The following is a 56,847-nucleotide window of genomic DNA, read 5'->3' as shown; positions in this document are numbered from 1 at the left end:
CGGCGCTGCCGGTGACCACGGCATCGATGCCATCGAGCTCGGCGACGCTGAGCGGTGCCGCCGGAGAGTCGACGCGGGGGGGGGGGCCCCCCCCCCCCCCCCCCCCCGGGGCCCCCCCCCCCGCTTCTATGTGCGCACGGTGTGCGGTGGGGAGGCGGGACCGGAGTCAGGCCTCCCGCGGAAGCGCGGGGACGCGGGGACGCAGCAGCAGCGCCGCCACCACTCCGCCGGCAGCGCCACCCAGGTGCGCCTGCCAGCTGACGTAGCCCGCTACAAAGGGAAGGGCGCCCAGCAGGATGCTTCCATAGCCCATGAAGAGGACAACTGCGAGCAGTATCTGCCGCCAGCTGCGGTTGAAGAACCCACGGACCAGGAGGAAGGCAAAGAGCCCGAAGACAAGCCCGGATGCGCCCACCGTGACACCGTCGCCGATGAGCCAGACGGCCACTCCGCTGCCGAGCCAGCTGAAGGCCAGCGCCGTGAGGAAGACCCGCATCCCGGAAAGGAAGACCAGGAACCCGAAGATGACCAGGGGCAGGCTGTTGGACAGCAGGTGGTTCAGGTTGGCATGCAGCAGCGGGAAGGTGAAGATGTCCAGCAGCCCGTCGGCGCTCCTGGGCCGCAGCCCGAAGGTGCGTGTAAGGGCGCCCAGCATCATCGTGTTCACCACTTCGATGGCGAACAGGAGTGCCACGAATCCGCCAAGCACCAGCAGTCCGGCTTTGGCGCGCGTCGCGATTGTCTGCCGGTCCGGGCCGCGCCCGCTGCTCCCCAGTCCGTTACCCAGCCCGGCCATGGCCGTTCCTAGTGCACGACAATCGGCTGGAAACCCTCGGCGCGAAGTGCACTGAGGACCTGCTCGCCATGCTGGTGGCCCTTGGTTTCGAGGTTTACGGTGATGGAGACATCGCCCATGCTGATGGAGCCGCCCACCCTGGTGTGGTCCAAGCCGGTGACGTTGGCGTCGTTTTCGGCGATGATGCGGGCGATGGTTGCCAGCGAACCGGGGCGGTCGTCGAGCATCATCCGCACGGTCATGTAGCGTCCGGCTGCGGAAAGGCCGCGCTGGATGACTTTCAGCATCAGCATCGGGTCGATGTTTCCCCCGGAAAGGACCACCACGGTGGATCCGGGGTTTTCAATCTTGCCGTCCATGAGTGCGGCGACACCCACTGCCCCGGCGGGTTCCACCACCATCTTGGCCCGCTCGAGCAGGAAGATCAGGGCGCGGGCCAGGGAGTCTTCACTGACGGTGACCACATCGTCAACCAGTTCGCGGATGATGCTGAAGGGCAGCTGTCCCGGACGTCCCACGGCGATGCCGTCCGCCATGGTGGAGACCTTCTTCAGGGGCACCAGCGCGTCAGCGGCGAGTGAGGGCGGGTAGGCGGCGGCGTTCTCCGCCTGGACGCCGATGATGCGGATCTCCCGGCCGAGTTCCCTGGCGCGGGCCTTGATGGCGACAGCGACTCCTGCCAGGAGCCCGCCGCCGCCCACGCCCATGAGGACCGTGTCGACGTCGGGGACCTGCTCCAGGATTTCCAGGCCTACGGTCCCCTGGCCTGCCACGACGTCCACATTGTCGAACGGGTGGACAAAGACCATGCCGGTTTCATCGCTGTAGCGCTGGGCTTCGGCGAGCGCCTCGTCCACGTTGTGCCCGTGCAGGATGACTTCGGCGCCGTGGCTCCGGGTGGCGGCGAGCTTGGGCAGCGCCACGCCCAGCGGCATGTAGATACGGGCTTTGATGCCAAGGCTTTTGGCGGCAACTGCAACGCCCTGGGCGTGGTTGCCGGCCGAAGCTGCCACGACGCCCCGCTTTTTCTCTTCCGGGGAGAGCCGGGCCATGCGGACGTAGGCGCCCCGGACCTTGAAGGAACCGGCACGCTGCAGGTTTTCGCATTTGAAATGGACGTCGCCGCCCACCATGCCTCCCAGTGCCCGGGACGATTCAACGGGGGTGCGCGCAATGATCCCGTCCAGCAGCTTCTGCGCCTCAAGGACATCGTCCAGTGTGACGGGAAGGGTTTCAAGGATCTTCACGGACTACTCTCCTCTGGGTTTTGCCCCGGTGCCCTCCGGGGAGGCGGCGCGGGCATCACGGTGCTCGGATGACGTGCCGGTTTCCGGGCCGTTCCCGGCGTCGGATGCAGTTGGCGGTTCAACGTCCTCGATGGTGTTGTCCCCGCCCGCTCCGGCGGTGATGGGCCTCCCGGCGATTACCGGCACTTGTTCATGTTCCCACGTTCTGGCGGCAATGTAGCGAACGGCCGAGTTTGCTACGGCGAGAATCGGCACGGAGAACAGCGCGCCGGGGATGCCCGCGAGGTACGAGCCTGCCGCAACGCTGAGGATCACGGCGACCGGATGGAGCGACACTGCCTTGCCCATGACCAGGGGCTGCAGGATGTGGCCCTCGAGCTGCTGGACCAGCAGGACGATGCCCAGCATGATCAGGGCGTTCACGGGACCGTTGGCCACCAGGGCCAGGAGGACGGCTACGACGCCGGTCACCAGGGCGCCCACCACGGGGATGAAGGAGCCGAGGAACACCAGCACGCCCAGGGGAAGAGCGAGCGGTACGCCGATGATGGCGGCGCCCACGCCGATGCCCAGCGCGTCGACGGCGGCCACGAACATCTGGATGCGGGCGTAGCTGACCATGGATGCCCAGCCCTTGTGGCCGGCACCGAAGGTTGCTGCCCGGGCCTTGCGGGGAAGCATCCTGACCAGGAAGGCCCAGATCCGGTCCCCCTCCAGGAGGAAGAAGATCAGGATGAACAGCGAGAGCAGCATGCCGGCGGCGAAGTGTCCGGCAGTGCTGCCAAAGGACAGGGCGCCGCTGAGGATGCTGCTGCTGTTGTTCTGCAGTGCGTCGGTGGCGTCCTTGACATACTGGTCGATCTGGGTGGCGGTCAGGTGCAGGGGCCCGCTGGACAGCCAGTCCTGGACCTGCCGGACGCCTTCGAGGGCCTGGGAATAGAGTTCGCCGAAACCGACCGCCAGCTGCCTGCCCACCAGTGCCAGCGCTCCGGCGATGACGCCGATGAAACCGATCACGGTCAGTGCGACGGCCAGTCCTGCGGGCAGCCCGCGGCGCTTCAGCCATGACGTGACTGGGCTGAGCAGCCCGGCAAGGAGTGCGGCCACCATGATGGGAATAATCAGGAGGGTGATGTGGCTGAGCAGCCACACCAGCGTCCCGGCCATCAGGAGGATCAGGCCCAGCCGCCACGACCAGGAGGCGGCGATGCGGATGCCGTAAGGGATGTCCTTGTCCAGTTCACGGTCGGTGAGCACCCGCAGGGGGGCCGCTGCGGTGGCAGGTGCCGGCACCGGGGGCACCGGTGCTGGATGGGCAAAGGTAACGTCGTCCTCTTGTGGCGTCATGTACCAATACTTCCCCAGCGCCGCTCCAATGGGAAACTACTGCCCTGCCGTGCCGGGGGTGTAGTCGATTCCCCATTCCATGCTGAAGGACTCCCCCGGCGCCAGCCACCGGAGGCCCTCGCCGGAGTTGAAGGCATTGGCCGGTCCCGTCATCGGCTCCACGGCGACCGCCCGCGTCCGGCCCGGATAGACCGTGCTCACGAAGACGTGGACGTACTGGCAGGATTCGTCCTGCCAGAGCGAGACGCTGCTGCCGTCACCCGCGGCCAGGGTATGCCTGGCCACACCCTCCTCAAAGCGGAGGTCCGTCAGGGCTACGTCCACCGCAAGGTCCGCGATGTGCCGGCCGGCCCGGAAATCAACGTCCCCGTCCACCGGGGCTGCACTGCGCGGGATGAGGCGCTCATCGGTTACCAGGCGGGTCCCGGCAGACACTGTCAACTGCAGGTCCCCGGTCGGAGTGTCACCGACCCGCAGGTAGGGGTGCGCGCCGAGGACGAAAGGTGCGGCCGCCGCACCGTCATTGGTGAGTGTCTGCCGGACCTGCAGCCCCAGGTCTTCCGAAAGCTGGTACTCCACCCGGTGCCGCACCAGGAACGGGTAGCCGTGCTGCGGAAACACGGTGGCCTCCAGCGCCACAGCGTGCGGGGATTCCCCGACCGGGACGTAGCCGGCATTTCGAAGCAGGCCGTGGCTGGCGTTGTTCCGGGACACTTCCGTGATGTCCAGTTGTTGCTTCTTGCCGTCGAGGAACCATTGTCCGTTCTCCACCCTATTGGCCCAGGGAGCCAGCGTGATGCCGGCCCCGCCCGGTGCAATCTCGCCATCGCCGTAGGTCTCGGTCAGGAGGACCCCGCCCCGGCTGAACGAACGGAGGCCGGCGGCGAGTTCGGTCACTACGGCTACGGCGTCGCCGCGGCGGAGCTCGAATTGCCGGCCTGTGGCACAGGGCCGGGCTGTGGCTTCCTGTTCGGAAAAGGCAGTCATGGGGATTACCGTACAACGGGCGGCCGGGCACCTCCATTCCGCCACTCTGTTACTTTTTGTTCTTAACTATTCATTCTTGATCGTTTATGCCACACTTTTTTCATGACAGGGATCACCAGCACCAATCTCTCCGACGGCCGGGAGCTGTTCTACTTCGACGACGCCGGCACCAGCGTCCCGCGTGCGGCGCACTCGACGACCGACCACCGCGGCCTGCCGCCGCGGGCGGAACCCGGCGAAGTCCGTTTCGACGCACTGACCGACGAATGGGTGGCCATCGCAGCGCACCGCCAGGCCCGCACCCACCTGCCGCCGGCGGACCAGTGCCCCATCTGCCCCACCACCCCCGGGAATGCTTCCGAAATCCCTGCCGCCGACTATGACGTGGTGGTCTTCGAAAACCGGTTCCCCTCCCTGGGACCGGCGCTGGGACCGGTTCCGGAGGATGCCGCCTGGGGAACCAAGGGCCCTGCCTATGGCCGCTGCGAGGTGGTGTCCTTCACCCCGGACCACACCGGGGCCTTCAGCGAGCTGAGCCAGGAGCGGTCCCGGACCGTGGTCGAGGCGTGGGCGCAGCGCACCGCTGCCCTTAGCGCCATGGCGGGCATCCAGCAGGTGTTTCCGTTCGAGAACCGCGGCGCGGACATCGGCGTGACCCTGCACCATCCGCACGGACAGATTTACGCCTACCCCTACGTCACGCCGCGCGCCGGTGTCCTGGGTGCCGCGGCCCGGAGGTACTACGACGCCAAGGACGGCCGGGATACCCTCACCGGCTCACTGCTCCGCGCTGAGCGGGAGGATGGCAGCAGGATGGTGGTGGAAGGAAAGCACTTCAGCGCCTATGTACCCTTCGCTGCCCGGTGGCCGCTGGAGATCCATCTGGTTCCGCACCGCCAGGTCCCCGACCTCGCCGCATTGGGCGGGGAGGAGAAGGATGAACTGGCCCATGTCTACCTGGACCTGCTCAAGCGGGTTGACGCCCTGTATCCCACCCCCACCCCGTACATCTCGGCGTGGCACCAGGCGCCGCTGGACGCGGTCCTGCGCCCGGCGGGCTACCTCCACCTCCAGCTGACATCCCCGCGCAGGGCAGCCGATAAGCTGAAGTACCTGGCCGGGTCGGAAGCGGCGATGGGCGCCTTCATCAACGACACCACCCCCGAAATCGTGGCGGAACGGCTGCGCACCGTTGCCGTCCCGCCGTCGTCCACGCCTGCTGCCGCCCTTGCGGCCACCACGGAAGGAGTGCATGCGTGAGCCCCCAAAACCACCCCGATGCCGGAGCCGCCGCGCCACGGGAGCTGGCGGCCCGTTTTGAACAGGAGTTCGGCGCCGCTCCCGACGGCGTGTGGCAGGCGCCGGGGCGGGTGAACCTCATCGGCGAACACACAGACTACAACGAAGGCTTCGTGCTGCCCTTCGCCATCGACCGCACCGCCAGGGTGGCCGTGGCAGCCCGGCCCGACTCCGCCGTCCGCCTGTTGTCGACCTACGGCGACCAGGGCCTGGTCACCACCTCGCTGGAGTCACTTCAGCCCGGAACCGCCAAGGGATGGACCAAATACCCCCTGGGCGTCATATGGGCCCTCCGGGAACGGGGCATCGACGTCCCGGGCGTGGACCTGCTCCTCGACTCGAACGTCCCGCTGGGTGCGGGCCTGTCGTCGTCGCACGCCATCGAATGCGCTGTCATCACCGCACTCAACGACCTCACCGGCGCCGGGCTGGCAGCCGAGGACATGGTGCTGGCGACCCAGCGCGCGGAGAACGACTTTGTGGGTGCGCCCACCGGAATCATGGACCAGTCCGCGTCCCTGCGCGGCTCAAAGGGCCATGCAGTCTTCCTGGACTGCCGGGACCAGGCGGCGCGCCTGGTCCCGTTTGAAACCGAACCCGCAGGCCTGGTGCTCCTGGTGATCGATACCAAGGTGTCGCACTCCCACGCCGACGGCGGCTACGCCTCACGGCGGGCATCGTGCGAGCTCGGCGCCGAGGTCATGGGGGTGAAGGCCCTGCGGGACCTGGAGGTAGCGGACCTTGAGGAGGCAAGCGGGCTGCTGGACGAGGTCACGTTCCGCCGGGTGCGTCACGTGGTCACCGAGAACCGCCGGGTGCTCCAGGCCGTGGAGCTGCTGGGCGGCCCCGGCCCAAGCGCCATCGGCCCCCTGCTGGACGCCAGCCATGCATCCATGCGGGACGACTTTGAGATTTCATGCCCTGAACTGGACTTGGCCGTGGACACCTCCCGGGCCAACGGTTCCATCGGGGCCCGTATGACCGGCGGCGGGTTCGGCGGGGCAGCCATTGCCCTCACGCCGGTGGAAGCCGAACAAAAGGTGCGTGACGCCGTCGTGAAGGCTTTCGCGGACGCCGGGTTTGCGGTCCCGGACATCTTCACGGTTTTCCCTGCAGCCGGAGCCATGCGCATCGCCTAGGCGGGCTTCGCGTTAAATGGCCGTGGGCCCCACCGGTTCGGTGGGGCCCACGGTCCTTTGGAGTACGACGGCGGAAGTTGCCGGGGTGCCTAGTCGTCGCCGCGCAGGATGGCCAGCAGGCGGATGATCTCCACGTACAGCCAGACCAGCGTGACCGTGAGGCCGAACGCTGCCGTCCAGGAGAACCGCTGCGGGGCGCCGCTGCGGACGCCCGCCTCGATGCTGGTGAAGTCCATGATCAGCGAGAAGGCGGCGAGGCCGATGGCCAGCAGGCCGATGAAGACGCCCAGCGGGATGCCGAAGATCTCGACGGAGGTGCGCAGGCCGAACGGGCTCTGCACGGCGCCTGTCCACATCATGACCATGTTGATCAGCGCGAACACGGCATAGCCGATAAGGGCGATCATGAAGAACCGCATGGCCTTCGGGGTGGCCCGGACCTTGCCGCTCTTGAAGAGGACCAGGGTCACGGCGAACACCGAGAGTGTGCCAATCACGGCCTGCAGCCCGACACCGGGGAACATGCCGTCCAGGATCCGGGTCAGGCCGCCCAGGAACAGGCCCTCCAGGGCAGCGTAGGCCAGGATCAGCGCCGGCGAGGGCTGCTTCTTGAAGGTGTTGACCAGTGCCAGGACGAACCCGCCCAGGGCACCGACGAGCATCAGCAGGGAAGCCAGCCCCTGCGCCACCACCAGGGTGACTGCTGCGCCGGCGATCACCGCGGCGAGGCAGGCGGCGGTCTTCATGATGACGTCGTCGAACGTCATCCGGCCGGTGTCCGCGGGCCCTGCCGACGGCTGGCTGTACATCTGCCGCAGCTGTTCGTCCGTCACGCTCTGCGGCTGGGTGCCCCAGCCCTGCTGGGGATACGGCTGCTGGCCGTAGGGTACCTGGCCGTACGGCTGCTGGCCGTAGGAAGCGCCATAGGGAGCCTGCGGGACAGGCGGTGCCTGGGTGGCTCCACGGAAACTCTTTCCGTTGAAGATCGGGTTGCCGCCAAGTGCCATTGCGGGATTCCTCCATGTGGGTGTGGGTGATGAGCTTTTTGTTACGCTACCAATTCCCACGTGGGGGGCGACGCGAAAGTTCCCATGGGGCCCGGTTGCAACCGAACCGTGACCGTTGCCACGGTTGGTACCCGGGCCCCATCAGGAGGGCTAACCCACGCCCAGGTACGCCTCCTTGATGGAGGGGTCCTCCAACAGCTGCCTGCCGGTGCCGCTGTGGGTGATCTCCCCCGTCTCGAGCACGAATGCCCGGTGTGCTCCGGCCAGGGCCTGGTTGGCGTTCTGCTCCACCACAAGGACGGTGGTTCCCTGGTTGTTGATCTCCTTGATGATCTTGAAGATCTGGCGGATGAACTGTGGCGCAAGGCCCATGGAGGGCTCATCGAGCAGCAGCAGTTTCGGGTTGGACATAAGGGCCCTGCCGATGGCAAGCATCTGCTGCTCACCACCGGACATGGTTCCCCCGTACTGCTTCTCCCGCTCCTTCAACCGCGGAAACAGGTCGAAGACCCGGTCCAGGTCCTTGGGCACTCCACTTCTGTCCTTCCGCCCGAACGTTCCCATGTCGAGGTTTTCCATGACGGTCATGCCAGGGAAGATGCCGCGTCCTTCCGGGGCCTGGGAGATTCCGTGCACCACCCGGATGTGGGCCTTCATCTTGGTAATGTCCTGGCCCTCGAAAGTGATCCTGCCCTCGGAGCAGTTCAGCAGGCCCGAGATGGTCCGCATGGTGGTGGTCTTGCCGGCACCGTTGGCACCGATCAGCGCCACCACTTCGCCTTCGTCGACGGTGAAGGAGATGTCCCTGAGGGCCTGGATGCGGCCATAGTGGACTGAAACTCCCGCAAGTTCAAGCAACGTCATCTTCAGGCTCCCCTAGGTAAGCAGCAATAACACGCGGGTCTTCGCGGATTTCGCGGGGCAGTCCGTCCGCGATCTTCTTCCCGAATTCCAGCACGACGATCCGGTCGGTCACGCCCATGACGAGTTTCATGTCGTGCTCAATCAGCAGCACGGTGTAGCCCTCGTCCCTGATGGTGCGGATGAGGGCCATCAGTTCCTCTTTTTCGGCCGGGTTGAAGCCGGCTGCGGGCTCGTCCAGGCAGAGGACCTTCGGGTCAGTGGCCAGGGCCCGGGCAATCTCAAGCCTGCGCTGGTAGCCGTAGGGCAGCTGCCGGGACAGGACATGGGCATGGCTGCCGATGCCCACGAAGTCCAGCAGGGCCATGCCGCGCTCGATGGCCGACTTTTCCTCCTTGATGTGGGTGGGCAGGCGCAGCAGCGCTCCGCCGACGCTGGTCCGGTGCCGCGCGTCCAGGCCCACCACCACATTCTCCAGCGCGGTCATCTCACCGAACAACCGGATGTTCTGGAACGTGCGGGACAGGCCCAGCCGGGTGATCTTGTGCTGCTTGATGCCGTTCAGGACCTGCCCCTCCAGCACCACTTTTCCGCTGGTGGGCTTGTACACGCCGGTCATCGCATTGAAGCAGGTGGTCTTCCCGGCGCCGTTGGGCCCGATGAGGCCCAGGATCTCGCCGCGCTTGATGTTGAAACTGATGTTGTCCAGGGCCACCAGGCCGCCGAACTTGATGGTCAGGTTCTGCACCTCCACGATGTTGTCGCCCACCTTGACCGCGATGTCGCGGTCCGGGGCGACCTTCTCGGCCAGTTCCTGGTCCACGCCGGCCTCGGCAAGGGCGTCCATGTCCAGCTCCGGCGCGATCGGGGCCACCGAATCCTCCTGAACCTGGCTGGCCTGGTCCGCGCTGTGCCGGCCCGGGCTTTGCTGCGCCGGCTGCTCCTCGACGCTGCCGGAGCCCGCGTGCCTTTCCTCGGAGCTCATGCCTCCGCTCCTCTCTGTCCGGCCACCGGTGCTTCGGGGCCGGCCGGTGGATTGTGTTTGTCTTTCGGCGCCGAACCTTCACGGCTGGTGACCTTGTTCAGCGCCGTCCTGCCGTAGGCAAGCAGCCGCTGCCGCGCGGGCAGGAGCCCCTGGGAGCGGAAGATCATGATCAGCACCAGCGCGATCCCGAAGATCAGGTACTTGTACTCGGCGATGGCCGTGAACCTCAACGGGATGTAGCTGACCAGCGCTCCACCCAGAATGGCGCCCACCTTATTGCCGGCACCGCCCAGGACGACGGCGGCGAGGAACAGGATGGAGGTGGTGACGTCGAACTTCTGGTTGTTGACGAACCCCACCTGCCCGGCGAAGAGTGCACCGGAAAGCCCGCCGACTGCAGCGCCGATGGCGAAAGCCCACACCTTGTACTTGAAGGTGGGAACACCCATGATTTCCGCCGCGTCCTCATCTTCGCGGATGGCAATCCAGGCGCGGCCCACCCGGCTGCGTTCCAGGTTGCCCACCAGGAGGGTGACGATGATGATGATGGTCAGGGTCAGCCAGTACCAGGGCACACCGTTTGAGTTGGAGAAGATCGGCGTTCCGTCGGCACCGTCACCCGGCGGGTGGCCGACGTTCTGGAATCCCACCTGGCCCTTCATCGCAGGAATGATGGTGGCCAGGATGCGGATGATCTCCCCGAAGCCGAGCGTCACGATGGCGAGGTAGTCGCCCCTGAGCCGGAGTGTAGGCACGCCCAGCATGACACCGCAGAACATGGTGACTGCCATGGCCACCGGAAGCGTCCAGAGGTAAGGGATGTGCAGGTAGGGCGAATCCGGGCTGGTCAGCATGGCGGCAACGTACGAACCCACCGCAAAGAAGGCGACGTACCCAAGGTCCAGCAGGCCGGCGTATCCGACCACCACGTTGAGGCCGACGGCGATGAGCGCGAACCGGGCCATGTCGAAGCAGGCCAGCGCGAAGTTGTTGCCGGGCTCCGTGGTGATGATGGGCGGGTTGAGCAGCGGAAGCAGGTAGGCCAGTACCACGACGACCACCAGGAAGGCCCACTGCTGTTGGCGGGACAGGGCGTGCCAGCGGTCCGAAAGGTAACCGGTCGTGCGCTTTCCGCTTGGGCGGTGGTCGCTCTTGCCTGCGGCTTTCTCGGAAGCTTCACGTTCCTCGGCTGCCTGCTGGGCTGCAGCGGTCTGCAGCGGCGTGGGGCCGTCCGTCATACTCATGCTTTGCTCCTTCCAAGGGAGGTGCCCAGGATGCCTTCAGGCCGCAGCAGCAGCACGAGCACCAGCACCACGAACGCCACGACGTCGGTCCACTGCGAGTTGCCCAGCAGGATCTGGCCGTAGTTGCCGATCAGGCCAAGCAGCAGCCCGCCCAGCAATGCCCCCCGGACGTTGCCGATGCCGCCGAGCACCGCGGCGGCAAAGGCCTTGATGCCCAGGACGAAGCCACCGCTGTACTGGACACCGGACGGAATTTTCATGACGTAGAACAAGGCGGCGGCTCCTGCGAGGAGGCCTCCGATGACGAAGGTGGTAATAATGATCCGCTCTTTGTTGACGCCCATCAATGTGGCGGTGTCAGGATCCTGGGCAACGGCCCGGATGCCGCGGCCGGTGCGGGACTTGCTGATGAACCTGTCGATGCCCACCATCATGATCACGGCGGCGATGATGATCACCAGCTGCTGCGAATCGATGATGGTGCCGAAGACGTCGAAAATGGGGGTGGGCCGGAACATGGTCAGGGCCAGTTCGGGGCTGGGACCGCGCCAGAGGTAAATGAGGTACTGGATGGTGAAGGAAGCACCAATGGCGGTGATCAGGAAGACCAGGCGGGGCGCGTTTCGTTGCCGCAGGGGCTTGTAGGCGATCCGCTCCAGCAGGAACGCTGTCACGGCGGATGCCAGCATGGCCAGGACCAGCGCCAACAGCAGGTTCAGGATGATGGCCCAGATGTCGAGCCGGGGAGCTGAGGGGCCGAAGCCTAGGCTGCTGAGGGTAAAGAAGACGGCGTAGCAGCCAACGATGAACACTTCCGAGTGCGCGAAGTTGATCAGGTTCAGGACGCCGTAAACCAGGGTGTACCCCAGCGCCACGAGCGCATAGATGGCCCCGAAGGTAAGGCCGTCAAAGGTGGCACTCCAGAAGTTCTGGGCCAGGGACGGTATGTCGAAGGTGATCCAGTCGTTTTCCGTCGGGAGTAGTGGGACAAGAGAGGGAAGCATGGGAACATCCTGATCCAGTTGCACGCGGCCTTGTGGGCCCGGCCGTGGGACTTGTGTCTATTGACGTTGCTTGGTCCTGGGCTGCGCCAAGCGAAGAAAAGGCTGTGGGGGCCCGCTGATGCTGGCCCCCACAGCCGGTTCATGCGTGGTTGCTAGTCCCCAATGGGACCGACCGGAACGATCTTTCCGTTCTCCACCTTGTAGCCGTAAACCGTGGGGGCCTGGAGCTCGCCCTTGGCATCCCACTTGTAGTGCTTGCTGAGTCCGTCCTTGTCATAAGCCTTGACCCAGGCCAGCAGGTCAGCACGGCTCTGCTTGCCGGCGTCGATACCGGACAGGAGGACGGTTGCGGCGTCGTAGCCTTCGATGGAGTACGTTCCGGGCTCTGCTCCCTTGGAAACGTCCTTGTAGGCCGATGCGAATTCCGGAATCAGCTCACCCGGGAGGCACGGGCAGGTGAAGTACGCGTTGTTGGACGCGTCACCGGCCTGCTTGATGAACTGGTCATCCTTGACGCCATCAGGTGCCACGAACGTTCCGGTGAAGCCCTTTCCAACCAGCTGCTGGTCGAACGGGGCGCCCTCGGCGTAGTACCCGGAGTAGAACACCGCGTCTGCCTTGGCATTCATGATCTTGGAGATGACTGCCGAGAAGTCCTTCTGCCCTGTGGTCACCTTTTCCGTCCCGGCAAGGGCACTGCCCAGGCCTGCGGAGGTGGAGGTTCCCAGGCCGATGCCGTAGTCGGAGTCATCCTGGACCAGGTACACCTTCTTCGCGCCGAGCTTCCCGGTGAGGAACTTGGCGGCTGCGGGGCCCTGGACGGCGTCATTGCCGAGGCCCCGGAAGAACGTGGTCCAGCCGTTGCCGGTCAGGCCGGGGTTGGTGGCCGACGGGGTGATGTGGACCAGGCCCTTCTGCTCGAAGATGTTGCCCGTGGCCTTGGATTCACCGGAGAACGGCAGGCCGATCACACCCACGATGTCAGACTCGCTCACCAGCTGGGTGACGGGGCCGGTGGCCTTGTTGGGGTCACCTTCAGTGTCGAACTTCTTGAACTGGACCTGGCACCCCGGGTTGGACTTGTTGTGCTGGTCGATGGCCAGCTGGATGCCGTTGAAGATGTTGACGCCGAGCTGGGCATTGGGGCCGGTCTGCGCGCCTGCGTAGGCGAGAGTGGTGGTCGAAGGGCAGGTCGCCTTCCCGTCGCCGGCAGGCTTTACCGCACCGGCAGGGACATCGACTTTCGAAATGGCGGGGATGTTCACCTTGCCGGACGAGCCTGAGCTTTCCGTGGTGCCGGGGCCCGCCTGGTTGGCACAGGCCGACAGCAGCATGCTGAATGTGGCTGCTGCTGCCAACGAGGTGAGGACTTTCTTTCGGTACATTTGTCTGCCTTCCGAAACAGGGCCATGCGATGCGCGTGCGGATCAATGGGGCGCTTCGGCGCCCGGAATGGGACCAGGAATTCCTGATTTAGGTTCAAGCTAGTGCATAGACAGCAGCGAAACTGAGTGACAGAGGTCACAGCCTTATAACAGTCGTTGCCTATGCGGAATTTAAACGCAGGAAGCCGCCTGCTGTGCAGGCGGCTTCCCGGTGTGCAAACCCTCAGGGCGCCGGAAGGAACCAAGGTGTACCCCAGGTGGGACTCGAACCCACAACACGCGGATTTTAAGTCCGCTGCCTCTGCCAATTGGGCTACTGGGGCGCCGGGTCCATGGTACCTGCCCGGGACGCGTTGGCTGGAAACGCCGACGGCGGCCGTTCCCTGCAAAGGGGACGGCCGCCGTCGGACGGTGTCAAGCGTGGTGGAACAAATGCGCTACTTGGCGTTGGCCGCCACGGTTTCCTTGGGAGCGGCGGTGGCCGTGGCGCTGGAGCCGCCAGCCGGCACTGCTGCGGGCGCAGCGGCTGGCTTGGGGGCGGGAGTGGCCGCCGAGACGAAGGCACCGCGCGGGTTGTCCAGGTCCATCAGCTGCGTGGTGTCGCGTCCGGCGAAGAAGCCGATGATCCAGTTCAGGATGACGCGGAACTTGCGCTCCACCGTGGGCATGGCCATGCCGTGGTAGCCGCGGTGGGCCAGCCAGGCGAGGCCGCCCTTGAGCCCGATCCGGCCCAGCAGGTTGATGTTGGCAACACCCTTCCACTCGCCGAAGCCGGCCACTGCACCAAGGTTCTTGTGCTTGTAGTCCGCCAGGGGCTTGTCCCAGCGGGAAGCCCACAGGTTCTTGGCGAGGCGCTTGGCCTGGCGCAGGGCGTGCTGGGCGTTGGGGACGCAGGTTCCGTCCGGCAGGCCCTTGCCCGTGAGGTCTGGAACTGCGGCGATGTCGCCGGCTGCCCAGGCGTTCTCCACGATGCCTTCGTCGCCTGCGATGCGCAGGTCCGGCAGGACGCGGACGCGTCCGCGGGGCTCGAGCGGGAAGTCGGTGGAACGCACCATCGGGTTTGCCTGCACGCCGGCGGTCCACACCAGGGTGTCTGCCTCGAACTCCTGGGCAGGGGTCTTGTCCGGAAGGTTGATCAGCTTCAGGGTGCCTTCGGCGCTGTCCAGCGAGGTGTTCAGCAGGACCTCGATGCCGCGGCTGCGCAGGTGCTCAACCACCCAGTCGGCCTGCTTGGCGGTGACCTCGGGCATGATGCGGCCCATGGCTTCGACCAGGACGAAGCGGACTTCCTCCTGCTTGATGCGGGGGTTGTTGCGCACGGCGGCGCGGGCGAGGTCTTCCATTTCCGTGATGCACTCGATGCCGGCGAAACCGCCGCCGACCACCACGAAGGTGAGCGCCCGGGCGCGTGCCGCGGGGTCCGTCATGGTGGAGGCAACCTCGATGCGCTCCAGGAGCTTGTTGCGCAGCGCAACGGCTTCCTCGATGGTCTTCAGGCCGATGCCCTTGTCCGCCAGGCCCTTGATGGGGAAGGTGCGGGTGATGGCGCCGGCTGCAAGGACGACGTCGAAGTAGGGAACCTCGAAGTTCTCGCCGCCGTCGGCAGGAGCCACCACAGCCGTCCGGTTGACGTGGTCGATCGACGTGACGCGGCCCTGGATGAGCTCAGTCTGCTTGAGGTGCTGGCGGTGGGAGACCACTGCGTGGCGGGCTTCGATGTTGCCACCTGCCACCTCGGGGAGGAAGGGCTGGTAAGTCATGTAGGGCAGGGGATCAACGACGGTGACGATGCCACCTGCATTCGCGATCTTCTTCTGCAGTTTCAGTGCTACGTACAGGCCGACGTACCCGCCGCCGACGACGAGTACCCTGGGACGGTCCTGGGGCTGTGGGGTGGTTGCCATTGTTCAAGGATACAGGAGTTTGTGAAAATCTTCACTAGCCGTCGGACGCCTCCGTAACCTGCTGGTTCCGGGGTGCTTGCACGCTTTCCATCACCCCGGTATCCGGTTCTTCAACGGCCAGGGAGCCGTTGCGGGCAGCCCTGCGGAGCTGGATGGCAGCGGCCGCGATGATCACCACGAAAAGGACGGCAAAACCGATCACGACGGCGGCGCCAATGGCGCTGTCCCGCTGTGACGGGGCCTTGGCGGCGGGAACGGTGGCTTCCGGCAGCGTGGGTGCGGCGCTGGGCACTGGCGTCGCGGTTGGGAGCGGGGCTGCAGGCGCGGCGTTGCCGCGCCTGTGCACGCGGATCCACTCGGCGATGGTGCCCAACGGATTGACGGTGGCCTGCGGAACGTCGGCCTTGAGGGCCGCCTCGGCATTGAGGATCCCGTAGCCGTACAACGGATCCTTGCCCGGGGCCCCGGCGTCCTGGGCGGTGGAGACGATCCTGTTGATGACCTGTTCGGCGCTCATGTCCGGCCACTTGGACCGGATCAAGGCGGCCACGCCGGCCACGATGGGGGTGGATCCGGACGTACCGGCCCATTCCGCGTAGCCGCCGCCGGGGAGGCCGCCGAGGAGGTTCTCGGCGGGTGCAGCCACCCCGATGCTGATGCCCTGCGATGACGCGTCCACGCTGGCCACGTTCTTGCGGTCAAGGCCGGCGACGGTGAGCACGCCGGGAATGGTGGCCGGGGCGCCCACCTGGGTGTTGCCGCCTACCCGGTTTCCGGCAGCGGCTACGATGACCACGTCCTTCTGTTCGGCGTAAAGGAAGGCGGCATCCCAGCTTTGCGGCCATTGCGGCGTGGTGCTGCCGAGCGAGATGTTGATGACCTTGGCGCCGTTGTCCACCGCCCAGCGCACCGCCTCCGGAATCTGGTCCTGGTCGCTTTTGCCGGACGGGTTGGCCGAACCGAGCCAGGTTGAGACGGAGAGCAGCTGCGCTTCGGGTGCCACACCCATGATGCCGTCCGGAGGAACGGCCGGTCCCGGGCTGGGACTGGGACTGGCGCTGGCGGGTTGGTGCCCGCGCCCTGCCAGCATGGTGGCTACGAGGGTGCCGTGTTCCGGCTTGGAGCCGACGCTCTTCTGGCCGTCCGGCTGGCCCGAGCCGGACGCGTCGTAGCCGCCCACAACGGAGCCTTTCAGGTCCGGGTGCTGGGCATCGATGCCGCTGTCGATGACAGCCACTTTCACGCCCGCGCCCTTCGACACCTCCCAGGCCTTGGTGATGCCCGAGTCCGCCAGCCAGTACTCCTTGTCCCGCCATTCGTCGGCACGCGCGGACGGGGCGGTAAACAGGCCGGCACAGAGGCAGCAGGCGGCCAGGAGGACCGCCACTGCGGCGGCCACGGCACGGGAGACAAGCGGGGTTGAAGCTGGGGTGGAATGCATGGACTACCCGATGCTCAGTGCGATGCCGTCAAGGATGTCGTGCTCGCTTGCCGTGGCTGCGGTGATCCTTCCACCGGTCAGCTCCCCCATCCGTTCCAGGATGCGCCGCCATACCAGTCCCCCGGCACCGATCACGTCGACCCGCCCGGGGTGCATGTACGGCAGGGCTGCCCGGCCGGCGCGGGTCATGTCCAGCAGGTCGGTGGCGGCGTCGCCAATCTTCCGAATGGGAAGCGCCACGCCGTGGATGGCCTCCGGCGTATATTCCGGCAGGCGGAGCGCATGGGCGGTGATGGTGGTGACGGAGCCGGCCACCCCGACGACGGCGGTGGCGCGTTCCAGCGGTACGTCACGGCCGGCGCGGGCCATGGCCTCGTCCACGTCGGCTTCCGCTGCGGCAATCTGTCCAGCGGTGGGCGGATCGTTGCGCAGGTGCCGTTCGGTCAGGCGGACGCAGCCAATGTCCACGGACTTGACGGCCGTGACGCCTGCGGCGGTGCCCAGGACGAACTCGGTGCTTCCCCCGCCGAGGTCCACCACGAGCACCTGCTGGCCGTCGAGGACGGGCAGGACGCTGCTGGCCCCGGCAAAGGACAATGCCGCTTCCTCGCCCCCGGAGATGACCTCCGGTTCCACGCCCAGCAGTTCCCTGACGCCGTCCACGAAAACATCCCGGTTGCGCGCGTCGCGGCTGGCGGACGTGGCAACGAAGCGGATCCGCCCTGCGCCGTGCTCCTCGATGAGGCGGGCGTAATCGGCTGTTGCGGCGAGGGTGCGCTCCAACGCCTCCGGGGCCAGCTCTCCGGTGGCGTCCACGCCCTGCCCGAGCCGGACGACGCGCATTTCGCGGTGGACGTCGGTAAGGACCGTGCTGCCGTTGCTGCGGTCGATGTCGGCGATCAGGAGCCGGATGGAGTTGGTGCCGCAGTCGATGGCGGCCACGCGGGTCACTCTGGCACCCCCGTGGTTCCGGCGGATTTCCGGACCGGGGCGGGACGGCCCACGATCTCCGGCAGCCCTTGGGGCCCGTGGCGGCTCAGGTCGCGGGAAGGTGCCTCACCGGCGGTGTCCCAGGCGCCGTCGCAGTAGCACTTGTCAGCAGTCCACCACTCGCTGATCATCCGGATCGCTTCGTCGCCCAGGGGGTTGACGCCGCTGCCCGCGGCCAGGGAGTGGCCGACCAGGACGTGCAGGCACTTGACGCGGGTGGGCATACCGCCGGCGGAGACGCCGTCGATCTCCGGCACCGGGCCGATGCCCGAACGCTGCCCAATGGCTTCGCGGGCGGCGAGGTACTCCTCGTGGGCTGCCCTGTAGGCCGTGGCCAGCCTGTCGTCACCGGCCAGCTGGTCGTTCATGCTGTTCATGACCCCGGCAGCTTCAAGCCTGGAAACCGCGGACGTGATCACCGGGTGCGTCAGGTAGAAGGTGGTGGGGAACGGTGTGCCGTTGCTGAGGCGGGGTGCGGTGGCCGCCACGAGCGGGTTGCCGCAGACGCAACGGGCCGGAATCTCCACGACGTCGCGGACGGGGCGTCCCAGCTGCCTGCTCAGTACTTCAAGGTCGTGTGCTGTTGGTTGGCGGGATTCGTCCCGGGCGGCTGCCGTGTTGTGTTCCACTGTCGCGGGCCGTCCTTCCTGTGCGGTTCAGTCTGTGGCCGCGCGCCTGATGGACTCCCACAGGGAATCCACCCACGGCAGATCGGCGGGGTCTTGTGCTGCTGCGCCGGCGGGGCTACTGCTTTCTCCGGCCGGCTCATCGCTGCCAAAAACCCAGTAGCCGGTTTCGCCCGGCATAACCATGTTAATGCGGTCACGGGCCTGCTGCTTGACGTAGTTGGGGTCCTGCCAGCGTGAAACCTGCTGCCGGAGGGCATCGCCCTCGGCCTGGCGTGCAGCGATGTCGGCATTCAGGGCGTCGATTTCGGCCTTCTTGTCGAAGAAAATCTTGACCGTGGGCGCCAGCATGATGGTAATGGCCACCATCACGACAGCCAGAGCCAGCATGCGGCCGGAAAACGCCTTGGCGGGGACGGGATGCTGTTCCTCGTCGGCGCGGCCGGGATCCTTGCCGTCAACGGGACTGCTGCCCTTGCGCGCGGCGGAGGGCTTCGGAGATCTGGCCTCCCCTGCCGTCCCAGCGCGCTGCCCGGCGGTTGTCCGCCCGTGCCGGTCCGTCGATGGTGCAGGGGCCGCGGCGGCACTGCCCTTGGCCGGCCGGAAATCCGCCCGGATGACCTCGGCGCCGGCGGAGGATCCGTCGTCGGCCGTTTCCTTGGCTGGACGGGTGGGGGCGACCTTGGGAACTTTGGGGCGGCGGGTAGCCATGACACTCCTGAAACGCAGCCTGCCGGGCCGCCACTATTTGTGCTGGACAGTCCCGGCAGGCAAACACTGCTGGAACAAATGCTGCTGTAAACAACAGCGGTGGCTATGGTCTTTCAACCATAGCCACCGCTGAAGGGATTAGCCGGTTACTAGCCCTTGAAACGCGGGAACGCGCTGCGGCCGGCGTAGCGCGCGGCGTCGTCCAGTTCCTCTTCGATGCGCAGCAGCTGGTTGTACTTGGCGACGCGCTCGGAGCGGGCAGGTGCGCCGGTCTTGATCTGGCCTGCGTTGGTGGCCACAGCAATGTCGGCGATGGTGGTGTCCTCGGTTTCGCCGGAGCGGTGCGAGGTGATGGTGGTGTACCCGGCGCGCTGGGCGAGGCTGACGGCGTCCAGGGTCTCGGTCAGGGAACCGATCTGGTTGACCTTGACCAGCAGGGAGTTGGCGGTTTTGGTGTCGATGCCGCGCTGCAGGATGGACGGGTTGGTGACGAAGAGGTCGTCGCCCACCAGCTGGACCTTGTCGCCGATGGCGTCGGTGAGGGTCTTCCAGCCTTCCCAGTCGTTCTCGTCCAGCGGGTCCTCGATGGACACCAGCGGGTAGTCGGCAACAAGTTCGCCGTAGTAGGCGCTCATGTCGCTGGCGGACAGGGACTTGCCTTCGAACTGGTAGGCGCCGTCCTTGTAGAACTCGGAGGAGGCAACGTCCAGGGCCAGGGCGATGTCCTTGCCCGGGGTGTAGCCGGCGTTCTTGATGGCTTCGGTGATGAGGTCCAGGGCTGCGCGGTTGGACGGCAGGTTGGGCGCAAAGCCGCCCTCGTCACCCAGGCCGGTGGACAGGCCCTTCTGCTGCAGCACCGACTTGAGGTTGTGGTAGACCTCGACGCCCCAGCGCAGGCCCTCGGAGAAGGTCTCGGCACCGATGGGGGCGATCATGAATTCCTGGATGTCGACGTCGGAGTCGGCGTGGGAGCCACCGTTGAGGATGTTCATCAGTGGCACGGGCAGGACGTGGGCGTTGGGGCCGCCCAGGTACTTGTACAGGGGCAGGTCGGCCGAGGCTGCGGCTGCGTTGGCGACGGCCAGGGAGACGCCGAGGATGGCGTTGGCGCCGAGCTTGCCCTTGTTGGGGGTGCCGTCCAGGTCCAGCATGGCCTGGTCGATGCTGCGCTGGTCAGTGGCGTCGAAGCCGGTCAGTGCCGGGGCGATCTGGTCGATGACGGCGTCGACGGCCTTCTGCACGCCCTTGCCGAGGTAGCGGCCCTTGTCGCCGTCGCGCAGTTCGACGGCCTCGTGCTCACCGGTGGAGGCGCCGGATGGAACCGCGGCGCGGCCGATCTGGCCGTCGGACAGCAGGACTTCAACTTCGACGGTGGGGTTGCCGCGGGAATCGAGGATCTCGCGGGCGTGGATGGCATCGATAAGCGCCATGAATTTGCTCCTTATGGGCGATTAACGGGGGGAATCAGGCAGAAAACTCGACGTACTCGTCAGGGTCCAGCCTAGTCGAGAGTGCTCCGGGTTACTCAAACCGGTCAAGGCCGGGACGTCATGATGGCGCGGGGTCACTTTCGCCCCACTGGCCACGCCGGTAGCGGCGGACAGCGTCCCGCAGGGCGCGCTCAGCGTCCATCCCGCTGTCCCGGGCAGAACGGACGACGGCGAGCAGCAGGTCTCCGAGCTCCTCCTCGCTTCCAGGCACGGGAGCCCCCTCGGGGAGCTCCAGCCCGGCGCGTGCTGCACGGTCCAGTGACTTCTGCGCCCTGGCCAGCGCCGGGAGTGCCTGCGGGATGCCTTCGAAGGGGTCCTGCCGTTCCGGCTTTTCTGCCCGCTTGACGGCATCCCACTTCTGCTCGATCTCCGCCACGGTTGCCGGGAAGGTATCCTGCAGGGATCCGTCGGCCCGGAAGACGTGGGGATTCCGGCGGACCATCTTGGCTCCCAGGCCGCGCGCCACGTCGTCGAACGTGAAGGCTCCGCGCTCCTCCGCAAGGCGGGCGTGCAATACCACTTGGAGCAGCACGTCGCCCAGCTCGCCCTGCAGTTCGGCGTCGGGGTGGCCTTCCTCGATGGTCTCGGCCACTTCGTAGGCCTCCTCGAGGAGGTACTCCACCAGCGAAGCGTGCGTCAGGGCGCCCATCCAGGGGCAGTGTTCGCGCAGTTGGGCAATTTGGCCCAGCAGTTCTTCGGTTGCAGGACTGCCGGGCCGGAAATCCGGATCAGCCAAGGTTGGCGTAGGCGTCGTTGATGTACTCCACCAGCGCTTCCTTTTCCTCCAAGGGCAGGAAGGATGCCTCGGCGGCGTTAAGGGTCAGCTCCAACAGGTCGTCAAGGTCGTAGTCGAAGGTTTCCACGAGCAGGTTGAACTCGTCGGTCAGGGTGACGCCGCTCATCAGGCGGTTGTCGGTGTTGATGGTGACGTTGAAGCCCAACTGGTAGAGCATGTCCAGCGGGTGGCTTTCAATACCTTCACCAAACTCCGCAATTGCGCCGGTCTGCAGGTTGGAGGAGGGGCAGATTTCCAGTGCGATGCCACGGTCGCGGACCCAACTGGAGAGGTCGCCCAAGGTGACCAGGCCAACGGTGTCGCCGGCTTCCTCGTCGTCGTCGAATTCCACCATGATGTCCTCGGCGATGCGGACACCGTGGCCCAGGCGGAGGGCGCGGCCGTCCACCAGCGCCGACTGGATGCTCTCCAGCCCGGCTGCTTCGCCTGCGTGCACGGTGGCGGGGAAATTGTGCTGGGCGAGGTAGGTGAAGGCGTCCCTGAACCGGCTGGGCAGGAACCCGTCCTCGGCGCCGGCGATGTCGAAGCCCACGGCGCCCTGGTTGCGGTGGCGCACTGCGAGTTCGGCGATCTCCTGGCCGCGGTCGGCGTGGCGCATGGCGGTGATCAGCTGTCCCACCTGGATCTCGCGTCCGGTCGCGGAGACGGCCTCGACGCCGGCCTCCAGTCCGTCCTGGACCGCCTCCACGGCCTCATCGAGGCTGAGCCCCTTCTGGAGGTGCTGTTCCGGCGCCCAGCGAACTTCGCCGTACACCACGCCGTCGTCCGCGAGGTCTTCGACGAATTCCTTGGCCACCCGGAACAGGCCGTCGTACGTCTGCATGACGGCCACCGTGTGGTCGAACGTCTCCAGGTAGCGGACTAGGGATCCGGAGTCGGCAGATTCGCGGAACCACTGCCCCAGGGCGACGGGGTCCGTTGAGGGGAGCGTGTGGCCAACGGCCTGCGCCAGTTCGATGATGGTGGCCGGCCGGAGTCCGCCGTCCAGGTGGTCGTGGAGGGAGACCTTGGGCAGGCTCTTCAGGTCGAAATCGATGGCAGGGGCGGCGTCAACAATAGGCTCAGTCACGTTCCCACCTTAGGGTGGGCCGCAGTCCAAAGCCAGCCGTTCGAAGCCGGCCGTTACTTGGCGGCGGGCCCGGCCTTTGCCGAGGGCACCACGAGGGCCTGCGTGCCGGGCCTGCCGTCCTTTGCTGAAGCGGAGGATTCGTCGGTCGGTTCGTCCGTTTCCGGTTCGTCGTGGCGGCCCAGCCGCTTGTGCCACCAGCGGAGCAGGTGGTCGATGGCGACGCCCAGGACAATGGCGAACACGACGGCGATGCCGGCGCTCAGCAGCGGATTGTGGTGCAGCCACGGGAACGAGCTGGCCAGCAAACCGATGCCAAGGGAGTAGCCCACCCAGGTCACGCAGGCAAAGGCGTCGAAGACGAAGAACCTGCGGTGCGAGAATCCGGTGCTTCCGGCCACGTAGTTGACGGCCACGCGGCCCCAGGGGATGTAGCGGGCGGTAAAGATGAGCACAGCGCCGCGCTTTTCGAGTTCGTAGCGGGCCCAGGCAAAGACTTTCCGGACTTTGGGCCGGCGCATCCACCCCCATCGGTCCAGGCCGATCTTGCGGCCCAGCAGATAGGCCATGTTGTCGCCGCAGATGGCCCCGACCAGCGCAGTGAGGCCGAGGATCCAGAGGTTGGGTTCGCCGCTGTGCCGCGAGAAGGCCGCAAGGGCAACGATGAGGGTCTCGCTGGGGACCACCATGGCGAAGCCGTCCACGAAGAAGAACACCAGCAGTGCCGGGTAGATCCACCACTGGCCCGCTGCATGGAGCACGGCCTCATTAATAAACTCCACGCGGTGTTGCTCCTGTATAAAAATGACACAGCCAAAGTGCCGCAGCCAAAGCGGAAATCGTTCCTAAGTGTCCCACGCGCCGGGCCCTGTCCGCTACGCCCCAATGCCCGGAATTACCTCCCTAAACGCGCAGGTTATGTCCCGGGTTCCCGGATGCGCTCCACCACGTTGGGTTTGCCGCGGAATTTGTTGATCAGCAGGTCCACCAGGATGCCCAGCGCTACAGCGCAGACAATGGCAATTGCCGCCCCCAGGACGTGGTTGTCCTCAAACCACTGCCCAAAGAAAAGCCCGATCGCCACCGAATAGCCGGCCCACAGGCTGGCCGAAAGGACGGTGAGGCCCACGAACCGCAGGTGCGGGTAGTGGGTGACGCCGGCGGTCAGGTTGACCGCCACCCTGCCGATGGGTATGAACCGGGCCACCAGGATCAGCGACGCCGGCCGCTTGCGCAGCTCCTGGCCGGCCCAGCGGAACGCGCTTTGCATGCGGGGCCCGCGCATCCACGCCCAGCGGCGGGTGCCCACCCGGCGGCCCAGGAGGTAGGCGATGTTGTCGCCGAGGAAGGCTCCCGCCGCGGCGACCAGTATCAGCAGCAGCGGATGGGGAACATCCGCGGTGGCGGCTACGGCGGCGAGGCCCACCACCACGGATTCGCTGGGAACGGGCGGAAAGAATCCGTCAATGATGCAGCAGGCCAGCACCAGGACCAGCACCCACGGCTGGCCCGCCGCGGCGAGGATGAAGTCATTGATGGCCTGCATGGGTCCCTACGCTATGCGGTCGATGATGAGCTGCTGGGCGGGCCGCGACCCTTCCGGAGCGATGACCACGGCGTGTTCCAGGGCTTCCCGGGCGCGGGCAAACCGTTCCGGGGTGTCCGTAAGCAGAGTCATCAGGGGTTCCCCGGCCCGCACGGTGGCCCCGGGCTTGGCGTGCATGCGCACACCCGCCCCGGCCTGGACGGTGTCCACCTTGCGGGCGCGCCCCGCACCAAGCCGCCAGGCGGCCACGCCGACGGCGAGCGCGTCCAGTTCCACCAGCACCCCGTCGGCGGGAGCGTAGACGACGTCCGATTCCCTGGCCGCCGGCAGGGCGGCGCGGGGGTCACCGCCCTGGGCGGTGATCATCCGGTTCCACACGTCCATGGCCCGGCCGTCCTTGAGTGCCGCTGCGGGGTCGGCGTCGTGCACCCCTGCACAGGCGAGCATCTCCTCGGCGAGCCGGACGGTGAGTTCAACAACGTCCTCCGGGCCGCCGCCGGCCAGGACCTCCAAGGACTCCTCAACCTCGATCGCGTTGCCGGCAGTCAGGCCCAGGGGCGTGTTCATGTTGGTCAGCAACGCAACGGTGTTGACCCCTGCATCCTTGCCGAGCGCCACCATGGTTTCGGCGAGTTCGCGGGCACGGGCCTCGTCCTTCATAAAGGCGCCGCTGCCTACCTTGACGTCCAGCACCAGCGATCCGGTGCCCTCCGCGATCTTTTTACTCATGATCGAGGAGGCGATCAGCGGGATGGCCTCTACCGTTCCGGTGACGTCCCGCAGCGCGTAGAGCTTCTTGTCTGCCGGGGCCAAGCCTGCACCGGCGGCGCAGATGACTGCACCGACTTCCTGCAGTTGGGCGAGCATGTCCTCGTTGCTGAGGTCCGCGCGCCAGCCCGGGATGGACTCCAGTTTGTCCAGGGTGCCGCCCGTGTGCCCCAGCCCCCGGCCGGAAAGCTGCGGGACGGCGACGCCGAACACCGCCACCAGCGGGGCCAGCGGGAGCGTGATCTTGTCCCCCACGCCACCGGTGGAGTGCTTGTCCGTGGTGTACTTCAGGCCGCCGTCGGGACGCCGGAGGCTGGAGAAGTCCATCCGCTCACCGGAGGCGATCATGGCAGCCGTCCAGCGGGCGATTTCGGCGCGGTCCATCCCATTGAGCAGGATGGCCATGTTCAGGGCTGCCATTTGCTCGTCCGCGATGGCGCCGCGGGTGTACGCATCGATGGTCCAGTCGATCTGTTCCGGGCTGAGCTTCCCCTTGTCCCGCTTGGTGCGGATGATGTCGACGGCGTCGAATGCTTCGGCGTTGCTGGTGGTTTGGGTCACCGGGTCTCCTCCAGATGTTGGGGGCCAAATGCGTCGGGCAGCACCTGGTCCATCGTCCTGATGCCTTGGGTAGTCATGACTTCCATCTCCGGGGCGCGGAATTCGTAGAGCAGCTGCCGGCAGCGGCCGCACGGCATCAGGACCGTGCCGGCGGCGTCGACGCAGTAGAAGGCGCGCAATTGGCCGCCGCCGGTCATGTGAAGGTTGCCTACCAGGGCACATTCGGCGCAGAGGGTGAGGCCGTAGCTGGCGTTTTCGACGTTGCAGCCGCTGACGATCCGGCCGTCCGTGGTGAGGGCGGCTGCCCCCACCGCGAAGTTGGAATACGGCGCATAGGCATTTTTCATGGCGGCCACGGCGGCAGCCTCGAGGGCCGCCCAATCGACGCCGGTACCGCGGCCGGGCCTGCCTTGGTTGCCGGGGACTCCGGTTTCTGTCACCTTGGTCACCCCTTGACGTACGGGATGCCGTCGGCCGCGGGCGGACGGGACCGCCCCACGAGGCCTGCCACGGCGATGACGGTCAGGGCGTAAGGAAGCATCGCCATGAACTGGCTGGGCACGGGCGAGCCAATGATGGTGATGATGCTCTGCAGGTTGTCGGCGAATCCGAAGAGCAGGGCGGCGAGGAAGGCCCCGATGGGATTCCAGCGCCCGAAGATCATGGCGGCAAGGGCGATGTAGCCGCGGCCGCCGGACATGTCCTTGCTGAAAGCGTCCACTGACACCAGGGTGAAGAAGGAACCGCCGATTCCGGCGATCGCGCCGCCCATCAGGACGTTGATGAAGCGGGTGCGGTTGACGTTGATGCCCACGGTGTCCGCCGCCTGGGGGTGTTCGCCGACGGCGCGCACCCGCAGGCCCCATTTGGTGTGGAACAGGCCGATGTAGACCACGATCACGGCCACGTACATGAGGTAGCCCACCAGGGACTGGCGGAACAGGATGGGTCCGATGATCGGGATGTCGGCGAGGAACGGGATATCCACCGCCTGGAGCCGGCCGGGCTTGTTCAGGTGTTCCGGGTCCGCCGTGAGCAGGGTGGAGAACAGGAAGCTGGTGAGGCCGCTGATCAGGACATTGAGGACCACGCCGACGATGATCTGGTTGACGAGGTACTTGATGCTCACCACGGCCAGGACCAGGGACACGAGTGCACCGGCCACCGCCGCCGAGATGAGTCCCACGTAGACGTTGCCGGTTACGGTGGCGACGACGGCGGCGGAGAATGCGCCGAGCAGGAGCTGGCCTTCGATGGCGATGTTGACCACACCGGCCCGTTCGCACAGCACGCCGGACAGCGAGCCGAACACCAGCGGTACGGCCAGCGTCACCGCACCTGCCATCAACCCGCCCAGGGAAATGGACGGTTCGGAGTCACGGCCGCCGGCGACGATCCAGATCATGAACCCGGCCAGGAAGACGACGGCGAAGAGTCCGCCCAGCCAGCCGGGGGTGCGGCGCCGCTGCACGGTCAGCAGGATGGCGTACGCTGCCATGGCGAGCAGCAGGACCGCGCAGATCCAGCCGAAGACCATCGAGGGCACGGTGATCTTCTCCACGTGGGCAACGCCGAGGGCGGCGAGGCCCAGGACGACGACGGCAGCGATGGTGGTGGCGGGAATCCAGCGGTCCACTCCCCCGCCCCCGCGGCGCTGGTTGATCCAGCGGTAGCCGAGGTAGGCGGCGGCCGCCAACGCCACGGCCAGGGTGATCCATGCTGCGGTGGAGGAGGCGTTCGGGTCCCGGGCTTCGGCGATCCGGAAACCGGCTGCTTTTGTGTTGGCCAGGAAGCCGAACAGCACGGTGCCCAGGATGGCGAGCAGGCCCAGTCCAACGCCGGCCTTCCAGCTCACCAGTTCCGTTGTCCCGGCCCGGCCTCCGGCGCTGTTGGCCCGGGGTGCCTTTCCGGCGCCCGGCTGTTTGCTGGCGGGGGATTGTGTGGTGGCGCTCATGCTGCCGCTCCGCTCTTGACGCCGCCGGTACGCGAACCTGCGGTCCCACTTGTGGTGGTCTTCTTCTTACGGGGGTTGAGTCCAAATATCGCACGGACCAGCGGCGGTGCTGCGATGAACAGCACGATGAGGGACTGGATGACGAGCACAATGTCGATGGGGGTTTGGGTCTGTGCCTGCATTGCCACACCGCCGGCGCGGAAGGCGCCGAACAGCAGGCCCGCGAAGAAGGTTCCCCACGGCGTGGAGCGTCCCAGCAGTGCGACGGTGATGGCGTCAAAACCGATGGAGGCGGCGACACCGCCGGAAAGGTACTTTTCCGTGCCGGACACCTGCGCGACGCCGGCCAGGCCGGCCAGCGCACCCGCGATCGCCATCACCAGGATGGTGCTGCGGGCAACGTTGATGCCGGCGGTGCGGGCCGCGCTCGGGTTTGCCCCAACGGCGCGGAACTCAAAACCGATCGTGGAACGGTTCAGCAGCCACCAGACGAAGGCGGTGGCCGCTATCGCGACCAGGAAGCCGGCGTGCAGGCGGAACTGCGGTCCGAGCAGCTCGGGGAACAATGCCGTGGAGTCAAGGAACGGGGAGATCGGGTTGGTGGAACCCTTGCGCTGGAAAGCCGGGGTAGTGAGCAGGAACAGCAGCAGGAAGTTGGCGATGTAGTTGAGCATGATGGTCACGATCACCTCGTGTGCGCCGGTCCGCGCCTTCAGCAGGCCCACGACGCCGCCCCATACCGCCCCGCCAACCAGGCCGGCGAGGATCACGACCAGCAGGTGCAGGCCGATGGGCAGGTGCCAGGCGAAGCCGACGTAGGCGCCGAAGAGCGCGCCGAAGATGATCTGCCCCTGGGCGCCGATGTTGAACAGGCCGGCACGGAACGCCAGCGCGACGCCGAGCCCGGCACAGATCAGCGGAGTTGCGACCGTGAGGGTCTCGGTGATCGGGTACAGCTGGGCGGCCAGGTCGGCGCCGGCCCAGTTGAAGATGGACCCCTGCACCAGGGCGGTGTAGGGGCGGATGACCTCGGTCAGGAGGTCTCCGGGCTGGGCAAAGAAGTAGCCGGCCGTGACGGCGACCTTCGGATTGGTCACCGCCATCAGGATGCCGCCGAGCACGATGGCCAGCAGCACGGAGAGGAAGGAGACCATGGCGTTGCCGGTGAAGACCTGGTGCAGGACGGATCCGCCGCCGTCCGGGACATGGTCCCGGCCGCGCAGCTGGGTGGCCGCCGGAACGGCGGACGGCGGCATCTGGCCGCCGGCGGTGTCCAGCACGACGTCGGAAGCGATGGCCTCGGAGGTGGTGCCACCGGGCACCTGGGTCGGGGCGGGCTCCGGGGCCCCGTTGTGGCCTATGGCCTGCGGTTCCGGGGTTGTCTTCTCAGACATGGGTTTCTCCTTCGTGGCCGGCAGGCTCCGATACCGTCGCTCCGGCCGTTGCGCCGGAAGCATGGGCGGAAGCGTTGACTTCGGCTTCTGCGGCCGGGACACCGGCCATCATCAGGCCCAGGACGTCGCGGGACGTCGTGGCGGGTACGATCCCCACCAGCCGGCCGCGGTAGAGCACCGCGATCCGGTCTGCCAGCTGAAGCACTTCGTCAAGTTCCGTGGACACGATCATGACCGGCGTTCCGTGGTCGCGTTCGGCGATGACCCGCTTATGGACGAATTCGATCGAGCCGACGTCCAGCCCACGCGTGGGCTGGGAGGCGATAAACAAGCGGAGTGGCCGGGAAAGCTCACGGGCCAGGACAACCTTCTGCTGGTTGCCGCCGGAGAGGGTGCCCACCGCGGCGGATACGGAAGGTGTGCGGACGTCGAATTCCTCGACCTTCCTGGCGGCGTTCTCCGCGATAACGCCCGGTTTCATGCTCACGCCACGGGCGAAGGGTGCCTTGTCGTAGAGGTCCAGGACCATGTTCTCGGAGATGGTGAATGTTCCCACCAGGCCGTCAAGGGTGCGGTCCTCGGGGACGAAGCCCACGCCCGCACCCAGGACATGCTTGACACTCTTGCCCAGCAGCTCCTCGCCGTCGAGCGTGATGGACCCGGCCACGTGCGGCTGCACGCCAAGGATCGCCTCGGTCAGCTCCGTTTGGCCGTTGCCCTGCACACCCGCGATGGCGAGCACTTCGCCCTTGGCGATGTCGAATGACAGGTCATCGACCACGTGCTGGCCGTTGTGGTCCGTCACGGTCAGGTTGCGGACCTTGAAGGTCACCTCGCCGGTCTTCGCCGGTGCCTTGTCGAGTGTCAGGCTCACGGTGCGGCCCACCATGGCGGACGCCAGTTCGGTGGGGGAAGCGGTGGGATCCGCCTGACCCACTACCTTGCCGCGGCGGATGACCGTGATGGTGTCCGAGATGGCTTTGACTTCACGCAGTTTGTGGGAGATGAAGACAATCGACTTACCGTCGCGCTTCAGCTGCCGGATGATGTCCAGGAGTTCATCGGTCTCCTGCGGCGTCAACACGGCGGTTGGTTCGTCGAGGATGAGCACCTCGGCGTCGCGAACCAGTGCCTTGATGATCTCGACCCGCTGCTGGACCCCGACGGGCAGGTCCTCCACCATGGCGTCGGGGTCGACGTCGAACCCGTACTGGTCCGAGATGCGGCGGATCTTCTCGCGCGTGGCTTCCAGATTGAGGAGGCCGGCAGCTTTAGTGGTCTCATTGCCCAGCGCCACGTTCTCGGCCACGCTGAAGACCGGGATGAGCATGAAGTGCTGATGGACCATTCCAATGCCGGCCGCCATGGCCTCGCCGGGGTCTTTGAAGACGACGGGCTTGCCATCGACCAGGATTTCGCCTTCGGTCGGATCGTACAGGCCGTAAAGCACGTTCATCAGGGTGGATTTCCCTGCGCCGTTCTCGCCCAGGAGGCAGTGCACCTGCCCCGGTTCGACGACCAAATCGATGTGGTCATTGGCTACCAGGGACCCGAATCGCTTCGTGATCCCCTTCAGTTCGAGTTTCAAAACCCCAACCAATCTGTGTGTGTATGGATCTGCTCCGGCGCGCTGTCGGCGGCAGGGCAGCGGGTAGTCCCAGCCTAGTGTCACGGGTGGTTCCTGGGCAGGGCGCGCAGGCGGCAAAAAAGACCGCCGGCATGGCGCTGGCGGCCGTGCGTTGCCAGCAAAACAGAACGCGCTGCCCTCCGGCCGGGTAGCGGCGGAAGGGCAGCGCGCCCCGCAGTTCAGTCCTTACTTGGTGGGGCTGGACTTCGACTCGACCTTAACGGTTCCGGAGATGATGTCATTCTTGAGCTTGTCCAGTTCGCTCTTCAGGTCTGCCGGTACGGCGGAATCGAGATCATGGAACGGAGCCAGGGCCACGCCGCCGTTCGCAAGGGTTCCAATGTACGGCGAGGCGTCGAACTTGCCGTCTTTGTCGTCCTTGATGACAGTCTCCACAGCGGTGGACATGGTCTTCTGGACGGAGGAAAGGATCACTGACTTGTAGTCCGGGGCCGTCAGGTAACCGTCGGAGTCAACCCAGATGAGCTTGGCGTCCTTGCCCTTGGACTTGGCGTCGAGGATCGCGCTGCCCGCGCCGCCGCCGACGGGTCCGGCCACGGGAAGGACGATGTCTGCGCCCTGGTCAAGGAAGCCCTGGGTCAGGACCTTGCCCTTGTCCACCTGCTTGAAGTCGCCGACGAACGTGCCGTCCTGCTTGTCCTTGTCCCAGCCGATGAGCTGGACGCTCTTGCCCTTCTTCTCGTTGTAGTACTTCACGCCGTCGGCAAAACCGTCCATGAAGATGGTGACGGTGGGGATGTTGATGCCGCCGAAGGTTGCGACCTTACCGGTCTTGGAGGTGCCCGCTGCCAGGTAACCGGCCAGGAACGCGGCCTGGGCCGTGTCGTAGACGATCGGCTTGACGTTCTTGGGGAATGCGGGGTCGTTGTAGTCGATGATCGCGAAGTGGCTGTTCGGGTTGGCCGTTGCGATGGACTTGGTGGCGTCGCCGAGCAGGAAGCCGACGGTCACAGTCAGCTTGCAGCCCTGCTGGACCATGGAGCGGAGGTTGGGGTCGTAGTCGGTGTCAGCCTTGGACTGGACGTGCTTCTCCTGGATGCCGAGGTCCTTGACGGCGCCCTGCAGTCCCTCGTAGCCGGACTGGTTGAACGACTTGTCGTCGAATCCGCCGGAGTCGGACACCATGCAGGCGGTGTAGTCCGAGGCGGTGGCTGAACCCGAGGGGCCGGACGCGGACGGGGCGGCCCCGCAGCCGGTCAGCAGCAAGGCGGACGCACCGAGGGTGGCCACACCGGCCATTGAACCGCGCTTGAAGCCGGCACGCAGTGATTTCTTCAATTTTCCTCCAGGGGTGATGCGAGTGGCACTACGGGCTGGAATTCAATGAGTGTCCGTTTCGGCGCTGAAATTCTGTTTTCACTGAATGCACGCAGCACTGCGCCGGAGCGCACTGATGGCACTTACTTTAGTGGCCTGCGCCACGTCCCAATAGCACGGCGGGAGCTGGCCCCGGAGATTGTTTACAAGTTGTTACCAAGCAGTAGGGGCGCCCCCAAAGGAGGCGCCCCTACTGCTGTTTGTTCTGTGGTTATGATCGCCAGGCTACAACCGGACCAGCATCTTGCCGGTGTTTGCCCCGTCCAGGAGGTCCATAAAGGCCTGCGGCGCGTTCTCCAGGCCGTCCACGATTGTCTCGTCGTACCGCACGGTCCCGTCCGCGAGCCAGCCTGCCATCTTTTCCGCGAACTCCGCCGCGTGCTGCCGCTGACCGCCTACCAGGAAGCCGCGGAGCGTCAGTTGCTTGCCGATGGCCTGCATCAGGTTATGGGGCGCCGGAGTCGGTTCGGTGGAGTTGTACTGCGCGATTGCGCCGCACATCGCCACCCGGCCGCCAACGTTGAGGACTGACAGGGCGGCCTCCAGGTGTTCCCCGCCAACGTTGTCGAAGTAGACGTCGATGCCGGCCGGGCCCGCCGCCTTCGCCAGCTGCTCCACGACCGGACCTTCGTGATAGTCGAACGCGGCGTCGAAGCCGAGCTCCAGGAGGCGCGCCACCTTGGCAGGCGAACCGGCCGAGCCGATGACCCGTGAAGCGCCCATCGCCTTGGCGATCTGGCCCACCAGGGAACCCACCGCGCCGGCGGCACCGGAGACGAACACCGCGTCCCCCGGCTTGAAGTCGGCGACCTTCAAGAGGCCGGAATAGGCGGTCAGCCCGGTCATGCCCAGGGCACCAAGGAAGGCGGAAGCCGGGGCCAGGTCGGTGCGGGCCGGGGTTGCTGCGCTGCCATCCACCACCGCGTACTCCCGCCAGCCCAGGGCATGGACGACGACGTCGCCCTCCCGGTGTGCCGACGAACGGGATGCGATCACCTCACCTACTGCGCCGCCGTCGAGCGCTTTGCCCACGGCGAAGGGCGCGGAGTATGACTTGACGTCGTTCATGCGGCCCCGCATGTAGGGGTCCACGGACATGAAGAGGTTGCGCACCAGGATCTGGCCGTCTTCGAGCGCGGGCAGCGGCGACTCTGCGAGTTCGAAGTTGTCACCGGAAGGGCGCCCCACGGGGCGGGACGCGAGCCGGATTTCCCGGGTAGTGGTTGCGAGGGCTGTGCTCATGCTGCGTACTCCAGAATCTTGAGGTCGACATTGATGTTGCCGCGGGTGGCATTCGAATAGGGGCAGACCTGGTGCGCCTTGGCCACCAGGTCTGCCGCGGTGGCCAAGTCCAGGGCGGGGAGGGCGATTTCCAGCTCGGCTGCCAGCCCAAAGCCGGCGCCGCCGTCCAGTTGCCCAAGGTGGATTTTCGCCGCTACGGCCGAGTCGGTGAGGTCTGCGCCCGCCTTGCGGCCAACCAGCCGCAGTGCGGAATGGAAGCAGGCGGCATAGCCGGCGGCAAAGAGCTGTTCGGGGTTGGTGCCCTGTCCGCTGCCGCCGAGTTCGGCGGGGCTGGCAAGGTCCACGGCCAGTTTGCCGTCATTGCTGCGTGCGGTGCCGTCACGGCCTTCGCCTGAAGCCAGCGCCTCGGCGGTATAAAGGGTCTTCACGAAAATAGTCCGTCCTGTAGATGGAATGGTGCCTGGTTCAGCGGTCAGAGGGATTCATGCAGCGCGGAGGTGAGCTTGCCCAGGGTGGAGCGGAGCTGTTCCAGTTCGTCCAGGGAGAGCCCGGCAGCGTCTGCCAACCGCTGCGGGATGGCCCGGGCAGGTTCGCTGAGGCTCCGCCCGGCCGGCGTGAGGTGGATCGCGACCCGGCGTTCGTCCTCGCCGGACCGCCGGCGTTCCACGAACCCGAGTGACTCCAGGCGCTTGAGGAGGGGCGACAGCGTGCCCGAATCAAGGCCGAGCTCCCCACCAAGTTCCTTGACGCCCCGCGGCTCGCTCTCCCACAGCACCAGCATGACCAGATACTGCGGATAGGTGAGGCCCAGCTCGTCCAGCACCGGCCGGTAAACGGCGGTGGCGGCCCGGGATGCCGAATAGAGCGCAAAACATACTTGCCGGTCCAGGCGGGGTGCTTCGGTCATGGAACTACAATAGCGCACAACTAAGTTGTGCACAACTTATCAATGGTGGCGGCACTTAAGGCAAGCATCGTCGTCGTACTTACCGGCGGCGGTCCGGCACCGCCGCGCCGGCCCGTCTTTCGCGCTAGGAAAGCGGTGTCGGCTCCAGGTCGCGGATGGTGCGCAGGGCTGCCGCGGTGAGCACCCTGATGCCGAGGCCCAAAGAGCGCTCGTCCAGGATGTAGTCGCCGCGGTGGAGGTCGTAATCCTCGCCGCCGGGCGTTTTGGTGCCAAGGCGCATCATGGCACCGGGAAGTTCGGCGAGGAACCAGGCAAAGTCCTCGCCGCCCATGGACTGGGGTGTCAGGACCACGGCGCTCTCGCCGATTTCAGCGCGGGCGGCCGCTTCGATGATGGCTGTCTCGTGTTCGGAGTTGACCACGGGCGGCACTCCCCTGGTGTGTTCCAGGTGGACGTCCACGCCGTAGGGCGCGGCCACCTGGTGCACCACTTCGTCCAGCAGTTCACCGGCGGCATGCCAGGCGTCCCGGTCCAGGCAGCGCATGGTTCCGGCCATGTAGCCCGAGCCGGGAATGGCGTTGGGCGCCGATCCGGCGGTGATCTGGCCCCACACCACGGATACCCCGCTGCGGACGTCCACCCGGCGGGACAGGACGGCCGGAACGTTGACGGCGATCTGCGCCAGCGCGAACACCAGGTCCTCGGTGAGGTGCGGCCGGGACGTGTGGCCGCCGCGCCCGGACAGCTCGATCCGGATGGTGTCCGACGCGGACGTGATGGCCCCGATCCGGGTACCAACCTTTCCCACTTCGATGCGGGGGTCGCAGTGCAGCGCGAGGATCCGGGGGACGCCGTCCAGCACGCCCTGCTCAATGCACGCGTGCGCGCCGCCGGGCATGGTTTCCTCGGCGGGCTGGAAGATGATCCGGACGGTGGCGCCAAGGGGCGATTCCTGGTGCATGCGCTGCAAAACCAGGGCAATGCCCAGCATGGTGGTGGTGTGCACGTCGTGGCCGCAGGCGTGCGTGACACCATGGTTCTTCGAAGCGAAGGGCAGGCCCGTCTCCTCGATGATGGGCAGGGCATCGATGTCGCCGCGAAGTGCTGTGGCGATGGGTCCCTCGCCCACGTCCACCGTCAGGCCGGTGCCCTCCAGGCGGCGGGGGCTCAGCCCTGCGGCTTCGAGCCGTTCGGCGAGCTTGTCGGTGGTGCGGAACTCCTTGAAGGACAGTTCCGGGTGCGCATGCAGGTCCCGGCGGAATTCGATCAGGTCCGGCAGGAGCGGTTCGAGCCAGGGGGCCACCAGGGCGGTGGGCTCGGCTTCAGTAGTGTAATTGCGCACTGTTTCACTCTAGCGAGGGTGGCGGGTTTAGCGCCCATCCCTGACGGCGCATTACATTCCGGTCCTGCCGGCACCATGGCGCCCGCAGGATTCCGGTCAGAGAACGTCCGTGTCCCCGCTCGCCTTGAGCGCATCCACGGCAGCCTTCACGCGCTGGGAATTGGCCATGGTGGTCACCAGGAGGGCGTCCGGCGTGTCCACGATGACAACATCCTGGATGCCGATCAGCGCGATGACGCGCTTGGTGTCGGTGACAACAACGCCGCTGGAGTTCTCGGTGAACACGCGGGCACCTTCGCCAAGGACAGTGACGTCATCCACTTCCTTGGCGCTGTTGAGGCGCCCAACCGAGGCGAAGTCGCCAACGTCGTCCCAGCGGAAAGTACCGGGCACGACGGCGACGTCCCCGGCTTCGGCGGCGGGCTCGGCCACGGCGTAGTCGATGGCGATCTTGGGCAGGGTGGGCCAAATCCGGGCCGTTACCTCGTCGCGCTGGGGTGTATCCCAGGCCCGGGCGATTTCCTGGAGGCCCTGGAAGAGTTCGGGCTGGTTGGCTTCGAGGTGCTTGAGCATCAGCGACACGGGCGCCACGAACATGCCGGCATTCCAGACATAGTCTCCGCTGTCCACGTACTGCTGCGCCACAATCTCGTCCGGCTTTTCCACGAACTCCACAACGTCGTGGGCGCTGGGCGCGCCGTCGATGTGCAGGGCCTTGCCGGAACGGATGTAGCCAAAGCCTGTGGACGGGTGGGTGGGCTTGATGCCGATGGTCACGATCTTGCCGGCAGCAGCGGTGTGGATCGCTTCCCGGACTGCCTGCTGGAACAGGTCATCCGGGCTGATCACCTGGTCGGCGGCGAAGGACCCCATGATGGTGTCGGGATCGCGTTCGTGCAGGATTGCGGCCGCGAGGCCGATCGCCGCACCCGAGTCCTTGGGTTCCGATTCCAGGACCAGGTCCGAGTCGCGGACCTCAGGGAGCTGGCGGCACACTGCTGCGCGGTGGGCCTGCCCTGTCACCACCAGCATCCGGTCGCCCGCGAGGGGGTGCAACCGGTCGTAGGTGGCGCGCAGCAAGGTGCTGCCCGATCCCGTGAGATCGTGAAGGAACTTGGGAGCTGCTGCTCGTGACAGAGGCCAGAGGCGGGTCCCCACTCCGCCTGCCGGAATCACCGCAATGAAGCGGTCAATGGGTGAAGCCGGGCTTGTCACTTTGTCTGTACTCATCACGGCTACTTTAGCCGAAGGCCGCCAGCCGCTCCTGTGGCGGCGGATGGGCGCTGCTTTTGGGCTGCCCACGTGCCCTGGCGCCTGCAATGATGTGGCGTTCGTCTCATTTCCCTGCAAAATCCGCTCCAGTACTGGGCACCAACAAACGACTAAATTGAATAAGCTGTTAGCGAAGCCTAGATTTAGGCCTGAGCTACGAGTGCTCTCGCAGCAGGCGTTCCCCCCGCATGGATCTCATGCCAGCGCCGCTGTGTTGCAGGGAGGTTTATCAGTGCCGACAAAACCAGCTGGCACCTTGTACCGCGGCCGTGAAGGCATGTGGTCCTGGGTAGGACACCGTATTACCGGTGTAGTGATCTTTTTCTTCTTGTTGGTCCACGTCCTGGACACCTCCTTGGTGCGTGTGTCACCGGAGGCCTACACCGCCGTGATCGGCGCCTACAAGAATCCGCTGATGGCGCTGGGTGAGACCGGCCTTGTTGCCGCCATCGTCTTCCACGCCTTCAACGGCCTGCGGATCATCGCGGTCGACTTCTGGAAGAAGGGCGCCAAGTACCAGCGGCAGATGCTGTGGGCAGTCCTGGCCCTTTGGGTTGTGACCATGCTTGCCTTCTCCATCCGCTACCTGTCCCTCGCCCTCGGAGGTCACTAAGCCATGACTGCAACGATCGAGAGCCCCCGCAGCGGCCGGGTCGCTCCCCAGTACCGCCGCAGCGGTGGTTCCAAGGGCAACTTCGAGATGATCGCCTGGCTGTTCATGCGCCTTTCCGGCGTGGTGCTGGTGGTGCTGATCTTCGGCCACCTGTTCGTGAACCTCATGGTCGGCGAGGGCATCCACGCCATCGACTTCGGCTTCGTGGCCGGCAAGTGGGCGGATCCGTTCTGGCAGTTCTGGGACCTGGCCATGCTCTGGCTGGCCATGCTGCACGGCAGCAACGGCGTCCGGACCATCATCAACGACTACGCCGAGAAGACATCCACCCGGCGCTGGCTGAAGACCGTTCTTTACGCGGCCGCAGTGGTCATCATCCTCCTGGGCACCCTGGTGATCTTCACCTTCAACCCGTGCCCCGTGGTGAACGGCGTCGCCCTTCCGGGTGGTTTCTGCCCTGCCTAGCACTGGCACATCCCCGGGCCCGCGGGCTTATCCGCGGGCCCTGTTTTGCGGAGCAGGCAAAGCCGCCCCGTTGTTTTATAGCGAATTTTGAGAGAAAGAGCGTCTGGTATGCAGGTCCATAAGTACGACGTCGTCATCGTCGGTGCCGGTGGCGCTGGCATGCGCGCCGCGATCGAATCCGGTCAGCGCGCGCGCACAGCAGTACTGACCAAGCTCTACCCCACCCGCTCGCACACGGGTGCGGCGCAGGGTGGCATGTGTGCAGCCCTTGCCAATGTCGAGGAAGACAACTGGGAATGGCACACGTTCGACACCGTCAAGGGCGGCGACTACCTGGTTGACCAGGACGCTGCCGAGGTCATGGCGAAGGAAGCCATCGACGCCGTGCTGGACCTGGAAAAGATGGGCCTGCCCTTCAACCGCACGCCCGAAGGCCGCATCGACCAGCGCCGGTTCGGCGGCCACACCCGCGACCACGGCAAGGCTCCGGTCCGCCGCGCATGCTACGCCGCCGACCGCACCGGCCACATGATCCTGCAGACCCTGTACCAGAACTGCGTCAAGCACAACGTCGAGTTCTACAACGAGTACTACGTGCTGGACCTGCTGACGGTTGAAGAGGACGCTGTCCGCGAAGACGGCACCCCTTACAAGCAAAAGCGCGTAGCCGGCGTCGTCTCCTACGACCTCGCCTCCGGTGAACTGCACGTTTTCCAGGCCAAGTCCGTGGTGTTCGCCTCCGGTGGCGCCGGCAAGGTCTTCAAGACCACGTCCAACGCCCACACCCTGACCGGCGACGGCATGGGCATCGCGTTCCGCCGCGGCATCCCCCTGGAAGACATGGAGTTCTTCCAGTTCCACCCGACAGGCCTTGCCGGACTGGGCATCCTGCTCTCCGAGGCCGCCCGCGGTGAAGGCGCAATCCTCCGCAACTCCGAGGGTGAACGCTTCATGGAGCGTTACGCCCCCACCATCAAGGACCTGGCGCCGCGCGACATCGTGGCCCGCTCCATGGCCAACGAGGTCCGCGAAGGCCGCGGCTGCGGCCCGAACAAGGACTACGTCCTGCTGGACCTGACCCACCTGGAGCCGGCCCACATCGACGCCAAGCTCCCGGACATCACCGAGTTCGCCCGCACCTACCTGGGTGTGGAACCGTACACGGAGCCCGTACCGGTGTTCCCCACCGCGCACTACGCCATGGGTGGCATTCCCACCAACATCAGCGCCGAGGTCCTGCAGGACAACGACACCGTGGTCCCGGGCCTCTACGCCGCCGGTGAAGTGGCCTGCGTGTCCGTCCACGGCTCCAACCGCCTGGGCACCAACTCGCTGCTGGACATCAACGTCTTCGGCAAGCGTGCGGGCATCGCCGCCGCGGAGTACGCCAAGACCGCCGAGTTCGTGGAACTGCCGGAGAACCCGTTGGGCTACACCACCGAACTGCTGGACATTGCCCGCAACGGCACCGGCGACGAAAAGGTGGCCCAGATCCGCAAGGAACTGCAGGACACCATGGATGCCAACATGCAGGTGTTCCGGACGGCGGACACCCTGAACCAGGTGCTGCGCGACATCGCATCCTTCGAGGAGCGCTACAAGCGCATCAACGTCCAGGACAAGGGCAAGCGCTTCAACCTGGACCTGCTCGAGGCCGTTGAACTCGGCTTCCTGCTGGAACTGGCCAAGGTGATGACCGTGGCCGCCCTGCACCGCGAGGAATCCCGCGGCGGACACTTCCGCGAGGACTTCCCCGAGCGTGACGACGAGAAATTCATGAAGCACTCCATGGCGTACAAGGATGACCATGCGCCGGCTGACGGATCGGCGGAATCAATCGCCGGTATCCGGCTGGCCACCAAGCCGGTTGTCTTTACCCGCTACGAGCCGATGGTGAGGAAGTACTAAGATGACCGCTGAAATCGCTGAGCCAGCCTCAAAGGTTGAACTTCCTGCCGGCGTTGGCGGGGCCGGGGAAATCCCCTCGTTCGACGTCCACCTGCGCGTCCGCCGCTACAACCCGGAGGTTTCGGAGGAAGCAACCTGGGACGACTTCCACCTGACCATGTACGGCACGGACCGTGTCCTTGACGCCCTGCACAAGGTGAAGTGGGAAACGGACGGCACCCTGTCCTTCCGCCGCTCCTGCGCACACGGCGTGTGCGGCTCGGATGCCATGCGCATCAACGGCCGCAACCGCCTGGCCTGCAAGACCCTGCTGAAGGACCTGGACACGTCCAAGCCCATCACGGTGGAACCCATCAAGGGCCTCCCGGTGGAGAAGGACCTGATCGTGGACATGGAGCCCTTCTTCCAGTCGTACCGCGAAGTCATGCCCTTCCTCATCAACAAGGGCCACGAGCCCACCCGGGAGCGCCTGCAATCCGCAGAGGACCGTGAGCGCTTTGATGACACCACCAAGTGCATCCTTTGCGCCGCGTGCACGTCATCCTGCCCCGTGTTCTGGACCGACGGGCAGTACTTCGGCCCCGCCGCAATCGTGAACGCACACCGCTTCATCTTCGACTCCCGTGATGACGCCGGCGACATGCGCCTGGAAATCCTCAATGACAAGGAAGGCGTGTGGCGCTGCCGCACCACCTTCAACTGCTCCGAGGCATGCCCCCGCGGCATCCAGGTCACGCAGGCCATCGCGGAGGTCAAACAGGCCATCCTGGCCCGCAAGATCTAGCACCTTCAACTCCACGAAGACGGCCGACGGCGTCCCTCACCACACGTGGTGGAGGGCGCCGTCGTTCGTTTTCAACACTCATTCACCCCGGATGCTCTATCAGCAAGCTGTCCGCCCGCAGAAAGGGCCCCCATGTCCCGCACCGAAAAAGTGTCCTTCGCCGGCTCCACCGGCGAAATGCTGTCCGGCATCATTGACCTTCCCGAAGGGCCCGTCAAGGGCTGGGGGGTGTTTTCGCACGGCTTTACGCTGGGCAAGGACAGCCCCTCCGCCTCCAGGATGTGCAAGGCGCTGGCGGACAGCGGAATCGGCATGCTGCGCTTCGACAACCTGGGCCTCGGCGGGTCCGCCGGGGAATGGTCCGCGGGATCGTTCAGCCACAAGGTGGCTGACACGGTGAAGGCTGCGGAGTTCATGCGCGGTGAGGGCAAGGAAATCTCGCTGCTGGTGGGCCATTCATTCGGCGGCGCGGCCGTCCTTGCCGCTGCCAGGGACATTCCCGAACTCGATGCCGTGGCCACGGTGGGGGCTCCGTTCTCGCCCAAGCACGTGGCCCACGTGTTCGATGCCGCCCTGGACAGGATCCTGAATGAGGGCAGCGCTGAGGTGGACCTGGGCGGCAAGCGGGTGGAGATCCGCCGGCACTTCGTGGAGGACCTGGAGAACGCTAACCTGACGGACTGCATCCGGCAACTGCATAAGCCGCTGATGGTCCTGCACTCCCCCACCGACAACACCGTGGGGATCGAGAATGCGAGCACCATCTTCCAGACCGCCCGGCACCCCAGGAATTTCGTCTCCCTGGAGGGAAGCGACCACCTCCTGACCGGGAAGGGCCAGGCTGCCCGTGCTGCGAGGATCATCGCAGCCTGGGCCGACCAGTACCTTGATGCGGCCTCCGCCTGACCCAAGCGCCTCCCGCCTCAGAATGGCTGCGGGTCAGGTCTGGGGCGTTGCCCGCCGGGCCCCGAGGATTGCCTTCCGCGGGGCTGAGCCGGACTCCAGGTCGGCCTCGCGGACGGCGGACCACCCCGCGGACACAAGGTAGACCTGGCTGACCAGATTGAACCAGATGAGCAGGCCGATGATGATGGCGAACGGCGCCAGGATGGGATTGCGGCTGGCGCCGCCAAGCAGCTCGGTGCTGAAGATCTGCAGGACGGTGGTGCCGACGGCGGCCAGGATGGTCCCTTCCAGCAGCGCCTGGCGGGACAGCTTCAGCCCCGCGGCCAGCCGGAACATGACCAGTGCCGTGACCCAGTTCAGGACCAGCGGCACGACGATCTTCACGGACGTGGTGAGGGGGCCGGCGAGGGCATCGCTGAGGTGCAGGAAGTCCGAGACCCATCCGGCAGCGGTGCCGAAGACCAGGGAGGCGCCGGCACTGATGACCAGGGCGATGCCCAGCAGCAGCAGGGTGCCGGAATCGCGCAGCTTCATCAGGATGGGGTTGACCATCAGCGGCGGCAGCTGCAGCACGCCGCGGAGGCCGTCCCGGAGCCCGTTAATCCATCCCAGGGACGTGACGACCGTGACCACGGCACTGATCAGCGCAGTCCAGCCAAGTCCGTTGGGATCGAGCAGGTCCTTGGGATCCACCAGTCCCTCCCCGCCGTTGACCTTCAAAAGTCCGGGGGCGCTTGTTGCCACGCTGCTGATGATGGTGTCAAGCAGGGCCGGCTGGCCCCTCAGGACAAGTCCCGCAACCGAGAAGCCGGTGGTCAGGAGCCCGGTGATGGAGAAGAACATCCGGAAGCCAATGCCGGCGCTCAGCAAGGGGCCGTGCTGGAGGTTGTAATGCTGGAACGCGCGCATCGGGCGCAGGGTGTTGAGCTTGGCCTGCAGCCACAGGATCATGGCCATCAGGCGTGGTAACAGCCCGACGCCGGATCTCCTGGCTTTGCCCCAGGCCATCCTTTTCTGGATGGCGGCCAGCTTAAGCTGGGCATGCTCAGTGGGCAGCGGCTGCTGGTCAGGCGCCTTCGGTTGTGGTGTCCGCGGCAGCGTCCGTGAATCGGGTGCCGTCGTGGTTGTCAGTTTCGGTCCCAAAATCCAGCTCTTCCCGTAGCTGCCAGATGCCCTCGGCATCATGCTCATAGAGTCCCATGCTAACCACCGGGAAGGTGGCTTTATAGTTCTTGAGCACCGTTTCGGCCTCATCCAGGCTTTCGGGGGCGACATCGTGGGCGATGGTGACGTGTGGGTGATAAGGGAAGGGCAGTTCACGGTGGAGGGGTCCCTGCTGCAGCTTGCGGTGCAAGTCCACGCAGTGCTCGAACCCGTCCTCCACCCGGATGAAGACCACGGGCGAAACGGGCCTGAAGGTTCCGGTCCCGGCGATGGTGACCATGAAGGGGCTCTGGCAGCGGGCCACCTCGCGGACATGCCGGCGGGTGGCCTCCCAGTCCTGGGTGGGGGTGGTGGTCACCAGCGTGATGTGCGCGGGCACCACTTCGGCCAGGGGATCGCCGAAGGACGCCCGCCAGCGCTGCAGTTCCCCGGCAATCTCGTCGGGAAAGCCCAGGATGACACCCACACTGATCTCATCGCTGCGGGCCGGCTCATGGTCAGCAGCCGCAGCGTGGCCGGACTCGTCTTCGAAGCGGTCGGCCAGGGTCCGCTCCACCTGGCCGGCAGAGCAGGCACCTCCCCTGGCGGTGACGTTTCCCGAAGACATGGCGCTAGCGGACCCCTGCGAGGCTGAGGGACGGCAGGAAACCCATGCGCTGGTACACCTGGCCCAGGGTGGCCGAGGCGATCTCCCGGGCCCGGTCCGCGCCGAGGGCCAGCAGCCGGTCAAGCTCGGCGGGATCGGCCATGAGCTCGTTGGTCCGGTTGCGGAGCGGGGTGATGAAGTCCACCACCACCTCCGCGAGGTCCACCTTGAGGTGCCCGTACATCTTCCCCTGGTACTCGGCTTCAAGGTCCGCCACGGACTTTCCGGTGAGGGACGAGTAAATGGTGAGCAGGTTGGAAACCCCGGGCTTCTCCTCGGCGTCGAAGCGGATGTCCGTGCCGGCGTCGGTCACTGCCGACTTGATGCGCTTTGCGGCGATCTTGGGATCCTCCAGCAGCTGGATGGCACCGTTGGGGGACTCCCCCGTCTTGGACATCTTGGCGCTGGGATTCTGGAGGTCGTAGATCTTGGCGCTTTCCTTCACGATCGTGGCCTCCGGAACCGTGAACGTGTGGCCAAACCGGGTGTTGAAACGCTGCGCGAGGTTCCGGGTCAGCTCCAGGTGCTGCCGCTGGTCCTCGCCCACCGGCACCAGGTCGCTCTGGTAGAGGAGGATATCGGCGGCCATCAGCGTGGGGTAGGCGAAAAGGCCCAGCGTTGCGGCGTCAGCGCCAGACTTCTGGGTCTTGTCCTTGAACTGCGTCATACGGGACGCCTCACCGAAGCCGGTGATGCAGTTCAGCGCCCAGGCAAGCTGCGCGTGCTCCGGGACATGGGACTGGACAAAGAAGATGCTCTTGTCCGGGTCGATGCCGGCGGCAATGTACTGCGCCGCCACGATGCGGGTGCGCCTGGCCAGCTCGGCGGGGTCGAAATCCACCGTGATGGCGTGCAGGTCCGGGATAAAGAAGACGGCGTCGTATTCCGCCTGCATGTCCACCCAGTTGCGCACAGCGCCGATGTAATTGCCCAGGTGCAGGGAATCCGCGGTGGGCTTGGCGCCGGAAAGGATGCGCTTCTTGGCAGTGGAGGAAGTCTGGGTGGTCATGGAAAAACTTTCGGGCTCAGAGCTGGTAGTCCACTACCAGCGGGGCGTGATCGGAGAAGCGGGTATCCCAGGAGGCTGCACGGTCAACAACGGCCGAAATGGCGGACGCTGCCAGTCCGGGGGTGGCCATGTGGTAGTCGATGCGCCACCCGGTGTCGTTATCGAACGCCTTGCCGCGCCAGGACCACCACGTGTACGGCCCGTCGACGTCGCCGGCAAGGTTCCGGTGGACGTCATGCCAGCCGATTTCCTCACCAAAGAAACGGTCGAAGTAGGCGCGTTCCTCCGGCAGGTGGCCGGCTTTCTTGAGGTTGCCCTTGGAGTTCCGAATGTCCCGGGGCGTGTGGGCGACATTCAGGTCCCCCACCACCAGCGCGTGGTCGCTGTGCTTGGTCAGCTCCGGAAGCCGGGTGCTCATGACGTCAAGGAAGCGGTACTTGTCGTCCTGCTTGGGTGTCCCTGCCTCACCGGAGTGCACGTAGGCGCTGGCAACGGTGAGCTGGACGGGGTTCCCGGCGGCGTCCGGAACGCGGAAATCAGCCTCCACCCAGCGCCCGGCCGTGGCGAAGTAGTCGTCCCCAATGCCGTTCCTGGTTTCGAGCGGCTCCTGGCGGGAGGCGATGGCGACGCCGGCACGGCCTTTTGCTTCCGCCTCGGCGTGCAGGATGTGCCATCCTTCCCCGAGCAGCTCCCGGACGATCGCGTCGGGGGCGCGCACTTCCTGCAGGCAGAGGATGTCCACTTCGCGCGGCTCCAGCCACGCCGCCATGCCGTTTTTGTAGGCAGCCCGGAGGCCGTTGACGTTGACTGATGCGATGCGAAGGTGGTCCTTGTTCAATGCCGAGCTCACCCGCTCCACTCTAGTCGATGATGGTTCCGGTCACCGGCTCGCCGCTGCCGCCGGAGGACTTGATCATGTCCCGGGCGTTGGTGGCCGTGATCTCAATCGTCTCGAGGGCGCGGTTGATGGTGTCCTGGTTGGCCGCGGCGCCCTTGGCCCGTTCCTCTTCCACTACGCGGATCTGCACCTGGACGATTTTGAACGAGTGGTCCAGTTTCAGGTCGCGCACTTCGTCGGCCTCGGTCCGTTCGTAGACCACCCGGGTGCCCCCATGGTCCGCTGATGCCTGCACCGGGGCCCGGCCGGTTGCGGTGTGGAAGGCGCTTTGAGCCTCGGACAGCTTGGCGCCGGCCTTCTTGGCGGCCCGCTGGATGCTGAAGACCACGAACAGGGCCAGTGCCAGCCAGAAGGCGGCGATGACGGCAACAACCCAGCCCACGACGTCGTTCTGGTTGGCGGCGAAGATGACGGCAACAACGAACGCCGTCACCAGGACCATCAGGCCCGGCCCGCTGATCCGGAACATCGAGAAACCGGCCCTGGCGGGTTTGGCGGATGACGAGGAGCTGCCCAAAGTTCGCATGCAGCTATTGTCTCAAACACCGGCCTGTGCTTCGGCCGCCTTCCACCCCCGGCGAACAGCTCCGGCGTTCAGCTCCGGCGGGTCCGGTCACTTCTGCCGTCGGTCCCCGCTGCGGAGGACCTCCAGCCGTCGCCGGTACTCGGTCTCGTCCACCTCCCCCCGGGCGTAGCGTTCGCGCAGCACGCCTTCGGCCCCCTGTCCGGCTGCCCGGTGCTGGTTCCGGCGCCAGGTCCTGCGGGCCACGAAGATGAACAACGCGATCACCAGGATCCAGAAGAGCGGGAACAACAGGAACCAGGGGGAAAAGGCACCGTGCCAGGGGCCGTAGACGACCGTATCGGCCGGCACCTGCGTAGCGGTGGTCAGGGCTGAGGTGGACACGCCCGCAGTGGACAGCGCGGTGGTCAGTGATGGCAACATTTTCGTTCTCCAGACTCTCTCGACCGGCCGGGGATCCGGCCTTGTATCGAGTGTCGTTGCCGCGGCCGGCCGGCGCGTCCGGCGGCGGGAGTCACCTTCACCGGGCCACGTGCTCCCCCGGGAGGCCTGCGGCTGCACCTGGTACGGGCCTCAGCCTGCCCAGCCCGGCCGGACCAGTCCGGATTCGTAGGCCAGCACCACCAGCTGCGCCCTGTCCCTGACCATCAGCTTCGCCATGATCCGCGAGACATGCGTCTTTGCCGTGAGCGGGGTGATGAACAGGCGCCCGGCGATTTCCGCGTTGTTCAAACCCTCCCCCACAAGCTGGAGGACTTCCCGCTCCCGGTCGGTGATGCGGTCCAGTGCCACGGGCCGTTCGGCGCGGGAGTGCCGCGCCAACTGGGCCATGATCCGCCGGGTCACCGAGGGCGACAGCAGCGCATCGCCGTCGTGCACAATGCGGACGGCGCGCAGGAGCTCGGCCGGTTCAGTGTCCTTGACCAGGAAACCGGCGGCGCCGGCCCGCACGGCCTCGGCGATGTATTCGTCCAGCTCGAAGGTGGTGAGCATGACCACCCGGGTACCTGGCAGCGCAGGGTCGGAGAGGATCTGCCGCGTTGCCTCCAGGCCATCACCGTCCGGCATGCGGATATCCATCAGGACCACGTCGGGTTGCCACTGCCGGGCAAGCCGGACCGCGTCGCGCCCGGTCCCGCACTCGGCCACGACCTTCATGTCCGCTTCGGCGTCCAGCAGCGCCCGGAAGCCCGCCCGGATCAGGTTCTGGTCATCGGCCAGCAGGATCCTGATCATCCCGGTTCCTGCCCTGCACGGGCGGCCAGCGGGAGGACCGCACGGACCCGCCAGCCCGTACCGGAGTGGGCCGGCCCCAGCTCAAGGATGCCGCCCAAAGCTGCCACGCGTTCCCGCATGCCGGTAATGCCGTTACCTTCGGGCGCTGTGCCGGCCCCGGCGCCGTCGTCGTCTATGGTCACCAGTAACTCCCCTTTCGCCGCGTGGATGGACACCTGGGCCGAACGCGCGCCGGAATGCCGGACCACGTTTGTCAAGGCCTCCTGCACAATCCGGTACGCCGCTTCCTGGGCTGCAGTGGGAACGTGGTCACTGCCGGGGCCGGCCAGGAGCCGGACATCGAGCCCGGCCCGCCGCGCGTTCTCTACGATTTCCGGAACCCGGGCCAGGCTGGGCCGGCTGGTGGGGCTCAACGGCGCATCTTCCCGGAGCACGCCCAGCAGCTGGCGGACTTCAGCCAGTGATTCCCTGCTCGCTGCCTTGATGGTCTCCAGGGCAGGGCGGAACTGCGCCGGATCCTTCTCGCCCAGGTGCAGCGCCACCGAGGCCCGGACGTTGATCAGGGACAGCGAATGGGCCACCACGTCATGGATGTCCCGCGCAAGGGCAAGCCGGTATTCATCGCGGGCAGCCTGTTCCGCCGCGGCCGCCTGGCGGTGCCGTTCGGCAACCCGTTCGCCGCGGAACCGCACCCCTTCCCCGACCAGGACCAGGATGGCCAGCCATGAGGACCCGGCGAAGGCGCGGACGAACGCCGCTTCATCGCCGCTGCGCGCAGCGGCAAGAAACAATGCGAGGATTCCCGCGGCGGCTCCCGACCATGCCACAGCGCGCTTCCCGGCCGCCGCCGTCAGGATCAGGGCCAGTGCGAAGGAGAGGACCACCGGGCCCCAGGCGTAGCCCAGGACAAGGTAGGCTGCGGTGGCCCCGGCGGCAACGGGCAGCATCACCAGCGGCGCGCGCCGGCGGAAAGCCAGTGCGGCCGGCCCCAGCAGCAGCAACGCGAGCGCCAGGGGGTCCAGGGGCGCGTGTCCGGGCTGCCGCAGGGAGGCGAACGCCGATCCCGCCACCTGGATCACGGCGACCACCACCACGATGACGGCGGTGGGTGGTCCCCGGAAACGGCGCTGCATGGTCCGAGCCTATTCCCGCGCACGGTGAAAGTCGTCAGGTGGGCGGCGTACCGCTTGTACTCCCCCGGGAGTACAAGCACGGCCGCGCCTGGCTTACCCCGCGCTGCGCTTAAATGGCCGACGGCGGCACGGCGCCTTCCATACGGAAGGTGCCGTGCCGCCGTCGAGCGTTCGGGGCCGGTGCTACTCTCCGACGCCTGCTGCGCGTTCCGCGGCCTCCACCACGTTGGTCATCAGCAGCGCCACCGTCATGGGGCCCACTCCGCCGGGGTTTGGCGAAATCCAGCCCGCCACCTCCGCGGCGGCGGGATCGATGTCGCCGTAGACACGGCTCTTGCCGGTCTCCGGATCGGTCTCCCGTGTGACGCCGACGTCCAGCAGGGCAGCGCCCGGCTTCACATCAGTGGCCTTCACGATGTGCTTGACGCCGGCGGCACCCACGATGACGTCCGCCTGCCGCAGCAGTTCGGACAGGTTGGTGGTACCGGTGTGGGTCAGGGTCACGGTGGCGTTGACCTCCCGCCGCGTGAGCAGCAGGCCGATCGAGCGGCCGATGGTGACGCCGCGGCCCACCACCACCACGTGCTTGCCGGCCAGGCTGTATCCGTTGCGCTCGAGCAGCTCGATGACGCCGCGGGGCGTGCACGGCAGCGGCGTGGTGATCTTGTTGTTGACGTTGAGCACCAGCCGGCCCAGGTTGGTGGGGTGCAGCCCGTCCGCATCCTTGGCGGGGTCGATCCGCTCCAGGATGGCGTCCGTGTCCAGGTGCTTGGGCAGCGGCAGCTGAACGATGTAGCCGTGGCAGGAGGGGTCTGCATTGAGTTCGTCAATGAGGGCCTCCACCTGTTCCTGGGTGGCGTCCGCCGGAAGCTCGCGCTGGATGGAGTTCATCCCGATCTGCACGGACTGCTTGTGCTTCATGGAGACGTACAGCTGCGAGGCGGGGTCAGCGCCCACCAGCACAGTGGCGATGCCGGGGGTGACGCCCTTGGCCTTGAGTGCGGCCACGCGTTCGGTCAGCTCGGCCTTGATGGCAGCAGCGGTGGCCTTGCCGTCAAGGATCTGTGCGGTTGTGGTTTCAGCCATGGGTTACCACTGCTCGTGCTGGGGGTACAGCGGGAAGTCGGCAGCCAGCTTGTCCACGCGGGACTGGAGGGCCTCGACGTCGGCGCTGGCGCCTGCCTTGAGCGCGGTGGCGATGATCTCTGCCACCTCGGTGAACTCGTTGGCACCAAAGCCGCGGGTAGCCAGGGCCGGGGTGCCAATGCGCAGGCCGGAGGTGACCATCGGCGGGCGCGGGTCGAACGGCACGGCGTTGCGGTTCACGGTGATGCCCACGGAGTGCAGGAGGTCCTCCGCCTGCTGGCCGTCCAGCTGCGAGTTGCGGAGGTCAACCAGTACCAGGTGCACGTCGGTGCCGCCGGTGAGGACGGAGACGCCGGCTTCGGCGACGTCGGCCTGGTTCAGGCGGTCAGCGATGATCCTGGCGCCTTCCAGGACGCGCTCCTGGCGCTCCTTGAATTCCTGGGTGCCGGCGATCTTGAAGGCCACGGCCTTGGCAGCGATGACGTGCATCAACGGGCCGCCCTGCTGGCCCGGAAAGACGCTGGAGTTCAGCTTCTTGGCCCACTGCTCCTTGGCAAGGATCACGCCCGAGCGGGGACCGGCCAGGGTCTTGTGCACGGTGGAGGTGACGACGTCGGAGTGCGGGACGGGGCTGGGGTGCAGTCCGGCTGCCACCAGGCCGGCGAAGTGTGCCATGTCGGTCCAAAGGAGCGCGCCCACTTCATCGGCGATGGAGCGGAACGCGGCGAAGTCCAGGTGGCGGGGGTAGGCGGACCAGCCGGCGATGATGACCTGGGGCTTCTCGGCGATGGCCTGCTCGCGCAGTTTGTCCATGTCGATGCGGAAGTTGTCTTCCTCCACCTGGTAGGCGGCCACGTTGTACAGCTTGCCGGAGAAGTTCAGCTTCATGCCGTGGGTCAGGTGGCCGCCGTGGGCCAGGGACAGGCCCAGGATCTTGTCGCCGGGTGTGATCATGGCGGACAGCGCGGCGGCGTTGGCCTGCGCGCCGGAGTGCGGCTGGACGTTGGCGAACTCGGCGCCGAACAGGGCCTTGACCCGGTCAATGGCCAGTTGTTCTGCAACGTCGACGTATTCGCAGCCGCCGTAGTAGCGGCGGCCCGGGTAGCCCTCGGCGTACTTGTTGGTGAGGACCGAGCCCTGGGCTTCCATCACGGCGCGGGGCGCGAAGTTCTCGGAAGCAATCATCTCCAGGGTGCCGCGCTGGCGGCCAAGCTCCTGCTCAAGGACTGCTGCGATTTCGGGGTCAAGCTCAGCCAGCGGCTGGTTGCTGACGGCGGTGGTTGAGGTGGCTGTAGTAGTCACGAAGTACTCCTGGCTGGGGATACGGGCACTGCTATAGGTCAGGCTACCGGCTGGCGCGCTTCCGCACCGCGTTGATGACAGGGCGTGAAAGCCCGGCATGGTGCTGCTGTACTGACGCAGGAGCAGCCCCAATTCCGGCAAAACATGACCCTCGGCCCAGGCGTACGATCCGTGGTCTTCGTGATTGCCGCTCCCTGGTGGTTAGCCACCCAACGCCAGTTGCGACCCTTCCAGCGTACCAAAACCGGCACCCGCGGCGCGGGTAGGCTGTTACGCGTGAATCATGAGCAGCTGAACCAAGCGTACGTCGTCACCCTGTCCTGCCCGGACCGCCCCGGAATCGTCCACGCCGTGGCCGGAGCCCTGCTCGTGGCAGGGTGCAACATCATGGACTCGCAGCAGTACGGCAGCCCTTCCACCGGCAACTTCTTCATGCGCGTGGAAGTGACCACGGCGGCTCCGAAGTCCGAGCTGCGCGCCGCGCTGGAACCGGTGGCGGAAGCATTTTCCATGCAGTGGAACCTCGATACCGTCGGTGACAAGGTGCGCACGCTGGTCATGGCCAGCACCTCGGCCCACTGCCTCAATGACCTGCTCTTCCAGCAGCGCTCCGGTACCCTTCCCATCGAAATCCCCGCCATCGTTTCCAACCACCAGGATCTGGCAGGCCTCGCCGAGTTCTACGGCATCCCGTTCCACTACATCCCTGTGACCCGGGACACCAAGGTGCAGGCCGAGGACAAGCTGCGTGCCCTCATCGCGGAGCACGACATCCAGCTGACCGTCCTGGCCCGCTACATGCAGATCCTCTCCGATGAGCTCTGCACCGACCTGACCGGCAAGGCCATCAACATCCACCATTCGTTCCTGCCGTCCTTCAAGGGTGCCAAGCCGTACCACCAGGCGCACGCACGCGGTGTGAAGCTGATCGGGGCCACCGCGCACTATGTGACCGCCGCCCTGGACGAGGGTCCGATCATCGAACAGGAAGTCATCCGCGTGGACCATGCGCGAACGCCCGAACAGTTCGTCCAGATGGGCCGGGACGTGGAGGGCCGCACCCTGGTGCAGGCCGTGCAGTGGCATGCCGAGCACCGGGTGCTGCTGGACGGCAACCGCACGGTGGTCTTCAACTAGGTCGCAGCAGGTGCCGTTTTGGGGCTTCCAAACGACACCTGCAGCTACCCAGTTCGGTGCAGGGGTGGCTTAGGGTGAAGCCATGGCTCCTCTTTACCCTTTCGCCGGCAATTCCCCGGCTGTCCATGAATCAGCGTTCGTGGCCCCGTCGGCCTCGATCATCGGCAATGCCACCCTGGGCGCGGACGCCAGCGCGTTCTATGGTGTCTCGGTCCGGGCTGATACCGCGGCCATCACCGTGGGCGCCGGAAGCAACCTGCAGGACAATGTGGTGCTGCACGCCGACCCCGGCTTCCCCTGCACGGTGGGCCAGCGGGTCAGCGTGGGCCACGCCGCCGTCGTGCACGGCTGCACCGTGGAGGACGACTGCCTGATCGGCATGGGCGCCACCGTCCTCAACGGGGCAGTGATCGGCGCCGGCTCGCTGGTGGCAGCCGGCGCCGTGGTCCTGGAAGGAACGGTGGTTCCGCCCCGCTCGCTGGTGGCCGGAGTTCCCGCCAAGGTGCGCCGCGGGCTCTCGGATGAAGAGTTCGACGGCGTGCGCGCCAATGCGGCGCGCTACGTGGAGCTCGCGGCGAAACACCGCGAGCTCCACGCCTGACCAAGTCCGGCCTGGATCAGTCCAGGCTGATCGGACCGAACTCGTCCAGCAGGTCGCCCGGGCCGGGATTTCCCGGCGCCGAGGACCCGCCCAGGTGCTTCACCACGCCCCACACCGCGTTCAGCCCCGTGGTGACCGCGCCTTCCGCCCAGCCGGCGGTGAAGGAGACGTCGTCGCCGGCCAGGAAGATGCCGCGCTGGGACTCCGGCAGCTCGTCCTGCTTGAAGTGGGTGAACAGCCGCTGCTGGTAGCGGTAGTGGCCGGGGAGGTTGGCCTTGAAGGCGCCCATGAAGTTGGGGTCCGCCTCCCAGGACACGGTGATGGGCTGGCCCACGATGTGCCCGGCGATGTCCACGCCGGGGTAGATCTGTTCAAGCGAGTGCAGCATCAGTTCCACGCGTTCGTCGGCGTCCAGGGCCAGCCACTTCAGCGCGTCGTCGTTCCAGGTGTAGGAGAGCAGGATGACGGCGGGCTGGTCCGGGCCGTTGTCCAGCAGGTAGGTGGCCCGGTTCAGCCTGTCGGTCAGGGTCATGGACAGGACCTCGTTGCCCGTTTCCGGGTCGATGTCCTTCCAGAACGGCCGGTCCACCATCACGAACGTCTTGGAGGACTGCATGTAGTGCGATTTCTCCATTGCGGTCCAGAGCTCGGCCGGGAACAGGGCCTCCTCCGTGTGGATCCGGGTGGACAGCAGCCACGACTGGCAGGTGGTCACCACGGCCGGGTAGCTGGCCTCGCGGCCCCAGCGCTCCCGGACCCGCAGGTTGCCGTCAGGGTCCCTGCTGATCTTCCCCACGGCGCCGCGCGGCGAGCCCGAGTGCAGCGAGGCCAGGGAGGTGCCGGCAGGCCAGTGCACCAGGTCCGACGGCGCGTGCTGCCAGAGTGCCTCGGGCAGGCGTTGCGCTCCCCCGCGGATCAGCCGGTGCTGGTCGTCCGCGTCGGTGTAGACCACGCGAAGGATTTCCAGGATGGAGTTGGGGAAGTCGGTGTCCCAGCCGCCGGTGCCGAACCCCACCTGGCCGAAGGCCTCCCGGTGGGCGAACCCTGCCTTCTTGAAGGAATCGCTGGCGGCGATGAAACCGTAGAAGGTCTGTTCATCCATGAGCGGGAGCAGTTCGTTCCAGAGTTCCTTGATCCTGGGCATGTCCCGCGCCTTGATGGCGTCCTGCATCTGCACGAACTTGGCGCCGTCATTGACTGCTGCCTTCCAGGCGTCGGCCACCTCGCGGAAGAACGGCGGCAGGTCGCTTGGCTTTTCGGCATAGTGTTTCTTGCCGGCCAGTTCGATTACGGTGCTGGACGTTGCCTCGGCGAGGGGGTTGGGGAAGTCCTGCGTTTCCAGCCCGAGCAGGTCCACGTAGTGGTAGAACGCCTTCCCAGAGACCGGGAACCGCATTCCGCCCAGGTCCGCCACCACTCCCGGCGCTGCGGGGAAGGCAGCTGTTCGGAGCCGCCCGCCGATCTGGTCCGCCTCGTAGACCACCGGCCGGAGCCCGAGTTTCATGAGTTCATAGGCGGTCACCAGGCCGGAGAGCCCGGCGCCGATGACGGCCACCTCCGCGCCGTACAACTCCGGCGGGACGGTGCCCAGGCCGTCCGGGTGGGCCAGGTAGTGGTCGTAGCTGAACGGGAAATCGGGGTTCAGCATGGTGATGGGCGCTGCCTGCCCGCCTGCGCCGCGTCCGGCCGCGTCCGCCGGCGGCGTGGAGGTGCTGGAGGGGTCGAAGGCAGGCAGTTCGGTGGCGATGGTCATGGTTGTTCTGCTTTCACAGGTTCCTGGCTCGGGGCCTTGGCGGTCAGTTCACGGTAGTCGAGCTCACTCAGCGCCGCTACCTTGGAGTTCCGGCGTCCATAGCCGAAGTAGATGGCGATGCCCACCAGCATCCAGGCCCCGAAGACGACCCAGGTATCGGCTCCCAGGTTCGCCATCAGGTAGGCACACATGAGCGTGCCCAGCACGGGAGTGATGGGGTACAGCGGCACCCGGAAGCTCCGCTTCAGGTCCGGGCGGTTGCGGCGCAGGTGGATGACGGCGATGTTCACCAGTGCGAACGCGAACAAGGTTCCGATGCTGGTGGCGTCGGCCAGGGCTCCAAGCGGCACCAGGCCTGCGGTGAGCGCGACGGCGGTACCCACAATGAGCGTTCCGGCGGCCGGGGTGCCGGTCCGGGAGGAGACGCGGCCGAAGACCTTGGGGACCAGCCCGTCCCGCGACATGGACAGCAGGATCCGGGTTTGCCCGTAAAGGACCGTGAGCACGATGCTGGCGATCGCGAGGACAGCGCCGACGGAGAAGACCAGGGCGATCCACGGCTGGTGGGTGGTCTCCTCCAGGATCTGGACCAGGGCGGCCTCGGTGCCGTCGAACCAGCCCCAGGGGCGGGCACCGATGGCAGCAACCGCCACCAGGACGTAGATGCCGGTGACGATCACCATGGACAGCAGGATGGCGCGGGGAAGGTCGCGCTTGGGGTCCCGGGCTTCCTCGCCGGCAGTGGAGGCGGCATCGAAGCCGATGTAGGAGAAGAACACCCTGGAGGCCGCGGCGGAGACACCGGCCGCGCCCATGGGCAGGAGCGGCTGGAAGTTGCCGGCATTGAAGGCGGTGAAGGCAACGGCGCAGAAGAACAGCAGGATGCCCACTTTGACGATGACAATGGCCGTGTTGATCCGGGCGCTCTCACGGGCTCCGCGGACCAGCAGGACCATGGCCAGCACCACGATAGCCACCGCCGGAACGTTGACCAGTCCCCCATCGCCGGGCGGCTGGGCTACTGCGTCGGGCAGCACCTGCCCGAACGCCGCCAGCGTCTCGTTGACATACTGGCCGGCGCCCACCGCCACCGCGGCCACAGACACCGCGTATTCCAGGACGAGGCACCAACCGCAGATCCACGCCATGCCTTCGCCCAGGGTGGCGTACGAGTAGGAATAGCTGGAGCCCGCCACCGGGACCAGGCCCGCCATCTCGGCATAGGAGACGGCGGAGAGCAGGGCGGCAAGGCCGGCAATGACAAAGGAGATCCAGATGGCGGGCCCGGCAAGGGGCACCGATTCGCCGAGGATCACCAGGATGCCGGTCCCCAGGGTGGCCCCCACGCTGATCATGGTCAGGTGCAGGACGCCAAAGCTGCGGAGCAGCCTTGGGGCGCCTTCGCCGCCTTCGGCTTCGCTGACCATTTGTCCTATCGGTTTACGCCGCAGCAGCTGGGCCTGGAGGCCGGGCCGTACCGGGCTTGGCGCAGTGGGCTTTTCGGTGGTCACAGGCACAGTCACCGTTGACGTCCCTTCAGAGTAGTTGTCGGTTTCCCCTCACCAACACTCGCATGTGAGCCAACTCTCAACCTGGTGCAAAATGACTTATAGTGATCCACCGTGAGACTTTATGCACAAGCGCGGCGGATCCCGCAATCCGGCACCTGCGGCCGCCGGAGGCCGCGGCTGCCGGGATCCGGCCCGCGCCGGAGGCACCCATGACGGTTGAGCCAGGGGAGTCCGGACCGCTGAGTTTTGTCACGCTGCAGCAGTTCCTTGACCAGCTGCCGCCGTTATTGAAACTCCTTCACGACGGCGGCAGTGGCGGCCGTCTCCTGCGCTGGGTGGAGCCCAGCGAGCTGGAGGACCCCACTCCCTACCTTCCGGAGGGTGAGTTCCTGCTCACCGCCGGACTCCCCTTCCTTGGCGGGGGCGGCACGCCGGCACGGGTGGATGCGTATGTCCGGCGGCTGGTCCAGGCCAAGGTGGCGGCGCTGGGATTCGGGATCCGGCCCTATTTCGATGCCGTTCCCGACGTGGTGGTGGAGGCCTGCCGCCGGCACAACCTCACGTTGTTCGAGGTGCCGGAATCCCTTCCTTTTGCCGCGATCGGCCTCCAGTTCTCACAACTCCTGGAAACCGACAATGCCCGGGTTTTCCGGCAACTCGCGGAGACCAACCGGCAACTCATGCGTGCCGTCCTCTCCCCCCGGCCTGAGCATGAACTCCTGGCCGCGCTGGTCCAGCGCGTCCCCGTGTGGGCGGTCCTGGTAGGCGCGGACGGCCGGGTCCGGGCCCGGGGCACCAGTGACGGCGGCAGCACCGCCGTCGACCTCTCCCTCCTGGAACCCATGCTCGATCGGTTGCTGTCCGGCCGGGGGCCGAGGGTGGAGATGGACGGCTTTGACCAGCCGGGATCTGCATTGGTGGTGGGCCATCCCCTGCGCAGTACCAAGGACGCCAACCTCGGCGCCCTGATTCTCGGCTCCGACGCTCCGTTGACGCCTGCGCAGAACAATGTGGTCCAGTCCGCCGTCGGACTGCTCGAGCTGCTGGTGCGGCAGCGCACCAGCGGGTCGCTGGCGCCGAGCCAGCTGGCCACCGCCGTCCTCCTGCACCCCGAAAGCCTCGCTGCGGGCAGCACCCGGCACCTCAACGGCCTCAAGGACCTGCTGGCACAGAGCCTTTCCTCCACCCGGTCCGCGCCCATGCGCGTCGTGCAGGGCATCAATGTCGAGGCGCCCCAGTGGCCTGCGGGTGACGGCCCGGTCCGGGAGCTGCTGCAGTGGCGCCGGATGCTTGACACAAAGCTCGTGGAGGTCACCGACTACGGGTTCGCCGCCGTGACCCGGCTCAGGGTGGACGATGCCCTGCTCGCAGATGTGGAGAGGCTGGGGTGGCGCCTGGTGATCGGCGAACCGACCGAGCTCACCGGATTGTCTGCCGCGTACCAGCGCGCCACCTCCCTGCGCAGCCAGGTCCAGCGCAGCGGCCGGAGCGTCCGGGCCGATGAGGTGTCCTGGTCCGTGACCGGGCTGCTGGGCCGTGAGGCCGGCACGTTGCTGGCCGAACGCCTCCTCCAACCGGTCCTGGCACTGGAACCTGACCGGCGCCACCCACTGCTGGCCGTCCTCCGGGGCTGGCTCAGCGAGAACGGCAGCTGGGATGCCTCCGCCAAACTGCTGGGACTGCACCGGAACAGTGTGCGCCGGCAGATCGGCGTCCTGGGCGAACTGCTGCAGATGGACCTTAACCAGGCACAGGTGCGCGCAGAACTGTGGATCGCGCTGCAATACGCAGACGGCGTGGCCGGGGCGGACTGACCGCAGCCTAGGTGTACTGAGTCAGGACGTTGGTTACGTCGTGAATAGGTGAAGACCTCTTAGGTTGGTGGTTACCACACAC

The 56,847-nt window shown here is 66.4% G+C and carries 53 protein-coding genes and 1 tRNA gene; 10 read left to right on the top strand and 44 right to left on the bottom strand.

What is annotated here, in order from left to right; all coding sequences use genetic code 11:
• Positions 1 to 166 precede the first annotated feature (166 nt).
• Genes PV772_RS18595 through PV772_RS18580 form a run of 4 tightly spaced genes read right to left on the bottom strand, consistent with a single transcriptional unit; the run spans position 167 to position 4,377 of the window.
• Positions 167 to 796, bottom strand: coding sequence for a rhomboid family intramembrane serine protease (locus PV772_RS18595; protein WP_347887115.1), 630 nt, complete (start codon positions 794 to 796; stop codon positions 167 to 169).
• Between the two features lie 8 nt (positions 797 to 804).
• Positions 805 to 2,043: a threonine ammonia-lyase gene (ilvA, locus tag PV772_RS18590; RefSeq protein WP_141161183.1), complete on the bottom strand. Its 1,239-nt coding sequence runs from the start codon at positions 2,041 to 2,043 to the stop codon at positions 805 to 807.
• A 3-nt stretch (positions 2,044 to 2,046) separates the two neighbouring features.
• The gene (locus PV772_RS18585) at positions 2,047 to 3,390 is read right to left on the bottom strand and encodes an AI-2E family transporter (protein WP_246857384.1); all 1,344 of its coding nucleotides are present in this window, start codon (positions 3,388 to 3,390) and stop codon (positions 2,047 to 2,049) included.
• Positions 3,391 to 3,426: 36 nt separating this feature from the next.
• Positions 3,427 to 4,377, bottom strand: a complete 951-nt coding sequence (locus PV772_RS18580; protein ID WP_347887114.1) for an aldose 1-epimerase family protein — start codon at positions 4,375 to 4,377, stop codon at positions 3,427 to 3,429.
• Between the two features lie 102 nt (positions 4,378 to 4,479).
• Between PV772_RS18580 and galT the strand changes: the two genes are divergently transcribed.
• Together galT and galK are read left to right on the top strand one after the other, a co-directional pair.
• A complete protein-coding gene (gene galT, locus PV772_RS18575; protein ID WP_347887113.1) occupies positions 4,480 to 5,637 on the top strand; it encodes a galactose-1-phosphate uridylyltransferase in 1,158 nt (385 codons plus the stop codon).
• Positions 5,634 to 6,815 (top strand): galactokinase, encoded by a 1,182-nt coding sequence (gene galK / locus PV772_RS18570; protein WP_347887112.1) that lies wholly within the window; start codon positions 5,634 to 5,636, stop codon positions 6,813 to 6,815. Before galT ends, galK begins: the two co-directional genes overlap by 4 nt.
• An 89-nt stretch (positions 6,816 to 6,904) precedes the next feature.
• On the opposite strand, the gene PV772_RS18565 is transcribed toward galK, so the two are convergent.
• From PV772_RS18565 to PV772_RS18430, 28 genes are all read right to left on the bottom strand, one after another.
• On the bottom strand, positions 6,905 to 7,822 hold the full coding sequence (locus PV772_RS18565) for a Bax inhibitor-1/YccA family protein (protein WP_347887111.1): 918 nt from the start codon (positions 7,820 to 7,822) through the stop codon (positions 6,905 to 6,907).
• A 150-nt stretch (positions 7,823 to 7,972) separates the two neighbouring features.
• Complete coding sequence (locus PV772_RS18560) at positions 7,973 to 8,686, bottom strand: ABC transporter ATP-binding protein (protein WP_141161187.1); 714 nt, start codon at positions 8,684 to 8,686, stop codon at positions 7,973 to 7,975.
• Positions 8,673 to 9,668, bottom strand: a complete 996-nt coding sequence (locus PV772_RS18555) for an ABC transporter ATP-binding protein (protein ID WP_141181028.1) — start codon at positions 9,666 to 9,668, stop codon at positions 8,673 to 8,675. The genes PV772_RS18560 and PV772_RS18555 overlap by 14 nt, the downstream gene beginning before the upstream one ends.
• On the bottom strand, positions 9,665 to 10,912 hold the full coding sequence (locus PV772_RS18550) for a branched-chain amino acid ABC transporter permease (RefSeq protein ID WP_347887110.1): 1,248 nt from the start codon (positions 10,910 to 10,912) through the stop codon (positions 9,665 to 9,667). Before PV772_RS18550 ends, PV772_RS18555 begins: the two co-directional genes overlap by 4 nt.
• Positions 10,909 to 11,916, bottom strand: coding sequence for a branched-chain amino acid ABC transporter permease (locus PV772_RS18545; RefSeq protein ID WP_141161190.1), 1,008 nt, complete (start codon positions 11,914 to 11,916; stop codon positions 10,909 to 10,911). The genes PV772_RS18550 and PV772_RS18545 overlap by 4 nt, the downstream gene beginning before the upstream one ends.
• 152 nt (positions 11,917 to 12,068) lie before the next feature.
• Entirely contained in the window at positions 12,069 to 13,301 is a 1,233-nt protein-coding gene (locus PV772_RS18540) for a branched-chain amino acid ABC transporter substrate-binding protein (RefSeq protein WP_141161191.1), read from the bottom strand.
• Positions 13,302 to 13,550: 249 nt separating this feature from the next.
• A tRNA-Leu gene (locus PV772_RS18535) sits at positions 13,551 to 13,624 on the bottom strand.
• Positions 13,625 to 13,738: 114 nt separating this feature from the next.
• Positions 13,739 to 15,205, bottom strand: coding sequence for an FAD-dependent oxidoreductase (locus tag PV772_RS18530; RefSeq protein WP_347887109.1), 1,467 nt, complete (start codon positions 15,203 to 15,205; stop codon positions 13,739 to 13,741).
• Positions 15,206 to 15,239: 34 nt separating this feature from the next.
• Positions 15,240 to 16,646: a S8 family serine peptidase gene (locus PV772_RS18525; protein ID WP_347887108.1), complete on the bottom strand. Its 1,407-nt coding sequence runs from the start codon at positions 16,644 to 16,646 to the stop codon at positions 15,240 to 15,242.
• 3 nt (positions 16,647 to 16,649) lie between these two features.
• Positions 16,650 to 17,597, bottom strand: a complete 948-nt coding sequence (locus PV772_RS18520; protein WP_347887107.1) for a Ppx/GppA phosphatase family protein — start codon at positions 17,595 to 17,597, stop codon at positions 16,650 to 16,652.
• Positions 17,594 to 18,265, bottom strand: a complete 672-nt coding sequence (locus tag PV772_RS18515; RefSeq protein WP_307360569.1) for a DUF501 domain-containing protein — start codon at positions 18,263 to 18,265, stop codon at positions 17,594 to 17,596. Before PV772_RS18515 ends, PV772_RS18520 begins: the two co-directional genes overlap by 4 nt.
• Before the next feature lie 27 nt (positions 18,266 to 18,292).
• Positions 18,293 to 18,973: a septum formation initiator family protein gene (locus tag PV772_RS18510; RefSeq protein WP_141161196.1), complete on the bottom strand. Its 681-nt coding sequence runs from the start codon at positions 18,971 to 18,973 to the stop codon at positions 18,293 to 18,295.
• Between the two features lie 149 nt (positions 18,974 to 19,122).
• A complete protein-coding gene (eno, locus tag PV772_RS18505) occupies positions 19,123 to 20,403 on the bottom strand; it encodes a phosphopyruvate hydratase (protein WP_141161197.1) in 1,281 nt (426 codons plus the stop codon).
• Between the two features lie 118 nt (positions 20,404 to 20,521).
• Entirely contained in the window at positions 20,522 to 21,112 is a 591-nt protein-coding gene (locus tag PV772_RS18500; RefSeq protein ID WP_141161652.1) for a MazG nucleotide pyrophosphohydrolase domain-containing protein, read from the bottom strand.
• Between the two features lie 79 nt (positions 21,113 to 21,191).
• The gene (locus tag PV772_RS18495) at positions 21,192 to 22,328 is read right to left on the bottom strand and encodes an adenosine deaminase (protein ID WP_141161198.1); all 1,137 of its coding nucleotides are present in this window, start codon (positions 22,326 to 22,328) and stop codon (positions 21,192 to 21,194) included.
• A 53-nt stretch (positions 22,329 to 22,381) separates the two neighbouring features.
• Positions 22,382 to 23,107, bottom strand: coding sequence for a DedA family protein (locus tag PV772_RS18490; RefSeq protein WP_141161199.1), 726 nt, complete (start codon positions 23,105 to 23,107; stop codon positions 22,382 to 22,384).
• A gap of 134 nt (positions 23,108 to 23,241) precedes the next feature.
• Positions 23,242 to 23,871 carry a DedA family protein gene (locus PV772_RS18485; protein WP_141161200.1) on the bottom strand — a complete coding sequence of 210 codons (630 nt, stop codon included), beginning with the start codon at positions 23,869 to 23,871 and terminating at the stop codon, positions 23,242 to 23,244.
• 6 nt (positions 23,872 to 23,877) lie between these two features.
• Positions 23,878 to 25,200, bottom strand: a complete 1,323-nt coding sequence (locus PV772_RS18480) for a thymidine phosphorylase (protein ID WP_347887106.1) — start codon at positions 25,198 to 25,200, stop codon at positions 23,878 to 23,880.
• Positions 25,197 to 25,640 carry a cytidine deaminase gene (locus PV772_RS18475; RefSeq protein ID WP_307360577.1) on the bottom strand — a complete coding sequence of 148 codons (444 nt, stop codon included), beginning with the start codon at positions 25,638 to 25,640 and terminating at the stop codon, positions 25,197 to 25,199. Before PV772_RS18475 ends, PV772_RS18480 begins: the two co-directional genes overlap by 4 nt.
• A gap of 5 nt (positions 25,641 to 25,645) precedes the next feature.
• Positions 25,646 to 27,154 (bottom strand): ABC transporter permease, encoded by a 1,509-nt coding sequence (locus tag PV772_RS18470; protein ID WP_141161203.1) that lies wholly within the window; start codon positions 27,152 to 27,154, stop codon positions 25,646 to 25,648.
• Positions 27,151 to 28,548: an ABC transporter permease gene (locus PV772_RS18465; protein ID WP_347887105.1), complete on the bottom strand. Its 1,398-nt coding sequence runs from the start codon at positions 28,546 to 28,548 to the stop codon at positions 27,151 to 27,153. Before PV772_RS18465 ends, PV772_RS18470 begins: the two co-directional genes overlap by 4 nt.
• Positions 28,541 to 30,136 (bottom strand): ABC transporter ATP-binding protein, encoded by a 1,596-nt coding sequence (locus PV772_RS18460; RefSeq protein WP_141181018.1) that lies wholly within the window; start codon positions 30,134 to 30,136, stop codon positions 28,541 to 28,543. The genes PV772_RS18465 and PV772_RS18460 overlap by 8 nt, the downstream gene beginning before the upstream one ends.
• A gap of 225 nt (positions 30,137 to 30,361) precedes the next feature.
• On the bottom strand, positions 30,362 to 31,474 hold the full coding sequence (locus tag PV772_RS18455) for a BMP family ABC transporter substrate-binding protein (RefSeq protein ID WP_141161206.1): 1,113 nt from the start codon (positions 31,472 to 31,474) through the stop codon (positions 30,362 to 30,364).
• 264 nt (positions 31,475 to 31,738) lie between these two features.
• The gene (locus PV772_RS18450; protein ID WP_141161207.1) at positions 31,739 to 32,755 is read right to left on the bottom strand and encodes an NADP-dependent oxidoreductase; all 1,017 of its coding nucleotides are present in this window, start codon (positions 32,753 to 32,755) and stop codon (positions 31,739 to 31,741) included.
• Positions 32,752 to 33,183: an organic hydroperoxide resistance protein gene (locus PV772_RS18445; RefSeq protein ID WP_347887104.1), complete on the bottom strand. Its 432-nt coding sequence runs from the start codon at positions 33,181 to 33,183 to the stop codon at positions 32,752 to 32,754. The genes PV772_RS18450 and PV772_RS18445 overlap by 4 nt, the downstream gene beginning before the upstream one ends.
• Positions 33,184 to 33,227: 44 nt before the next feature.
• The gene (locus tag PV772_RS18440; protein WP_141161209.1) at positions 33,228 to 33,662 is read right to left on the bottom strand and encodes a MarR family transcriptional regulator; all 435 of its coding nucleotides are present in this window, start codon (positions 33,660 to 33,662) and stop codon (positions 33,228 to 33,230) included.
• A gap of 124 nt (positions 33,663 to 33,786) precedes the next feature.
• Positions 33,787 to 35,004, bottom strand: a complete 1,218-nt coding sequence (locus PV772_RS18435; protein ID WP_347887103.1) for an amidohydrolase — start codon at positions 35,002 to 35,004, stop codon at positions 33,787 to 33,789.
• Positions 35,005 to 35,100: 96 nt separating this feature from the next.
• Positions 35,101 to 36,234: a mannose-1-phosphate guanylyltransferase gene (locus tag PV772_RS18430; protein WP_347887102.1), complete on the bottom strand. Its 1,134-nt coding sequence runs from the start codon at positions 36,232 to 36,234 to the stop codon at positions 35,101 to 35,103.
• A 274-nt stretch (positions 36,235 to 36,508) separates the two neighbouring features.
• Here PV772_RS18430 and sdhC point away from each other — a divergent pair, with 274 nt between their 5' ends.
• The 5 genes from sdhC (at position 36,509) to PV772_RS18405 (ending at position 40,952) form a co-directional block, all read left to right on the top strand.
• Entirely contained in the window at positions 36,509 to 36,889 is a 381-nt protein-coding gene (gene sdhC / locus PV772_RS18425) for a succinate dehydrogenase, cytochrome b556 subunit (protein WP_347887101.1), read from the top strand.
• Positions 36,890 to 36,892: 3 nt separating this feature from the next.
• Positions 36,893 to 37,354 (top strand): succinate dehydrogenase hydrophobic membrane anchor subunit, encoded by a 462-nt coding sequence (locus tag PV772_RS18420; RefSeq protein ID WP_141181015.1) that lies wholly within the window; start codon positions 36,893 to 36,895, stop codon positions 37,352 to 37,354.
• A 108-nt stretch (positions 37,355 to 37,462) separates the two neighbouring features.
• On the top strand, positions 37,463 to 39,262 hold the full coding sequence (gene sdhA, locus PV772_RS18415; protein ID WP_141161214.1) for a succinate dehydrogenase flavoprotein subunit: 1,800 nt from the start codon (positions 37,463 to 37,465) through the stop codon (positions 39,260 to 39,262).
• Between the two features lies 1 nt (position 39,263).
• Entirely contained in the window at positions 39,264 to 40,046 is a 783-nt protein-coding gene (locus tag PV772_RS18410) for a succinate dehydrogenase iron-sulfur subunit (protein ID WP_141161215.1), read from the top strand.
• 132 nt (positions 40,047 to 40,178) lie between these two features.
• A complete protein-coding gene (locus PV772_RS18405; protein WP_347887100.1) occupies positions 40,179 to 40,952 on the top strand; it encodes an alpha/beta fold hydrolase in 774 nt (257 codons plus the stop codon).
• A 33-nt stretch (positions 40,953 to 40,985) separates the two neighbouring features.
• Here PV772_RS18405 and PV772_RS18400 read toward each other — a convergent pair whose 3' ends face one another.
• The 10 genes from PV772_RS18400 to glyA all read right to left on the bottom strand — a co-directional run bounded on the left by PV772_RS18400 (position 40,986) and on the right by glyA (position 49,949).
• Complete coding sequence (locus PV772_RS18400; protein WP_347887099.1) at positions 40,986 to 41,960, bottom strand: YihY/virulence factor BrkB family protein; 975 nt, start codon at positions 41,958 to 41,960, stop codon at positions 40,986 to 40,988.
• Between the two features lie 58 nt (positions 41,961 to 42,018).
• Positions 42,019 to 42,723: a 2'-5' RNA ligase family protein gene (locus PV772_RS18395; RefSeq protein ID WP_347887098.1), complete on the bottom strand. Its 705-nt coding sequence runs from the start codon at positions 42,721 to 42,723 to the stop codon at positions 42,019 to 42,021.
• Between the two features lie 4 nt (positions 42,724 to 42,727).
• Positions 42,728 to 43,771, bottom strand: coding sequence for a tryptophan--tRNA ligase (gene trpS, locus PV772_RS18390; RefSeq protein WP_141161218.1), 1,044 nt, complete (start codon positions 43,769 to 43,771; stop codon positions 42,728 to 42,730).
• A 16-nt stretch (positions 43,772 to 43,787) separates the two neighbouring features.
• Positions 43,788 to 44,621, bottom strand: a complete 834-nt coding sequence (locus tag PV772_RS18385; protein WP_141161219.1) for an exodeoxyribonuclease III — start codon at positions 44,619 to 44,621, stop codon at positions 43,788 to 43,790.
• 10 nt (positions 44,622 to 44,631) lie between these two features.
• Positions 44,632 to 45,195: a hypothetical protein gene (locus PV772_RS18380; protein WP_141161220.1), complete on the bottom strand. Its 564-nt coding sequence runs from the start codon at positions 45,193 to 45,195 to the stop codon at positions 44,632 to 44,634.
• A gap of 87 nt (positions 45,196 to 45,282) precedes the next feature.
• Positions 45,283 to 45,615: a hypothetical protein gene (locus PV772_RS18375; protein ID WP_347887097.1), complete on the bottom strand. Its 333-nt coding sequence runs from the start codon at positions 45,613 to 45,615 to the stop codon at positions 45,283 to 45,285.
• Positions 45,616 to 45,765: 150 nt separating this feature from the next.
• Entirely contained in the window at positions 45,766 to 46,428 is a 663-nt protein-coding gene (locus tag PV772_RS18370) for a response regulator transcription factor (RefSeq protein ID WP_347887096.1), read from the bottom strand.
• Positions 46,425 to 47,561, bottom strand: a complete 1,137-nt coding sequence (locus tag PV772_RS18365; RefSeq protein ID WP_347887095.1) for a sensor histidine kinase — start codon at positions 47,559 to 47,561, stop codon at positions 46,425 to 46,427. Before PV772_RS18365 ends, PV772_RS18370 begins: the two co-directional genes overlap by 4 nt.
• Before the next feature lie 183 nt (positions 47,562 to 47,744).
• Positions 47,745 to 48,647 (bottom strand): bifunctional methylenetetrahydrofolate dehydrogenase/methenyltetrahydrofolate cyclohydrolase, encoded by a 903-nt coding sequence (locus PV772_RS18360; protein ID WP_347887094.1) that lies wholly within the window; start codon positions 48,645 to 48,647, stop codon positions 47,745 to 47,747.
• Between the two features lie 3 nt (positions 48,648 to 48,650).
• The gene (gene glyA / locus PV772_RS18355) at positions 48,651 to 49,949 is read right to left on the bottom strand and encodes a serine hydroxymethyltransferase (RefSeq protein ID WP_347887093.1); all 1,299 of its coding nucleotides are present in this window, start codon (positions 49,947 to 49,949) and stop codon (positions 48,651 to 48,653) included.
• Positions 49,950 to 50,225: 276 nt separating this feature from the next.
• Between glyA and purU the strand changes: the two genes are divergently transcribed.
• Complete coding sequence (gene purU / locus PV772_RS18350; protein WP_141181009.1) at positions 50,226 to 51,086, top strand: formyltetrahydrofolate deformylase; 861 nt, start codon at positions 50,226 to 50,228, stop codon at positions 51,084 to 51,086.
• Positions 51,087 to 51,168: 82 nt separating this feature from the next.
• Positions 51,169 to 51,687, top strand: coding sequence for a gamma carbonic anhydrase family protein (locus PV772_RS18345; protein ID WP_141161227.1), 519 nt, complete (start codon positions 51,169 to 51,171; stop codon positions 51,685 to 51,687).
• 16 nt (positions 51,688 to 51,703) lie between these two features.
• On the opposite strand, the gene PV772_RS18340 is transcribed toward PV772_RS18345, so the two are convergent.
• Positions 51,704 to 53,440: an FAD-dependent oxidoreductase gene (locus PV772_RS18340; RefSeq protein WP_347887092.1), complete on the bottom strand. Its 1,737-nt coding sequence runs from the start codon at positions 53,438 to 53,440 to the stop codon at positions 51,704 to 51,706.
• Positions 53,437 to 54,963, bottom strand: coding sequence for an amino acid permease (locus PV772_RS18335; RefSeq protein ID WP_210411274.1), 1,527 nt, complete (start codon positions 54,961 to 54,963; stop codon positions 53,437 to 53,439). The genes PV772_RS18340 and PV772_RS18335 overlap by 4 nt, the downstream gene beginning before the upstream one ends.
• Positions 54,964 to 55,160: 197 nt before the next feature.
• Here PV772_RS18335 and PV772_RS18330 point away from each other — a divergent pair, with 197 nt between their 5' ends.
• On the top strand, positions 55,161 to 56,765 hold the full coding sequence (locus tag PV772_RS18330) for a PucR family transcriptional regulator (protein WP_141161229.1): 1,605 nt from the start codon (positions 55,161 to 55,163) through the stop codon (positions 56,763 to 56,765).
• The last annotated feature ends 82 nt before the right edge of the window (positions 56,766 to 56,847 follow it).

The organism is Pseudarthrobacter sp. CC12, from assembly GCF_039907755.1.
Classification (GTDB): Bacteria; Actinomycetota; Actinomycetes; order Actinomycetales; family Micrococcaceae; genus Arthrobacter; species Arthrobacter niigatensis.
This window is presented reverse-complemented; position numbering and strand designations above follow the sequence as displayed.

Coding starts and splice junctions, on each gene's coding strand:
- PV772_RS18595 (WP_347887115.1), bottom strand. CDS start 796: ATGGCCGGGCTGGGTAACGGACTGGGGAGCAGCGGGCGCGGCCCGGAC.
- PV772_RS18585 (WP_246857384.1), bottom strand. CDS start 3,390: ATGACGCCACAAGAGGACGACGTTACCTTTGCCCATCCAGCACCGGTG.
- PV772_RS18580 (WP_347887114.1), bottom strand. CDS start 4,377: ATGACTGCCTTTTCCGAACAGGAAGCCACAGCCCGGCCCTGTGCCACA.
- galT (WP_347887113.1), top strand. CDS start 4,480: ATGACAGGGATCACCAGCACCAATCTCTCCGACGGCCGGGAGCTGTTC.
- PV772_RS18565 (WP_347887111.1), bottom strand. CDS start 7,822: ATGGCACTTGGCGGCAACCCGATCTTCAACGGAAAGAGTTTCCGTGGA.
- PV772_RS18560 (WP_141161187.1), bottom strand. CDS start 8,686: ATGACGTTGCTTGAACTTGCGGGAGTTTCAGTCCACTATGGCCGCATC.
- PV772_RS18555 (WP_141181028.1), bottom strand. CDS start 9,668: ATGAGCTCCGAGGAAAGGCACGCGGGCTCCGGCAGCGTCGAGGAGCAG.
- PV772_RS18550 (WP_347887110.1), bottom strand. CDS start 10,912: ATGAGTATGACGGACGGCCCCACGCCGCTGCAGACCGCTGCAGCCCAG.
- PV772_RS18545 (WP_141161190.1), bottom strand. CDS start 11,916: ATGCTTCCCTCTCTTGTCCCACTACTCCCGACGGAAAACGACTGGATC.
- PV772_RS18540 (WP_141161191.1), bottom strand. CDS start 13,301: ATGTACCGAAAGAAAGTCCTCACCTCGTTGGCAGCAGCAGCCACATTC.
- PV772_RS18530 (WP_347887109.1), bottom strand. CDS start 15,205: ATGGCAACCACCCCACAGCCCCAGGACCGTCCCAGGGTACTCGTCGTC.
- PV772_RS18525 (WP_347887108.1), bottom strand. CDS start 16,646: ATGCATTCCACCCCAGCTTCAACCCCGCTTGTCTCCCGTGCCGTGGCC.
- PV772_RS18510 (WP_141161196.1), bottom strand. CDS start 18,973: ATGGCTACCCGCCGCCCCAAAGTTCCCAAGGTCGCCCCCACCCGTCCA.
- eno (WP_141161197.1), bottom strand. CDS start 20,403: ATGGCGCTTATCGATGCCATCCACGCCCGCGAGATCCTCGATTCCCGC.
- PV772_RS18500 (WP_141161652.1), bottom strand. CDS start 21,112: ATGGGCGCCCTGACGCACGCTTCGCTGGTGGAGTACCTCCTCGAGGAG.
- PV772_RS18485 (WP_141161200.1), bottom strand. CDS start 23,871: ATGCAGGCCATCAATGACTTCATCCTCGCCGCGGCGGGCCAGCCGTGG.
- PV772_RS18470 (WP_141161203.1), bottom strand. CDS start 27,154: ATGAGCGCCACCACACAATCCCCCGCCAGCAAACAGCCGGGCGCCGGA.
- PV772_RS18465 (WP_347887105.1), bottom strand. CDS start 28,548: ATGTCTGAGAAGACAACCCCGGAACCGCAGGCCATAGGCCACAACGGG.
- PV772_RS18450 (WP_141161207.1), bottom strand. CDS start 32,755: ATGAGCACAGCCCTCGCAACCACTACCCGGGAAATCCGGCTCGCGTCC.
- PV772_RS18440 (WP_141161209.1), bottom strand. CDS start 33,662: ATGACCGAAGCACCCCGCCTGGACCGGCAAGTATGTTTTGCGCTCTAT.
- PV772_RS18430 (WP_347887102.1), bottom strand. CDS start 36,234: ATGAGTACAGACAAAGTGACAAGCCCGGCTTCACCCATTGACCGCTTC.
- PV772_RS18420 (WP_141181015.1), top strand. CDS start 36,893: ATGACTGCAACGATCGAGAGCCCCCGCAGCGGCCGGGTCGCTCCCCAG.
- sdhA (WP_141161214.1), top strand. CDS start 37,463: ATGCAGGTCCATAAGTACGACGTCGTCATCGTCGGTGCCGGTGGCGCT.
- PV772_RS18410 (WP_141161215.1), top strand. CDS start 39,264: ATGACCGCTGAAATCGCTGAGCCAGCCTCAAAGGTTGAACTTCCTGCC.
- PV772_RS18405 (WP_347887100.1), top strand. CDS start 40,179: ATGTCCCGCACCGAAAAAGTGTCCTTCGCCGGCTCCACCGGCGAAATG.
- PV772_RS18400 (WP_347887099.1), bottom strand. CDS start 41,960: ATGGCCTGGGGCAAAGCCAGGAGATCCGGCGTCGGGCTGTTACCACGC.
- PV772_RS18395 (WP_347887098.1), bottom strand. CDS start 42,723: ATGTCTTCGGGAAACGTCACCGCCAGGGGAGGTGCCTGCTCTGCCGGC.
- trpS (WP_141161218.1), bottom strand. CDS start 43,771: ATGACCACCCAGACTTCCTCCACTGCCAAGAAGCGCATCCTTTCCGGC.
- PV772_RS18380 (WP_141161220.1), bottom strand. CDS start 45,195: ATGCGAACTTTGGGCAGCTCCTCGTCATCCGCCAAACCCGCCAGGGCC.
- PV772_RS18375 (WP_347887097.1), bottom strand. CDS start 45,615: ATGTTGCCATCACTGACCACCGCGCTGTCCACTGCGGGCGTGTCCACC.
- PV772_RS18370 (WP_347887096.1), bottom strand. CDS start 46,428: ATGATCAGGATCCTGCTGGCCGATGACCAGAACCTGATCCGGGCGGGC.
- PV772_RS18365 (WP_347887095.1), bottom strand. CDS start 47,561: ATGCAGCGCCGTTTCCGGGGACCACCCACCGCCGTCATCGTGGTGGTG.
- PV772_RS18360 (WP_347887094.1), bottom strand. CDS start 48,647: ATGGCTGAAACCACAACCGCACAGATCCTTGACGGCAAGGCCACCGCT.
- PV772_RS18345 (WP_141161227.1), top strand. CDS start 51,169: ATGGCTCCTCTTTACCCTTTCGCCGGCAATTCCCCGGCTGTCCATGAA.
- PV772_RS18340 (WP_347887092.1), bottom strand. CDS start 53,440: ATGACCATCGCCACCGAACTGCCTGCCTTCGACCCCTCCAGCACCTCC.
- PV772_RS18330 (WP_141161229.1), top strand. CDS start 55,161: ATGACGGTTGAGCCAGGGGAGTCCGGACCGCTGAGTTTTGTCACGCTG.